This window comes from Rhizobium sp. Root149 (genome assembly GCF_001427345.1).
Classification (GTDB): Bacteria; Pseudomonadota; Alphaproteobacteria; order Rhizobiales; family Rhizobiaceae; genus Neorhizobium; species Neorhizobium rhizoryzae.
The window spans coordinates 516595-574265 of the sequence record NZ_LMGD01000012.1 but is presented as its reverse complement, the minus strand read 5'-3'; the positions used below and the strand labels follow the sequence as shown (position 1 = coordinate 574265).

General features: G+C 57.8%; 56 protein-coding genes (2 of these 56 only partly in view). 28 read left to right on the top strand and 28 right to left on the bottom strand.

The window, feature by feature from the left end; all coding sequences use genetic code 11:
* The 4 genes from sufC to ASD54_RS09570 form a co-directional block, all read right to left on the bottom strand.
* On the bottom strand, positions 1-345 hold the 5' portion of the coding sequence (gene sufC / locus ASD54_RS09585) for a Fe-S cluster assembly ATPase SufC (RefSeq protein ID WP_062554787.1). The gene continues 411 nt to the left of window position 1, outside the view; 345 of the gene's 756 nt are visible here — the first part of the coding sequence; it begins with the start codon at positions 343-345; the stop codon falls past the left edge of the window.
* Between the two features lie 107 nt (positions 346-452).
* Positions 453-776 (bottom strand): GIY-YIG nuclease family protein, encoded by a 324-nt coding sequence (locus ASD54_RS09580; protein WP_244484720.1) that lies wholly within the window; start codon positions 774-776, stop codon positions 453-455.
* An 89-nt stretch (positions 777-865) separates the two neighbouring features.
* A complete protein-coding gene (sufB, locus tag ASD54_RS09575) occupies positions 866-2335 on the bottom strand; it encodes a Fe-S cluster assembly protein SufB (RefSeq protein ID WP_062554342.1) in 1470 nt (489 codons plus the stop codon).
* A gap of 144 nt (positions 2336-2479) precedes the next feature.
* A complete protein-coding gene (locus ASD54_RS09570) occupies positions 2480-3646 on the bottom strand; it encodes a cysteine desulfurase family protein (protein WP_062554341.1) in 1167 nt (388 codons plus the stop codon).
* 214 nt (positions 3647-3860) lie between these two features.
* Here ASD54_RS09570 and ASD54_RS09565 point away from each other — a divergent pair, with 214 nt between their 5' ends.
* Positions 3861-4538: an alpha/beta hydrolase gene (locus tag ASD54_RS09565; RefSeq protein ID WP_062554340.1), complete on the top strand. Its 678-nt coding sequence runs from the start codon at positions 3861-3863 to the stop codon at positions 4536-4538.
* Positions 4539-4603: 65 nt separating this feature from the next.
* Here the strand turns inward: ASD54_RS09565 and ASD54_RS09560 are convergent, their stop codons facing one another.
* Positions 4604-5788: a GGDEF domain-containing protein gene (locus ASD54_RS09560; protein WP_244484719.1), complete on the bottom strand. Its 1185-nt coding sequence runs from the start codon at positions 5786-5788 to the stop codon at positions 4604-4606.
* Positions 5789-5987: 199 nt separating this feature from the next.
* Between ASD54_RS09560 and tyrS the strand changes: the two genes are divergently transcribed.
* Complete coding sequence (gene tyrS / locus ASD54_RS09555) at positions 5988-7241, top strand: tyrosine--tRNA ligase (protein WP_062554339.1); 1254 nt, start codon at positions 5988-5990, stop codon at positions 7239-7241.
* Positions 7242-7291: 50 nt separating this feature from the next.
* Here tyrS and ASD54_RS09550 read toward each other — a convergent pair whose 3' ends face one another.
* From ASD54_RS09550 to ASD54_RS09540, 3 genes are read right to left on the bottom strand one after another with little or no spacing between them, the layout of a single operon-like run.
* Complete coding sequence (locus tag ASD54_RS09550; RefSeq protein WP_062554338.1) at positions 7292-8074, bottom strand: hypothetical protein; 783 nt, start codon at positions 8072-8074, stop codon at positions 7292-7294.
* 1 nt (position 8075) lies between these two features.
* Positions 8076-8975 carry an ABC transporter ATP-binding protein gene (locus ASD54_RS09545; RefSeq protein ID WP_062554337.1) on the bottom strand — a complete coding sequence of 300 codons (900 nt, stop codon included), beginning with the start codon at positions 8973-8975 and terminating at the stop codon, positions 8076-8078.
* Between the two features lie 10 nt (positions 8976-8985).
* Positions 8986-12402: a DUF3971 domain-containing protein gene (locus tag ASD54_RS09540; protein ID WP_062554336.1), complete on the bottom strand. Its 3417-nt coding sequence runs from the start codon at positions 12400-12402 to the stop codon at positions 8986-8988.
* Positions 12403-12515: 113 nt separating this feature from the next.
* Here ASD54_RS09540 and bcp point away from each other — a divergent pair, with 113 nt between their 5' ends.
* From bcp to ASD54_RS09515, 5 genes are all read left to right on the top strand, one after another.
* Complete coding sequence (gene bcp / locus ASD54_RS09535; RefSeq protein ID WP_062554335.1) at positions 12516-12983, top strand: thioredoxin-dependent thiol peroxidase; 468 nt, start codon at positions 12516-12518, stop codon at positions 12981-12983.
* A 14-nt stretch (positions 12984-12997) separates the two neighbouring features.
* Entirely contained in the window at positions 12998-13840 is an 843-nt protein-coding gene (locus ASD54_RS09530) for a ferritin-like domain-containing protein (RefSeq protein ID WP_062554785.1), read from the top strand.
* A gap of 83 nt (positions 13841-13923) precedes the next feature.
* Entirely contained in the window at positions 13924-15207 is a 1284-nt protein-coding gene (locus ASD54_RS09525) for a M23 family metallopeptidase (RefSeq protein ID WP_062554334.1), read from the top strand.
* A 177-nt stretch (positions 15208-15384) separates the two neighbouring features.
* On the top strand, positions 15385-16884 hold the full coding sequence (locus tag ASD54_RS09520) for a DEAD/DEAH box helicase (protein ID WP_062554333.1): 1500 nt from the start codon (positions 15385-15387) through the stop codon (positions 16882-16884).
* An 8-nt stretch (positions 16885-16892) separates the two neighbouring features.
* Positions 16893-17306: an NUDIX domain-containing protein gene (locus tag ASD54_RS09515; RefSeq protein WP_062554332.1), complete on the top strand. Its 414-nt coding sequence runs from the start codon at positions 16893-16895 to the stop codon at positions 17304-17306.
* A 9-nt stretch (positions 17307-17315) separates the two neighbouring features.
* Here the strand turns inward: ASD54_RS09515 and ASD54_RS09510 are convergent, their stop codons facing one another.
* Genes ASD54_RS09510 through ASD54_RS09480 form a run of 7 tightly spaced genes read right to left on the bottom strand, consistent with a single transcriptional unit; the run spans position 17316 to position 22962 of the window.
* Positions 17316-17639 (bottom strand): TfoX/Sxy family protein, encoded by a 324-nt coding sequence (locus tag ASD54_RS09510; RefSeq protein ID WP_062554331.1) that lies wholly within the window; start codon positions 17637-17639, stop codon positions 17316-17318.
* A gap of 6 nt (positions 17640-17645) precedes the next feature.
* The gene (locus tag ASD54_RS09505) at positions 17646-19277 is read right to left on the bottom strand and encodes a molybdopterin-binding/glycosyltransferase family 2 protein (RefSeq protein ID WP_062554330.1); all 1632 of its coding nucleotides are present in this window, start codon (positions 19275-19277) and stop codon (positions 17646-17648) included.
* Positions 19274-19972, bottom strand: a complete 699-nt coding sequence (locus ASD54_RS09500) for an XdhC family protein (RefSeq protein WP_062554329.1) — start codon at positions 19970-19972, stop codon at positions 19274-19276. Before ASD54_RS09500 ends, ASD54_RS09505 begins: the two co-directional genes overlap by 4 nt.
* The gene (locus ASD54_RS09495; protein WP_062554328.1) at positions 19972-20295 is read right to left on the bottom strand and encodes an XdhC family protein; all 324 of its coding nucleotides are present in this window, start codon (positions 20293-20295) and stop codon (positions 19972-19974) included. Before ASD54_RS09495 ends, ASD54_RS09500 begins: the two co-directional genes overlap by 1 nt.
* Positions 20276-21553: a VWA domain-containing protein gene (locus tag ASD54_RS09490; protein WP_062554327.1), complete on the bottom strand. Its 1278-nt coding sequence runs from the start codon at positions 21551-21553 to the stop codon at positions 20276-20278. The genes ASD54_RS09495 and ASD54_RS09490 overlap by 20 nt, the downstream gene beginning before the upstream one ends.
* Positions 21554-21556: 3 nt before the next feature.
* The gene (locus tag ASD54_RS09485; RefSeq protein WP_062554326.1) at positions 21557-22486 is read right to left on the bottom strand and encodes a MoxR family ATPase; all 930 of its coding nucleotides are present in this window, start codon (positions 22484-22486) and stop codon (positions 21557-21559) included.
* A 26-nt stretch (positions 22487-22512) separates the two neighbouring features.
* Entirely contained in the window at positions 22513-22962 is a 450-nt protein-coding gene (locus tag ASD54_RS09480; protein WP_156379178.1) for a flavin reductase family protein, read from the bottom strand.
* Between the two features lie 202 nt (positions 22963-23164).
* Here ASD54_RS09480 and ASD54_RS09475 point away from each other — a divergent pair, with 202 nt between their 5' ends.
* The 4 genes from ASD54_RS09475 (at position 23165) to purB (ending at position 26883) form a co-directional block, all read left to right on the top strand.
* The gene (locus ASD54_RS09475) at positions 23165-24253 is read left to right on the top strand and encodes a branched-chain amino acid ABC transporter substrate-binding protein (RefSeq protein WP_082547162.1); all 1089 of its coding nucleotides are present in this window, start codon (positions 23165-23167) and stop codon (positions 24251-24253) included.
* 82 nt (positions 24254-24335) lie between these two features.
* The gene (gene rpe / locus ASD54_RS09470; RefSeq protein ID WP_062554324.1) at positions 24336-25004 is read left to right on the top strand and encodes a ribulose-phosphate 3-epimerase; all 669 of its coding nucleotides are present in this window, start codon (positions 24336-24338) and stop codon (positions 25002-25004) included.
* A 7-nt stretch (positions 25005-25011) separates the two neighbouring features.
* A complete protein-coding gene (locus tag ASD54_RS09465; protein ID WP_062554323.1) occupies positions 25012-25521 on the top strand; it encodes a hypothetical protein in 510 nt (169 codons plus the stop codon).
* Between the two features lie 60 nt (positions 25522-25581).
* A complete protein-coding gene (gene purB, locus ASD54_RS09460) occupies positions 25582-26883 on the top strand; it encodes an adenylosuccinate lyase (RefSeq protein ID WP_062554322.1) in 1302 nt (433 codons plus the stop codon).
* A gap of 67 nt (positions 26884-26950) precedes the next feature.
* On the opposite strand, the gene ASD54_RS09455 is transcribed toward purB, so the two are convergent.
* Entirely contained in the window at positions 26951-28606 is a 1656-nt protein-coding gene (locus ASD54_RS09455; RefSeq protein ID WP_062554321.1) for a tannase/feruloyl esterase family alpha/beta hydrolase, read from the bottom strand.
* Positions 28607-28746: 140 nt separating this feature from the next.
* Between ASD54_RS09455 and ASD54_RS09450 the strand changes: the two genes are divergently transcribed.
* Both ASD54_RS09450 and ASD54_RS09445 read left to right on the top strand, forming a co-directional pair.
* The gene (locus tag ASD54_RS09450) at positions 28747-29301 is read left to right on the top strand and encodes an alpha/beta hydrolase (RefSeq protein WP_062554320.1); all 555 of its coding nucleotides are present in this window, start codon (positions 28747-28749) and stop codon (positions 29299-29301) included.
* Between the two features lie 116 nt (positions 29302-29417).
* Positions 29418-31184: a diguanylate cyclase gene (locus ASD54_RS09445; RefSeq protein WP_082547161.1), complete on the top strand. Its 1767-nt coding sequence runs from the start codon at positions 29418-29420 to the stop codon at positions 31182-31184.
* Positions 31185-31233: 49 nt separating this feature from the next.
* Here the strand turns inward: ASD54_RS09445 and ASD54_RS09440 are convergent, their stop codons facing one another.
* Positions 31234-31545: a DUF1476 domain-containing protein gene (locus ASD54_RS09440; protein WP_162249569.1), complete on the bottom strand. Its 312-nt coding sequence runs from the start codon at positions 31543-31545 to the stop codon at positions 31234-31236.
* Between the two features lie 237 nt (positions 31546-31782).
* Between ASD54_RS09440 and purC the strand changes: the two genes are divergently transcribed.
* The 9 genes from purC to ASD54_RS09395 all read left to right on the top strand — a co-directional run bounded on the left by purC (position 31783) and on the right by ASD54_RS09395 (position 39367).
* A complete protein-coding gene (gene purC, locus ASD54_RS09435) occupies positions 31783-32547 on the top strand; it encodes a phosphoribosylaminoimidazolesuccinocarboxamide synthase (protein ID WP_062554317.1) in 765 nt (254 codons plus the stop codon).
* Between the two features lie 18 nt (positions 32548-32565).
* On the top strand, positions 32566-32808 hold the full coding sequence (gene purS, locus ASD54_RS09430) for a phosphoribosylformylglycinamidine synthase subunit PurS (RefSeq protein WP_062554316.1): 243 nt from the start codon (positions 32566-32568) through the stop codon (positions 32806-32808).
* Between the two features lie 121 nt (positions 32809-32929).
* The gene (purQ, locus tag ASD54_RS09425) at positions 32930-33604 is read left to right on the top strand and encodes a phosphoribosylformylglycinamidine synthase subunit PurQ (RefSeq protein WP_062554315.1); all 675 of its coding nucleotides are present in this window, start codon (positions 32930-32932) and stop codon (positions 33602-33604) included.
* Between the two features lie 28 nt (positions 33605-33632).
* Positions 33633-34022 carry a hypothetical protein gene (locus ASD54_RS09420; protein WP_062554314.1) on the top strand — a complete coding sequence of 130 codons (390 nt, stop codon included), beginning with the start codon at positions 33633-33635 and terminating at the stop codon, positions 34020-34022.
* A gap of 160 nt (positions 34023-34182) precedes the next feature.
* The gene (locus ASD54_RS09415; RefSeq protein ID WP_062554313.1) at positions 34183-34767 is read left to right on the top strand and encodes an acyloxyacyl hydrolase; all 585 of its coding nucleotides are present in this window, start codon (positions 34183-34185) and stop codon (positions 34765-34767) included.
* Positions 34768-35028: 261 nt separating this feature from the next.
* On the top strand, positions 35029-37236 hold the full coding sequence (purL, locus tag ASD54_RS09410; protein ID WP_062554312.1) for a phosphoribosylformylglycinamidine synthase subunit PurL: 2208 nt from the start codon (positions 35029-35031) through the stop codon (positions 37234-37236).
* An 84-nt stretch (positions 37237-37320) separates the two neighbouring features.
* Complete coding sequence (locus tag ASD54_RS09405; RefSeq protein ID WP_062554311.1) at positions 37321-37554, top strand: BolA family transcriptional regulator; 234 nt, start codon at positions 37321-37323, stop codon at positions 37552-37554.
* Between the two features lie 144 nt (positions 37555-37698).
* Positions 37699-38034, top strand: coding sequence for a Grx4 family monothiol glutaredoxin (gene grxD, locus ASD54_RS09400; RefSeq protein WP_062554310.1), 336 nt, complete (start codon positions 37699-37701; stop codon positions 38032-38034).
* A 127-nt stretch (positions 38035-38161) separates the two neighbouring features.
* Positions 38162-39367: a multidrug effflux MFS transporter gene (locus ASD54_RS09395; protein WP_062554783.1), complete on the top strand. Its 1206-nt coding sequence runs from the start codon at positions 38162-38164 to the stop codon at positions 39365-39367.
* A gap of 49 nt (positions 39368-39416) precedes the next feature.
* On the opposite strand, the gene ASD54_RS09390 is transcribed toward ASD54_RS09395, so the two are convergent.
* From ASD54_RS09390 to ASD54_RS09370, 5 genes are all read right to left on the bottom strand, one after another.
* A complete protein-coding gene (locus ASD54_RS09390; protein ID WP_062554309.1) occupies positions 39417-40232 on the bottom strand; it encodes an inositol monophosphatase in 816 nt (271 codons plus the stop codon).
* Between the two features lie 8 nt (positions 40233-40240).
* Positions 40241-41113, bottom strand: a complete 873-nt coding sequence (gene ttcA, locus ASD54_RS09385) for a tRNA 2-thiocytidine(32) synthetase TtcA (protein WP_062554782.1) — start codon at positions 41111-41113, stop codon at positions 40241-40243.
* Positions 41114-41177: 64 nt separating this feature from the next.
* Positions 41178-43838 (bottom strand): alanine--tRNA ligase, encoded by a 2661-nt coding sequence (gene alaS, locus ASD54_RS09380; RefSeq protein ID WP_062554781.1) that lies wholly within the window; start codon positions 43836-43838, stop codon positions 41178-41180.
* Between the two features lie 157 nt (positions 43839-43995).
* Positions 43996-45084 (bottom strand): recombinase RecA, encoded by a 1089-nt coding sequence (gene recA, locus ASD54_RS09375; RefSeq protein WP_062554308.1) that lies wholly within the window; start codon positions 45082-45084, stop codon positions 43996-43998.
* A gap of 185 nt (positions 45085-45269) precedes the next feature.
* Positions 45270-47900 (bottom strand): ATP-binding protein, encoded by a 2631-nt coding sequence (locus tag ASD54_RS09370; protein ID WP_062554307.1) that lies wholly within the window; start codon positions 47898-47900, stop codon positions 45270-45272.
* Positions 47901-48221: 321 nt separating this feature from the next.
* On the opposite strand from ASD54_RS09370, the gene ASD54_RS09365 reads away from it, so the two are divergent.
* The gene (locus tag ASD54_RS09365) at positions 48222-49307 is read left to right on the top strand and encodes a flagellar biosynthetic protein FliO (protein ID WP_244484718.1); all 1086 of its coding nucleotides are present in this window, start codon (positions 48222-48224) and stop codon (positions 49305-49307) included.
* An 87-nt stretch (positions 49308-49394) separates the two neighbouring features.
* On the opposite strand, the gene dksA is transcribed toward ASD54_RS09365, so the two are convergent.
* Positions 49395-49814, bottom strand: a complete 420-nt coding sequence (dksA, locus tag ASD54_RS09360; protein WP_062554305.1) for an RNA polymerase-binding protein DksA — start codon at positions 49812-49814, stop codon at positions 49395-49397.
* Between the two features lie 274 nt (positions 49815-50088).
* On the opposite strand from dksA, the gene ASD54_RS09355 reads away from it, so the two are divergent.
* From ASD54_RS09355 to ASD54_RS09340, 4 genes are all read left to right on the top strand, one after another.
* Positions 50089-50595 (top strand): histidine phosphatase family protein, encoded by a 507-nt coding sequence (locus ASD54_RS09355; RefSeq protein ID WP_062554304.1) that lies wholly within the window; start codon positions 50089-50091, stop codon positions 50593-50595.
* A gap of 134 nt (positions 50596-50729) precedes the next feature.
* On the top strand, positions 50730-52205 hold the full coding sequence (locus ASD54_RS09350; protein ID WP_062554303.1) for a YcjX family protein: 1476 nt from the start codon (positions 50730-50732) through the stop codon (positions 52203-52205).
* Positions 52202-53260 carry a TIGR01620 family protein gene (locus ASD54_RS09345; RefSeq protein WP_062554302.1) on the top strand — a complete coding sequence of 353 codons (1059 nt, stop codon included), beginning with the start codon at positions 52202-52204 and terminating at the stop codon, positions 53258-53260. The genes ASD54_RS09350 and ASD54_RS09345 overlap by 4 nt, the downstream gene beginning before the upstream one ends.
* A 116-nt stretch (positions 53261-53376) precedes the next feature.
* Entirely contained in the window at positions 53377-53937 is a 561-nt protein-coding gene (locus tag ASD54_RS09340) for a hypothetical protein (RefSeq protein ID WP_062554301.1), read from the top strand.
* Here the strand turns inward: ASD54_RS09340 and folK are convergent, their stop codons facing one another.
* From folK to folP, 3 genes are read right to left on the bottom strand one after another with little or no spacing between them, the layout of a single operon-like run.
* Positions 53938-54444, bottom strand: coding sequence for a 2-amino-4-hydroxy-6-hydroxymethyldihydropteridine diphosphokinase (gene folK / locus ASD54_RS09335; protein WP_082547160.1), 507 nt, complete (start codon positions 54442-54444; stop codon positions 53938-53940).
* Between the two features lie 7 nt (positions 54445-54451).
* Entirely contained in the window at positions 54452-54817 is a 366-nt protein-coding gene (gene folB / locus ASD54_RS09330; RefSeq protein ID WP_082547159.1) for a dihydroneopterin aldolase, read from the bottom strand.
* Positions 54814-55656: a dihydropteroate synthase gene (folP, locus tag ASD54_RS09325; protein WP_244484736.1), complete on the bottom strand. Its 843-nt coding sequence runs from the start codon at positions 55654-55656 to the stop codon at positions 54814-54816. Before folP ends, folB begins: the two co-directional genes overlap by 4 nt.
* A gap of 176 nt (positions 55657-55832) precedes the next feature.
* Here folP and ASD54_RS09320 point away from each other — a divergent pair, with 176 nt between their 5' ends.
* Positions 55833-56411: a DUF922 domain-containing protein gene (locus tag ASD54_RS09320; protein WP_244484735.1), complete on the top strand. Its 579-nt coding sequence runs from the start codon at positions 55833-55835 to the stop codon at positions 56409-56411.
* A 639-nt stretch (positions 56412-57050) separates the two neighbouring features.
* Here the strand turns inward: ASD54_RS09320 and ASD54_RS09315 are convergent.
* A complete protein-coding gene (locus ASD54_RS09315; protein ID WP_062554778.1) occupies positions 57051-57371 on the bottom strand; it encodes a 2Fe-2S iron-sulfur cluster-binding protein in 321 nt (106 codons plus the stop codon).
* Positions 57372-57479: 108 nt separating this feature from the next.
* A protein-coding gene (locus ASD54_RS09310; protein ID WP_244484734.1) for an Hpt domain-containing protein crosses the window boundary here: on the bottom strand, positions 57480-57671 show its 3' portion. Its footprint extends 123 nt past the window's final position; only the last 192 of its 315 coding nucleotides appear in the window; the start codon falls outside the window, past its right edge; it ends in the stop codon at positions 57480-57482.

Below are 57671 nucleotides of genomic sequence, written 5' to 3'. Positions count from 1 at the left end.
AGCCTCACCGCGCGCCTTGCGCTGCTCGTTCATGGCAACCTTCAGGAACTGCATCGTCGCAACGCCGGGAATTTCAACCGGATATTGGAACGCCAGGAAGATGCCCTTGGCAGCGCGCTCGGCCGGATCGAGTTCCAGAATGCTTTCGCCATTATAGAGGATCTCACCTTCGGTCACTTCGTAGTCTTCACGGCCAGACAGAATGTAGGACAGTGTCGACTTGCCCGAGCCATTGGGGCCCATGATGGCGGCAACTTCGCCGGCCTTCACCGTGAGGTTCAGGCCGCGGATGATCTCGGTACCGTCTTCGGCGATACGTGCGTGCAGATTGCGAATTTCAAGCATGATCACTTCCTTCATAGGGCGGTTAAAGAGCCGCCTGTCCGTTCCTTCAGCGCCTCTAGCGCTCCATGTCCGTCATCCTCGGACTTGTCCCGAGGATCTACCGTTGTTCAATTGTAGTGATGCCACTCCCTCGTATTGAGGTGCGGCATGTATGGGTTATCCCTTTGATCCAGTGCCTCATAAAGATCGAGCCAAGTCGGGTTGAACCCTTCAATCAGCTTTATCTTCCACTCTCGTTTATAACGCTTCAGCGATTTCTCTCGTTGGATGGCCAGCACAATATTGGGGTGCCTTTCGAACCAAACGAGGAGCCTGGCATTGTATTTCGAGGTGAGGCCCTTCGTTATCTCATTTCGATGTTGCCACGCACGCCCGGCAAGATCAGAGGTAACACCGGTGTATATGACTCCGCGCGGCTTATCGGACATCATGTAAGCGAATCCGACCATAGCAACCCTCAGCGGATCCTCGGGACAAGCCCGAGGATGACGACAGAGCTATCAACGCGAGGCTTCATCCATCAACCCACCGAACCCTCAAGCGAAATGCCGATCAGCTTCTGCGCCTCGACCGCGAATTCCATCGGAAGTTCCTGAATGACTTCCTTGACGAAGCCGTTCACGATGAGAGCGATAGCCGCCTCTTCCGGAATGCCGCGCTGCAGGCAGTAGAACAGCTGGTCTTCCGAGATCTTGGACGTCGTCGCTTCGTGCTCGAACTGAGCCGACGAATTCTTTGCCTCGATGTAAGGCACGGTGTGTGCGCCGCAACGGTCGCCGATCAGCAACGAGTCGCACTGTGTGAAATTGCGAGCATTCGTTGCCTTGCGGTGCGCCGAAACCTGTCCGCGATAGGTGTTCTGCGAAACGCCGGCGGCAATGCCCTTGGAGATGATGCGGCTCGACGTGTTCTTGCCGAGATGGATCATCTTGGTGCCGCTGTCGATCTGCTGATGGCCGTTCGAAACGGCGATCGAGTAGAACTCGCCACGGCTGTCATCGCCACGCAGAATGCAGCTTGGATATTTCCACGTAATCGCAGAGCCGGTTTCGACCTGCGTCCATGAAATCTTGGAGCGATGGCCACGGCAATCGCCACGCTTCGTCACGAAGTTGTAGATACCACCCTTGCCCTGGGCATCGCCCGGGTACCAGTTCTGCACCGTCGAATACTTGATCTCGGCATCGTCGAGAGCCACAAGTTCAACGACAGCCGCGTGAAGCTGGTTCTCATCGCGCTGCGGTGCCGTGCAGCCCTCAAGATAGGACACGTAAGCGCCTTCTTCAGCGATGATCAGTGTCCGCTCAAACTGTCCGGTGTTCTTTTCGTTGATGCGGAAATAGGTCGACAACTCCATCGGGCAACGAACGCCCTTAGGAACGAACACGAATGAGCCATCCGTAAAGACAGCGGAATTCAGCGTCGCATAGTAATTGTCAGACGTCGGAACGACGGAGCCGAGATACTTCTTCACAAGGTCCGGATGCTCGCGAACAGCCTCCGAAATCGACATGAAGATGACGCCGGCCTTGGCAAGTTCCTTCTTGAAGGTCGTCACGACAGAGACGGAGTCGAAGACAGCGTCCACGGCAACGCGGGGCTTGTCCACGCCAGCAAGAATTTCCTGCTCCTTCAGCGGAATGCCCAGCTTCTCGTAAACCTTGAGAAGTTCGGGATCGACTTCATCCAGTGACTTCGGGCCGGGCGTGTTCTTCGGTGCCGCATAATAGTAGAGATCGTTGAAGTCGATCTTCGGGTAATCGACGCGCGCCCAGGTCGGCTCCTCCATCGTCAACCAGCGGCGATAGGCATCGAGGCGCCATTCCAACATCCAATCCGGCTCATCCTTCTTGGCCGAAATGAAGCGGATAATTTCTTCCGATAGACCTTTTGGGGCCTTGTCGACTTCGATTACGGTCTCGAAACCGTATTTGTACTGGTCAACATCGATCTGGCGGACCTGATCGATCGTTTCCTGCACGGCAGCCATACTCATTCTCCAATCTCGCCGGAATCAAGGGTCCGGCAGGTTGTCATCTGTTGGCGGGGATCAGCCCCGTATGTAGGCGCCAGAAGGAGGTTTTAACACCTTTTGGCAAGCTAATTTTTTGCGTTTCCGCAACTCCTGGACCAATCACGCGGCCCGTTCAGGCATCTTTCGGCGCGCAGCTATTCGCTGGAAGGCAGTCAACGCACGATCTATTGCAATGTCGTCGGTTGTCGCTCCGAGAGAAATACGAAGCGCGCCCATCGCTGGATCCTGCCCCATCGCCATCAGCACCTGGCTTTGCCCGACTTTGCCGGAGGAGCAAGCCGATCCCGCGGACAAAGCCACGCCTTCAAGGTCGAAGGCGATCTGGCCCGTTTCTGACTTCAGGCCTGGAAGGGTGAAGAACGTCGTATTACACACGCGCTCGGAGCCTTCACCGTGGATGATCACATCTGGAGCAACGGCGCGCATACCGGCTTCCAGTCTTTGCCGACGTTGCAGCAAGCGTTCACGCGTGAGGTCCAGATCGCGATTAACGGCCTCAGCGGCGGCACCAAAACCCACGATTCCCGGGAAATTTTCGGTACCGGACCGATGCCCCTTCTCCTGGCCGCCACCGCGAACCAGAACAGATGGCATCATCACCTCACCCCGTATGACAAGCGCGCCGACGCCCTTGGGGCCACCGATCTTGTGGGAGGAAAGGATCAGGAAATCAGCATCCAGCTCAGTGATGTCGACCGCAATGCGTCCAACGGCCTGGACGGCGTCCACGACAAGCAATCCACCCGCAGCGCGCACAAGCTTTGCCGCCTCCGCGACGGGCTGGATGACGCCGGTCTCATTATTGACCAGCATGACCGCCACCATCGGCAGGCCGGCCCCACTATCGTGACGGTCAAGCAAGACTTTAAGCGCATCGAGATCAACGAGCCCAGTCGCCAAGACAGGGATCTCGCTCACCTGCTCACGCACAAACCTGCCGCCCTCCCGGATGGCCGGATGCTCGATTGCCGAAACATAAAGATGTCCGATGGTGAGCGGCGAGCGCCCCATCTTGAACGAAGGCGTCAAAACCCAGTTTGCCGCTTCAGTCGCACCACTGGTAAAGATGACGTGTTGCGGATCAGCACCGACGAGAGCCGCCACCTGCCGACGCGCCTTGTCGATTGCCGCTCGCGCCGCACGCCCTTCTGCATGCACGGAAGATGCATTACCCGGCAGTTCCAGCGCACTCAACATGGCTTCACGAGCAACGCCGCTCAGGGGCGCTGTCGCGTTCCAGTCCAGATATACGCGATCAAAAGCCATTGTCCGATCCGGTTTAAAGCCTACTTCACGCTTGGCGACGCATTTTCCTTGAAATTTTCGCCGCGCATGCCGTATGAGACGACCAACTGGGCGGCACGTCTTGCGCAGCCCAACTTTCGAATGGTTCTAAACTGTTTCTAGAAAAGATGACCGGCTTCGTCAAGTCTCGGCGTCAATGAAACATTGGAAACATGAAAAGCTGACCGGAGTACCGATGCCTGAAGTCATTTTCAACGGCCCTGCCGGCCGCCTTGAGGGCCGCTATCAGCCTTCCAAGGAAAAGAGCGCCCCGATCGCCATCATCCTGCACCCGCATCCGCAGTTTGGCGGCACGATGAACAACCAGATCGTCTATCAGCTCTTCTATATGTTCCAGAAGCGCGGCTTTACGACACTGCGGTTCAACTTCCGCGGCATTGGCAGAAGCCAGGGCGAGTTTGACCATGGTGCAGGCGAATTGTCGGATGCGGCTTCCGCGCTTGACTGGGTGCAGAGCCTGCATCCGGATTCCAAGAGCTGCTGGGTCGCGGGCTACTCCTTCGGCGCCTGGATCGGCATGCAACTCCTGATGCGTCGTCCGGAGATTGAAGGCTTCATGTCGATCGCGCCGCAGCCGAACATTTATGACTTCTCGTTCCTGGCCCCCTGCCCATCCTCCGGTCTGATCATCAACGGTGATTCCGACAAGGTCGCGCCTGAAAAAGATGTGAACGGTCTCGTCGAAAAGCTGAAGACCCAGAAGGGTATCCTCATCACGCACCGCACTGTTGAAGGGGCAAATCATTTCTTCAACAACAAGGTCGAACCGCTGATGGGCGAGTGCGAGGACTACCTCGATCGCCGCCTGAACGGCGAGCTGGTTCCCGAACCGGCGGCCAAGCGGATCCGTTGATCGGATTTAAACGTCAGTGTTTTCGAAAGGCTCCGCAAGGGGCCTTTCTTTTTGCCGAAGGCTGATCACCCTACAGCAGGAACTATTGCCAGAGGCTCAAGCCTGTACTTTACACAGTTTCGGCCAGCCGCCTTCGCATCGTAAAGCGCGTTGTCCGCAAGGCGCATCGCCCGCGCGAATCCGCCGGTCTCGCTGAACGTCGATACGCCGAAACTCGCCGTGATGCTGAGCGTGTCAGGCATCCCGCTGCCCTTGTGCACCGCAATTGCGCCGCGGATAGCGTGGGCAAGAAGCATGGCAGCGTCCAGCTGTACGCGCGGCAACAGAATTCCAAACTCCTCGCCCCCTAAACGACCGACGACCGCCGAATCTGAGACGCTTTCGGCAAGAAGTTGCCCGACCGTCCGTATAACCGCGTCCCCGGCGTAGTGACCATAGGTATCGTTCACACGCTTGAAATGATCGATATCGCAGAAGATCACCGAGTGCGGTCCGATTGGACTGCGCCGGAGCGCTTCACCGGCATGCTTTTCAAAACCACGGCGGTTCAGAAGCCTGCTCAGAGAGTCAATTTCGGAATTGCTCCGCTCGTCCGCCATGATCTGGAGGACCAGTACAGCGAGCAGGGAGAGGCCCGTCATCACCATGAGCACTGCGGTCAGGCTCTGGGAAATGACGGCATAATTGGAAAACAGATAGTCACTGGCCACGCGACCGGCGCCCACCGCCGCGGCGAGGTAAGCCTTGAGAAAGAAGTGGGCTCCAGTCAGACTGAAGACGAACATCATCCAACGATCGACAGGGGCGCGATGGGACGAGAATGCGATCGCCGCCGCGCTGAGCAGACAGGATATGGCAAACGGCGTCTGGTAGGGAATCGAATGCGAGAGCGTACTGCGTGGCTGGTCGTAAATGGCGATCACGATGGCCGTGCAGACGACCAAGAAGATCGCCAATGGAGCTGGCCGTGTAGTTACGTTGTAAAGACTGCCGACACCCATGCGGATCAGGAGCAAGCCTGCCAGTACGGCGGCGAAAGCGACCGCCGCTCCTGGCCTGACGAACGGCGTATACGCGATAACGAGTTCGGCAGGCACCGAAAGCGACGCTACAGCGAAACCCAGCCCGATCCAACGCGCAGCGGCACGCGACCTGCTCCGCCGAGAAACAGCGAAGAAGACGCCCGCGAAGGACATCGCGATCACGAAGTTGACGATCAGATATAGATTAGCGCCGTTGAACACATCCACTGGCCTTCAATGCCCGAACTCATTGGGCTCCCGAAACTTAGCAGCAAGAGCATAATCAACTCTTACCAACCGCATGGGAGCTTATGCTCTACTCAGGACATGCCAATGACTTTCCTGTCACTTTTGGAGTGATTCTCCCCTCAAACAGTGTTAGAGGCCCCAACGAATAATTCCAACACCATCCTGTCAGAGTCGTATCATGTCCAGGTTCAAGTCCGATTTTCTCCGCACGCTCGATGAGCGGGGCTTCATCCATCAGGTTTCTGATGAAGCCGGCCTCGATGAATTGCTGAACAAGGAAAGCGTGACTGCCTATATCGGCTATGATCCGACGGCATCCAGCCTTCACGTCGGCCATCTGACCCAGATCATGATGCTGCACTGGTTCCAGCAAACCGGACACCGTCCGATTTCGCTGATGGGTGGCGGAACAGGCATGGTCGGCGACCCTTCGTTCAAGGAAGAAGCCCGCAAGCTGATGACTGTCGAAATGATCGAAGAGAACATCGCCTCGATCAAGACCGCTTTCTCGAAGTACCTCGATTACGGGCGGCCGCAGAACGCAGCACTGATGATCAACAATGCGGAGTGGCTGCGCGCACTGAACTATCTTGAATTCCTGCGGGATGTCGGCCGCCATTTCTCCGTCAAACGCATGCTCTCCTTCGATAGCGTGAAGACGCGCCTTGATCGCGAGCAATCGTTGTCCTTCCTGGAATTCAACTACATGATCCTCCAGGCCTATGATTTCGTCGAACTGGCGAAGCGCTACGAATGCCGCCTGCAGATGGGCGGATCCGACCAGTGGGGCAACATCGTCAATGGCATCGATCTTGGTCACCGCATGGGTACCAAGCAGCTCTATGCCTTGACCTCGCCGCTCCTCACCACCTCTTCCGGCGCGAAGATGGGCAAGTCTGCCTCCGGTGCCGTCTGGTTGAATGCCGATCTGATGCCAGTCTATGATTTCTGGCAGTACTGGCGCAACACGGAGGATGCGGATGTCGGCCGCTTCCTGAAGCTCTTCACAACGCTTCCGATGGACGAAATCGCGCGTCTCGCAGCTCTCGGCGGATCGGAAATCAACGAGGCCAAGAAGATTCTCGCGACAGAAGTCACGGCCATCCTGCACGGTCGTGCAGCATCAGAGCAGGCCGCCGAAACCGCGAGAAAGACCTTCGAGGAAGGCGCTCTGGCCGACACGCTTCCGTCGATCGACATTGCCAAGCCGGATCTCGAAGCGGGGATTGGCTTGCTGAACCTGATCGTTCGCGCAGGTCTCGCTGCATCCAACGGCGAAGCCCGCAGACATGTTCAGGGTGGTGCGGTGAAGATCAACGACGTGGCGGTGACTGATGAGCGCATGAATATCGGAACGGGCGAGATTTCGGCAGAGGGCGTCATCAAGCTCTCGCTTGGCAAGAAGAAGCACATTCTCGTTCGCCCGGCTTGATCTGCACAATCCCCAGAATTTCGAGGGCTGGCGCGAAACATCGCCAGCCCTTATTCTGTTGCAAGCTCCTGTCGGTTGAAAAGCACAAGGCCAAGCACGCCGGGCACGAGCATCCACGCCAATAGCGCTGCCAGAGGAGTGACCGCCCCGGATGACGCCGAACTGGTGACAAGGATGCGCAAATCATTGGCGGCGATTGACGGCAACCACCAGAGGTCCTGTCCTGCGCCAAGATAGGCCTGGACCAGCACGCTACCCAATGTCAGCAGAAATGCGATTAAAACGGCGGCCATGGATGATCGGAACAGGACTGTCAGGAGCGCGGTCACACTCACCAAAGCCAAGAGTTCCAGAACGGCGACTGAAAAAAGCAAAAACAGCTGTTCGAGACCAGCCAAAGGCGTCAACACAGTTCCATCGACTGCCATAACGAGCATCGTGACGAACAGATCGCTGAAAGTAACCAGCAGCAGGCTAAGAATCAGGCAGCAGCATGCAGCCAGAAATTTTGCCAGCCACAGCTGGCTTCGGCTGCGTCGGGGCACAAAGTGACGCCAGGTGGAGAAACGATAATCGACAACGAAAATGGAGGCGACACCCAAGGCAAAGAACAGGTGCGCCAGCGTGTTTCCCGATAGGCCGAACGATCGGCTCGCTTCCGCAACAAGATCAACCGAACTGCCGAGATTGGATTGGCCGACACGCCTGAATACGACAACCTGCATCAAAATCTTGATGAGGGTGGCGAAGGCTGGCACGATAAAGACCGCAGCCATGAACAAGCCGCGCTGCGCCACAAATTTCTTCAATTCTGCTCCAACAAGACGAACCATGTCAAACACCAGCCGCTTGTGTGTGACGCGTTTCCGCCAGAAAGAAGCTTTCCAAATTGGGTCTGATCCACTTCACTTCGTGTAGATCCATTCCCTGAAGAACGAGCGCTTTGACGAGTTCCGGCACTTGCTCCCGAGGAACGCGGACTCCCAATCCATTCCCCTCCTTCCAAGCCAGATCGCCGAGTTTCGCCAGCACGGGATTTAAGGGGCGAACATCAAGCCACAAATATTCGCCACCTCCGAGCAGATCGGAGACCCTGCCCTCTGCCGCCAGACGCCCGTGGCTGAGAATGGCAACCCTATCCGCCACTTTTTCCACCTCATCAAGAAGATGGCTGGACAAGAGCACGGCAACCCCTTCGTCCTGGGCCAGATGCCGGATAAGGTCGCGCATCTCTATCATTCCATCCGGATCGAGCCCATTTGTGGGCTCGTCGAGAATGACCGCCCTTGGTTTCGCAATGAGAGCCGATGCAATACCAAGGCGCTGACGCATCCCTAGCGAAAAGCCACCGATCCTCTGATTTGAAGCACTGAACAGATCCACCCTCTTCAATACTGCGTCGATATCCGCCCGCACTCCCGAAGTGTCCCTGAGCAGGAACAGAAATTGCCGCGCCGTCATGAATGGATAGAAGGTCGGGGAATCGATCAGCGCACCGAGCTTCTTTCGAGAATGCGGATTGGCGGGTTCACCGAAAAGCCTGATTTCTCCCTTATCCGGCTGAATGAGCCCGCAAATCATACGCAACAGCGTGCTCTTGCCGGCCCCATTGGGCCCCAGCAGGCCGTAGACGCCTGCATCCGGCACTTCAAAACTCACCGCATCCAGAGCCTGAAGCCGTCGAGCGCCCCAGCCAAAACTCTTGGAGAGCTGGGATAAGGATATTGCGCTCATCAAGATTCCTCTACTGAAACTCGAAAATCTGGCGGAACACGCCCGGCGCAATAAGAGAGAGCGGATTGACGGTGAGCTGCGGCTTGTCGATCGAACCGGTTACCTTGAATGTAATCCCCAGCAAGCCACGATCCCGACCATTGCCGAGAAGAGTGCCGATCACGGGAAGTTCCGCGAAGAGACGGTTCAGCCCGTAGGCGGGCATGAACGTGCCAGTCATATCGAGATTGCCGACCGCATCGCGGATCATGCCCTGGAATGTTGCGCCAATCTGCTCGCCGCGCACAATGCCGTTTTCTGCCGAGAGCGTCCCATCCCGATAGACGATACGGGCGAAGGCCCGTTGAAACTTTGCGGAGCTGACGTCGATGTCACGCTTGACTGCCGAATTCAGGCTGCGTCCATCCTGACCCGGGGTGGAGACGATGGATTGCAATCGGTTTTCTTCGACCAGGGCGAAGCTGCGGATATCGATGTTTCCGCTCCAGTTCGAACCGCTTTCATTGTTCAAACGCACGTTGAGCAGGCCGCCGCGCATATGGCCGTAGAGGTTGGCAAACCGCGCCAGCGAGCCTGCATCGCCACTGGTCAGCGTCAACACGCTTCCCTGCCCGCTGCCAGCAGTCTGCGCCACGACGGCCTGTCGGCTCTCAGTGACACCGGAAAATGCAATGGACTGCAGATCGCCGCCACTGACCGCAATATCTCCTGTCGTATTGAACAGAACCTCATCATTGAAACCAATGATCTTGTCGAGCTTCAGACGGACCCGCGCAGCATCGCTCGCCTTGGCGGCTGCACCAGATCGAGGTTCCGACCCGCCCTGACCTTTCAGTTTGGAGAGAACAGGCCGGATGTCGGCGGCATCACCCGATGCGGAAACCTCAAGCCCGCCTTTTGCACGGCGAATGGAAATCGCAAAACTGTCTGCGGGCGAAAGCTTGACCCTTGAAAACTCCGCGCTGGAGAGAGCACCGTTTTTAAGACTGAGGTCGCCGGCAACGCCGAAGCCTTCTCCGGAAATCGCAAGATTGCGGACATTGATATTTCCGTCCTTCGAGGCAACCTCAAGCGAGGCCTTGGCTGGAATTCCACTGCCCTTGGTCCAGCCCAGCCACGGTACTGAGAGCTTCGCCTTGGACAGATCCAGAGTGACCCCCTGTCGATCTGAATCAATGCGTGACAGTTCCAGTTCCACAGGACCGTTGACGATATCGCCAAGCCCCGGCAATAGCTTGTCGCGCTGGTCGTTGTTGAGTGTAGCATTCACCGTCAGCTCGCGCTGGATCTTGGACTGTCCGTTGAACGGTTCAACCATCGAGATTTCGGCCGGAACGCCATCGATCTCCGCCTTGGCATCCAGCCGCGCAGCGTCAGAATCCACCTGCAAATCACCATTGATGGCAGAGACGCTCCGATCGGCAATCTTCTTGGATATCTTCACATCCTGAAGTGCAATCTTGCCCTTGAACTGTGGCGGCGGCGGATGTTGATCGTTGACCAGCCCGAAACGTGCACTGACTGAAGCAACCGCCTTGCCCGAGAAATCCGCAGGCGCAAATTCGGTATTCTTCAACCCGTTGATCGGCTTGAAGGAGGCAACTTCCGCGATCGCGTCCGCATTCCCCGCGATCTGAAGGTCAAGCTCCGCCATGAGCGGTTTCGCATAGGTGGATTGTATCCTGAACGAACCGCCCTGAATATCGACTGACCGGTCGGATCCGAAGTAGGAGGCAGCCTGCCGTACATCAAACTTCAAACGCTCGCCTACGAGGTCAAAGTGTCCGGCTACGTTTCGAACCGGGGGAAGCTCGCCGGGAAGATTCAACCGGTTGTCTGCAATATCGAAGGCGATCCGCAATTCGTTGGCGGCAAGTTCCAATGGTACGTTGGGCCCCTTCATCCGGCCTGCCGGGATGAAGACGGCTATGGAACCGTTGGTTACGGTGCCTCCGAACATGTTGGCCACCACCCAGTCGCGCGCCTTGTGGGCCATCCAGAACGGCCATAGCTGCTTGACGCCCGCGACATCCATACGTGGCAGCTGCGCGCCAAAACTGATCTCCGGCGATTGCGCTCCGAGAAAGCGCATTTGCAGCGAACCCGCCATTTGCCCAAGAGGACTGGAGACCTGCATATCGTTGAATTCGAGGCGTCGCTCAGCCGTCAGGAACCGGCCGGCTGCCCGAAGATCGAAGAGAACCGGCGCTTCACCGCCCACCGCACCTTGCGCGCGGCCGCCGCTCACCAGCAGATCCAGACCGAAGCCCGGACGGGTGTCTTGCGCGTTCAACCGGTTCAGATCGACAATCGCGCCTGTGAGTGGAACCACTGTTGGGCCAAATCGCATTTCGGAGGGCAAGATCTCGATCGAATTGCGTGCGAAATTATAGGCAACCCGGACTTCGGCTCCTGTCAGATCCTGCGGCACGCCATCGAAGTAGATCTTGCCGGGAGCATGGTGGATATCGGCTCGAATGGAAGGTTTCGTTTCTGCCGTATCGCGCGATGCGTTCAGCGTGATGTTGATCGACCCCTCCAGACCTTCACGCGGCAGGCCGCCTTCCATGCGTTGCAGGAGAAAGGGCGTCAGGTCCAACCCGGAGATCTGGGCCATCAGCGCCTTGGTGACGCCGTTTTGCGCAGTCGCATTCACCTGCAGATCCGCGCGCCGTCCATCCAGATGCATCAGACCTTTGAGCTGCACCTGCCCCTGGTCATCCAGCGTCAATGTCAGGTCATCGATCAGGAGCGTGGATACGCGACCCTCCCGATCCGGCGGAAACTGAATGTTGATGCCGGATATATTGACCGAGCCGGTTCGAGTCCTCTCGATCAGCCCTCGCGCCTCATCAAGACGCTGGAACGCCTGCTCCATGGTGGAAGGCCAACGATCCACGCGCGCCTTGGACAGATCCATGGGGTCGCCAGCCGGTAGCAAGGCTGTATCGAGGTTGATCTTTTCGGCTTCGAGATGCCGGATGGAGACGCGACCACTGACCAGCGCCAGCGGATCTATGGTGAGGCGAATGGCACCCGTATTCGTCAAATGGGCCTTCGTCGCCACCTCGATAATGTCCACTTCGCGTGCTTCGAGTGCCAGGCGGAAATCCGAATCGAAACGGATGACGGTAGAGCCTACGGTCGCCTGATAGCGAGGGCCAATCGCTGCATTGAGAGAGGCCTGCGCGCGCGCATTCAAAGCGCTGTCGATGAAGCCACCTTCGATTGCGAAAAAGCCGCTGCCGATTGCCGCAACCACGAGAAGGATGAAGATCACGCAGAGCCTGAAGATCCCCCGCCAGCGCGATGCGGGCGGCGGGCAATGCACGATCATTGGATCATGCGCCTGCGCCGAAGGAAGATCATGCAACGGAATCAGATCCTTACGGCGGAAACTGACTTTTTCACCTCGAATTTCCGCCATGTCTCTCCGCGCAGTGAAGGCTCATCAGAATCATGTGATCTGGACCAGACGCGCGCCAGTATATACCGATTGCGGCAAGATTGCTGTGCTCGTTCTCCAAAGAAAGGAATATCATGTCCGAACTTCAACCCGGCAACCCCGCACCGGATTTCAGCCTGCCGCGCGATGGCGGCGGTATGGTCTCGCTTTCCAGCCTGAAGGGCAAGCCCGTTGTCGTGTATTTCTACCCCAAGGACGACACCAGCGGCTGCACGACGGAAGCACTTGATTTCACTGCGCTAATTCCAGATTTCGAAAACGCTGGAGCAAGCATTATCGGCATCTCTCCCGACTCCGTCACCAAGCACGACAAGTTTATCAAGAAGCATGGCCTGGGCATCATCCTTGCAGCGGACGAGGAGCAGGTGGCCGCCAATGCCTATGGCGTCTGGAAAGAAAAAAGCATGTACGGCAAGACCTACATGGGCATCGAGCGCTCCACCTTCCTGATTGACGCTGACGGCAATCTCGCCCGCATCTGGCCCAAGGTAAAAGTCGCAGGCCATGCACAAGAAGTGCTTGAAGCAGTGAAAACCTTGTGACAGAGGTCGGAGCCATGACAAAGGCTCCGGATCTCGAACTTCCTCCTGTGACGACGCTGCGCGGCGGCGCAATTGCCGCCGTCTCCTCGGACGACCTCGACATCAAGACACGCCTCGCGCAGCAGTTGGCGACCCGCTGGTTCGAGCGAAAACTGTCGCTGCGCTCACCACTTGATCCGCCGGTTCCAGACAGGCCGGGGAGACCTGAAAAGCCGGAGCTCGTGCCGCCGAAAGCGGTCGAAAAGCGTTCGCTGCATACGATGAATGGCCGAATTGCAACGCTTCACGCCATCGCGCATATCGAACTTAATGCGGTTGATCTGGCGTTGGACATCGTTGTCCGCTACGTGACTGAGCCCGTTCCGCACTCGTTTTTCGATGGCTGGATGCAGGTCGCATTCGAAGAAGCCAAGCACTTCAACATGGTTCGCGACCGCCTGCGCCAACTGGGTGCTGACTATGGCGACATGCCAGCCCATGACGGCTTGTGGAAAGCCGCCCACTCCACGCGCAATGACCTGACCGCCCGCCTCGCCGTCGTACCGCTCATTCTGGAGGCGCGAGGTCTGGATGTGACACCTTCGCTCCAGGCCAAGATGCGGGAAACGGGCGACCACGAAACGGCGGATATTCTCGACGTCATCTACAATGACGAGAAGGGTCATGTCGCGATTGGCGCGAAATGGTTCCGCTTTCTCTGTGCCCGCGAACGCAAGGATCCGGCTGAAACCTTCAAACGTCTGGTGCGGGAAAATTTCCGCGGACCTCTGAAACCGCCGTTCAATGATCTGGCCAGGGCAGAGGCTGGCCTGACCCCATCGTTCTACCGCTCTCTCAGCCCCATAAGTTCCGCGTAAGCGTGAATAGTTAACTGCCCGTTAACCCTAACAGGATGTAATCGCGACAGTTAGGGGCGAGCGATTCACGGCAGGAGAACGACGTGGCGAAGGGTGACGGACACCGCATCTTTGGCAAGCAGCCGACTGAACACGTTCTCATCCTGGCCTCCGGCGATCGCGTCCGGCATATGACAATCCGTCCCTGGATGACTGCATTCTGTGTTGCTTTCGCAGCCCTGCTCACCACCGCCTATCTGGGCGCCACGACATATCTCGTACTGCGCGATGACCTGATCGGCGCGGCAATGGCGCGTCAGGCACGCATCCAATATGATTACGAAGATCGCATTTCAGCGCTTCGTGCCCAGCTCGATCGCATTACCTCCCGCCAGCTTCTCGATCAGCAGGTTGTCGAACAGAAGGTAGAGCAACTGCTCGAGCAACAGAATGCTCTGTTTTCCCGCCACGGCAAACTCGGCAGCCTGCTCCAGCGCGCGGAGGAATCAGGCATTGCTGTGCCTGAAGCACCAGCTTCCGCTCTCCAGCCAGAACTGAAGGAAAAGCAAACGAGCGTAACGGGCGGTCTGAAGGCAATCGATCGCCTGCTGGCACAGGATGGGAAAGCAGCCTCCGGGGCAAAGCCCGGCGGAGTGGCTCCTCAGTCGGGCAGCATTGCGGATCGCGCAGATCGCGTATTTTCCAAAGTCACGCTCTCGCTGAAGAACATCGAGCAAGAACAGCTTCGCCGGATACGCGGCCTTGCAGACGATGCCTATCGCACCGCAGATGCCATGGCGACAATCATGCGCCGGACTGGCGTGGATGTGCCTGATGCGGCCTCCGGCAAGCAGGCCGGCATGGGCGGCCCCTTCGTCGAACCCCTCGGAATCAACCGGTTCGAAACGTCACTGACCGATCTGGATACCGCCCTCAATCGTCTGGACGCGGTGCGGGAGGCGGCGCAGAAGCTGCCCTTCGGCAATCCGGCACCCGGGCGGGAGATCACGAGCGGCTTCGGTAACCGCATCGATCCGTTTCTCGGAAGACTGGCCCTGCACGCAGGCGTGGATTTTCAGGCCGATACGGGTGCGAGCGTGAAGTCGACCGGCGCAGGCGAAGTCATTGCGGCTGGGATGAGCGGTGGCTATGGCAATATGGTCGAGATCGACCACGGTCAGGGTATCACGACACGCTACGGTCACATGTCCAGCATTCTCGTGTCCGTGGGCGATAAGGTCGAGGCAGGTTCGGTGATCGGCCGGGCAGGAAGCACTGGCCGCTCCACGGGCCCGCATGTCCACTATGAAGTTCGCCGAGACGGAGACGCCGTCGATCCAATGCGCTTTCTGAATGCAGGCCTCAAGCTCACCACTTACATGAACTGAGCTTGGATTTTGTCAAAATCGCTCAAAAACACTTGTTAATTTACCATTTACGCTTGGTATCCGGGCAGTTTTCTTGACTTTGTCACACTTTGCGCTTATCTCGCGGCCATCATCGGACGCAAAGCGGTTCCGATTCACCTGAGTTCCTTGCGAACCTGAACGGAAATTGTTTTCTCATTGACCACATTTGCTGATCTCGGCCTGAGCCAGAAAGTCCTCTCTGCTGTAACCGACGCGGGTTACACGATCCCGACGCCTATTCAGGCGGGCGCCATCCCGCATGCTTTGCAGCGCCGTGATATCTGCGGAATTGCGCAGACCGGGACCGGAAAGACAGCCTCCTTCGTGCTGCCGATGTTGACCCTTCTGGAAAAGGGACGCGCCCGTGCCCGCATGCCGCGTACGCTCATTCTGGAGCCGACGCGCGAATTGGCAGCCCAGGTCGCAGAGAATTTCGAGAAATATGGCAAGAACCACAAGCTCAACGTGGCTCTTCTGATTGGTGGCGTCTCGTTCGAAGAGCAGGATCGCAAGCTCGAGCGTGGCGCTGACGTTCTCATCTGCACGCCAGGCCGGTTGCTCGATCATTGCGAGCGCGGCAAACTGCTGATGACCGGCGTCGAAGTCTTCGTCATCGACGAAGCCGACCGCATGCTGGACATGGGCTTCATTCCGGATATCGAGCGGATCGCCAAGATGATCCCGTTCACACGTCAGACCCTGTTTTTCTCGGCCACAATGCCGCCGGAAATCCAGAAACTGGCTGATCGTTTCCTCCAGAATCCGGAACGTATCGAGGTGGCCCCGCCATCCTCTACGGCGAAAACGGTTACCCAGCGTCTGGTTGCATCCCACAACAAGGATTACGAGAAGCGCGCAAAGCTGCGCGACCTCATCCGTGCGCAGGATGATCTGAAGAACGCCATCATCTTCTGCAACCGCAAGAAAGATGTGGCCGATCTCTTCCGTTCGCTGGATCGTCACGGCTTTTCAGTCGGCGCCCTTCACGGGGATATGGACCAGCGGTCCCGCACGACGATGCTCGCAAACTTCAAGGACAACAATATCACGCTGCTGGTCGCTTCGGATGTTGCTGCGCGCGGCCTCGACATTCCTGATGTCGGTCACGTGTTCAACTTCGACGTACCAATCCACGCCGAAGACTATGTCCACCGCATTGGTCGTACGGGCCGTGCCGGTCGCTCGGGCCGCGCCTTTACGCTTGTGACCAAAGCGGACGCAAAATATGTAGACGCCATCGAAAAACTGATCGGTCAGGAAATCGAATGGCACGAAGGTGATCTGTCCGCCCTGCCGGCTCCGATGGAAAGCCATGACAATGATCGCGGCAAAAAGGGCCGTGATCGTGACAAGGACCGGGGTCGCGGAAAACGCGGTTCGGGCTCCAAGACAGAGGCTCGCACTCAGGAAGAGTCTCCGAAGAGCAACGTGGCAGCAACACCTGAAGCAAGGACAGAAAGCGTGAACGCAGAACAGGCCAAGATCGACAATCGCCGCAGCAACCAGGGCCGCAACAGCCGTCCTTACCCGGCGAACGACGATAATCAGAGCCGCCGCCGCAGCCACCACCGTGACCATGACGATGGTCCGACACCGGTTGGCTTTGGCGATGATATCCCGGCATTCATGCTGATCGTCGCAAACGCCAAGGGCTGATCCAGCCCATGACATTACGCCCTGGTGTGGATTTTCCGGGCGTCGGTACAGGATTGGTCATCCGCAATGCGGATGGTCATATTCTTTTGTACAAGCGTCTTCGTGCCCCTGAAGCCGGTTTCTGGAATATTGTCGGCGGCAAGGTCGATCACCTTGAGCATTCGGCTGACGCTGCCCGCCGCGAGGCGGAGGAGGAAACCGGGCTGACAATCCATTCTGTCGATTTTCTATGCCTGTCGGAACAGATCATTCAGGCAGACCGGCAGCATTGGGTATCGGTGATCTACCGGACGGATGATTTCACCGGTGAACCGCGACTGACAGAGCCGGACAAGCTTTCGGAATTCGGTTGGTTTCCTATGGATGCGTTGCCCGCGCCCCTCTCCGCCTTTACGCAGGACGCAATCCGGTTCTTGAAATGAGCAACCGAACTACGTCTTGGCTGTCCTGAAACCGGCTTCGCAGGCCAGACGCGCCCACTTCGCCATCTCGTCGGGATCATCCAGCGCCGCATCCGGCACTGACCAATAGGGCATGAGAACAGGCTTGCCCTTCTTGCCTTCATAGGTCCATTGGCGCGCTCCGGCAGCGCTGAACAGCGGAGCCGTTTCCGCGTCGGCCTTCAAAAGGATCTCGTCGCGAAGTTCCAGCGCGAAGATAACGCCATCGCGGTAAATTCCCTTGCCACCGAACATCTTTCGAATGGAGATCGGCGAAACCGCCTCGAACATTTCCTCGATCGCCTCGTTATCCATTGCTCTCTATCCCCTTAGAATCCCGCCAGCCCGCTCGACAGCCTCCGGAGTGTCGACATCAAGATGGGCAGACGCACCAAGCTCCACGTCGATGATCGGCAGGCCACAAGTTTCGATGACATGCCGCGCACCCACATCTCCGTCCAGGAGTTCAAGATCGTCGAAGGTCGCTCGTGGCAATATGACCGGATTGCCGCGTTTGCCGGACGCCACAGCGCGAACAATGGCACGCCCCTCAGCCTGAACGAAGGCATCAGCCAGAGCCTTGAGATCGTGGCTCGTGATCCCCGGCATATCCGCTAGCACAACCATCAGACCATCGCACTGTTGACGGGACGCAGAGGAAAGCCCGCACTTGATCGAGCTCGCCATCCCCGTTTCGAATAATTCGTTATGAAGGATTTCGACGTCCAGTCCCTCAAGCGCAGCGCTAACATCGATAGCGCGATAGCCTATTACTACCGTAACAGGGCCAATATCGGCCTTCACCGCCCGTTCTGCCATCCTTCTGACCAGTGGAACGCCGTCAAATTCCGCCAGCAACTTGTGCCCTGCCCTCGCCATGCGCCGCGCCTGACCGGCCGCAAGCAGCACTACGCCCAGCTGCAGCTTATGCGCATGGCCTGCAAGCTCCCTGGGTTGCGGTCGACTTGGTATTTCCATAAGCAGCCCTCCCACGCCAAGCCCCATCAGGTCGTCCGGCGTCGGCGGCTGTCCTGCCAGTATTCGATCCAGAACCCAGTCAAAGCCATTTTCCTTGGGCGAACGTGCGCATCCCGGCGCGACGATGATGGCTGTATCTGCCTTGTGTCCAAGAACCAGCAAATTACCGGGATCGACCGGTAAGCCGACGTGATCCACTATACCGCCTGCCAGCCGCAATGCGTTCGGAAGCACGTCTTCGGCATCACAGACAGCCGACGCTCCGAACAGAATGATCATGCGCGGTCCGCTGCCGTCGAACTCACGTTCGGCGTCCAAGATGGCACGCACGACAGCATTCTCTTCGTGGACTACCCGACGTTCGGAGACGATGACGCTGCCGGACGGCGCCAGACGTCGTCGCAGAACCTGCACGGTTTTGTCGAGGACCGATGGCTTTACCGACGGCAATTGCGTCTGAATGAGAGCGACGGAATGCGCTTGGAAGGCATGAACGGTGACCGCGTCGGCAAGGGCGAGAATCTCTGCTGCCTGATCCACGAGACGCTTGCTGACACCGAGCGGTATGATCTTGATTGTCGCGACCATATCGCCATCCGAGACCTGGCTGTAGTCCTTCAGGCACGCCAATGTGATTGCCGGATCAACGCGATTGAAACGGTCCACGAGCTGTTTATCAGCGCGGAACAAACCCTTACGGGTCGCGTAGACATTAACCCGTCCGGTCGCCGCCGGAGAGAGCCGCAGGTTCTCCCGTTGCAGAAGACGAGCGAGCTGTTCTGCCGCCTCGTCCTCCGTCAAATCGTCATCATCAAGACGGGCAACGATCACATGCTTCACACCGTGATCGCGAAGCGCCTCGACATCGATGGCTGACAGGCGTCGCCCTTTTTGCAGCTTGCCGGTCGCGACCATCATGCTGTGTGCGAGAATTGCTCCCTGCGCCTCTTCAACCCCAACCGGACCGAATTTCATGCGCTTTGCCCGGAGATAGGACGCCGACGAAAGGCCTGCACGATCTCCGCCATGATGGCGAGGGCAATCTCTTCCGGGCTGGAAGCACCGATATCAAGACCGATGGGCGCACGGATTGATGAAATGTCTTCGTCACTGAGTCCCACCTCCTTCAATCGCTCGATGCGCTTGGCATGGGTCTTGCGACCACCGAGCGCCCCGACATAGAAGCATCGGCTGCGCAAAGCGTCCGCGATTGGATAGTCATCGATTTTCGGATCGTGCGTCACGGCCACAAGCGCTGTATAGGCGTCAAGCCCGCGATCCTTCAGCACGTCCTCCGGCCAGTCGGCGATCAGGTCGACACCTTCGAAACGCTCCGGCGTGGCGAAAGCCGTGCGGGGATCGATGATCGACAGGTCGAAATTCATCATCGGCGCCAGACGCGCCAGAGCCTGTGTGATGTGTACGGCACCGATGGCGACGATACGCGGCGGCGGCAGGTAGACATTCAGGAAAACCTGAGCGCCATCCGCCTCTGCCAGGCCGGATTTCCCCGTTTGCAGAGCTTTACCCACCACATCGCGCAAACCGTCCGGCACCGGCTGACCTTCGGTAAAAACCGCGGTCGAACCTGCGGCAAGATCCGTTACGATGACGACGGCCTGACGGGCCTGCCGCGCAGAATTCACCTGTTTGAGAACTTCGATCTGCATCAGTTGAGCTTCTCCACATAGACGCGGATACGCCCACCACAGGATAGGCCGACGCGCCACGCGGTTTCGTCCGCCACGCCAAATTCCAGCAGCTTTGGCGTTCCCGCCTCAAGCACGTCCAGAGCCTCGGTGATCACCGCCCCCTCGACACAGCCACCGGAAACCGAGCCCTCGAAGTTCCCCTCCGCATCGATGATGAGGTGACTGCCAACGGGACGCGGCGCCGAACCCCAGGTTTCGATGACGGTCGCAATCGCCACATCGCGACCTTCCGCTTTCCAGGTTTCGGCAAGAGTGAGAGGATCAAGGGATGCGGCTGACATGCTGGTGGTTCCTTTCCAGGAAGCGGCGGGGATCATGGTCTCGGTTGAAACCTTGGCCGTTGAGTGCTTCTGCAAGTTCGCTGATCGAGCTTATATTGTGCGCCGCCCTGAATTCGTCCACATGCGGCAACATGGCACGTACGCCTTTGGCCTTTGCCTCGAAGCCGTCGAAGCGCAGCAAAGGGTTGAGCCAGATGAGCCGACGGGTGCTTCGATGCAACCTGTCTACTTGTCTAGACAACTCACCCACATCGTCCCGCTCCAATCCGTCCGTGATCAGCAAGACGACCGCGCCACCGCTCATGACACGCCGGCTCCAATCCTTGTTGAACCGGGCAAGCGCTGGCCCTATCCGCGTCCCCCCTGACCAGTCGGAGACAGAGGCAGTGCAGGCAGCCAGAGCCTCATCAGGGTCACGATGCTTCAGGCTCCGGGTTACATTTGTCAGCCGCGTCCCAAACAGGAAGACATGCATCCGCCGCCGACGCTCCATCAATGCGTGACAGAAATGCAGGAAGATGCGGGTATACTGGCTCATGGAGCCGGAAATATCCGCCAGAACGACCAAGGGCGGCTCACGCCAGCGCACCGTCTTGAACTTCGGCAGCAGCAGGTCGCCCCCGCTTCGCATGGCATGGCGCAGGGTGGCGCGTGCATCGATCCTGCGCGGTTGCCGACTGGGCTGGAACCTTCGTGTCGGCACCGTCTGCAACGGCATGACAAGCCCGGATATGACCTGACGCGCCTGCTTCAACTCGGCGGCATTCATCTGCGCGAAATCCATCTTCCGCAGCACTTCGGAAAACGAAGCGGTGAAATGCGCATCCGTCTCGATCTCTTCGCGGACCTCCTGCTTTGCCGGTCTCTGTCTGTTGGCGGTCAGGGCATCGCTCACTCTCGCGGCGGCAGGCTTCGGTTTTTCCTTCTCGCGATGATCCGCAATCTTCGGCGACATCATCTGGATCATTTTTTCCACGAGATCGCGACGGCGCCAGAAGATGCCAAAGGCTTCGTCGAAAACCGGAATATCCTCGCGACGCTTGACGAAGATGGCCGCAAGAATTGCCTTGAACTCCTGCCTTGATCCAAGACCGATTGCCTGCACCGCTTCCACCGCATCCATCGTGGATTGAGGCGAGGTCTTAAGCCCTGCCCGTCGTAAAACGCGAGCAAAATGGGCAATGTTTTCGGCGAGCTTTCCGTCCCCCATCGGTAGCGGAGGCAAGATCGCACCATCGCTGGCATTCGGGCCATTCATTGCTCAACCCGCAGCCAGCAGTTCGGCCTTCACTTCAGACAGAAGCTTTGCTCCTTCACCCTCTTTCATACGCGCGATATCATCCTGGTACTTGAGCAGCGTTCCAAGCGTATCGGCAATCGTTTCGGGATCGAGAGCAATCCGATCGAGTTCCGTCAGGGCTGTCGCCCAGTCGATCGTCTCCGCGATACCTGGGTTTTTGAAGAGATCGATCGTCCTGAGCTTCTGAACATAAGCAACAACCTCACGTGACAACGCCTCCGCCGCATGGGGCAGCTTGCGACGCAGAATGGCAAGTTCCTGCTCAGCGTCCGGATAGTCGACCCAGTGATAGAGGCAGCGCCGCTTCAGGGCGTCATGGATCTCGCGGGTGCGGTTGGTGGTGATGATGACGATTGGCGGCTCGCTAGCCTTGATCGTCCCGAGTTCGGGAATGGTCACCTGAAAATCGGAAAGAACCTCCAGCAAAAACGCTTCGAAGGCTTCGTCGGTTCGGTCGAGTTCGTCGATCAGGAAGACGGGGGCAATCTCGCCCGCCTGCGCCAAAGCCTGCAGCACGGGTCGACGGATCAGATGGCGCTCGGAATAGAGGCTCGATTCGATCCTGTCGCGATCGTCCAGACCCGCCGCTTCCGACAGGCGGATATCGAGCATCTGCGCCGGATAATTCCACTCATAGACCGCAGACGAAACATCGAGACCTTCGTAGCACTGCATACGGATCAGCGGCCGGTTCAACCCTTTCGCCAACGCCTTGGCAATCTCGGTCTTGCCAACACCCGCCTCACCCTCGAGAAAAAGCGGACGCTTCATCCGTAGAGCCAGAAACACGACTGTCCCGAGGCTTCGTCCAGCCAGATAATCCTGCTGCGCCAGAAGGCTGATGGTCTCCTCGATTGAAAAAGGCGTGGCAGTCGCGGTCATATCCGGCATGGTTCCTCCCCATGTTTCAGATGATGCTACAGCGAGTGGAACGCACGGTCCAGATAGATCAACGGAGGGTTGGCAGGTCCAAGATGCAAGCCGACGACGGTGCCGATCATGACGAAATGGGTCGCGATACGGCGCACCTCCACCAGACGGCAATCGAAAGCCGCAAGCGCGTCCGAAAGGACCGGTGCACCTGTGGTAAGCTCCATCCAGTCACCCAGCGCAAATCTCTGGTCGTTCGGCAGGTTCTCGAAACCGGCAAGCGCCCGCGCCAGCGGTTGATGGTGAACGGCAAGCGCATTCAGAACGAAACGCCCGCTCTTCTCGAAAATCTCGTTCTTGGCATTGTCTGCATTAAGGCAAGCCAACACTGTTGCGGGACTATCAGAAATCGAGCACGCAGCGGTCGCAGTCACACCACGCCGCACGCCTTCCCACTCAGTCGTGACGGCCTGAACATGACCGGCATACCGCGCCATGCCATCCCGATAGCGTGCAGGATCGATCGCTTCAGCGGCCAGTCTTTCGGAAATATCCACACATCTTCTCCCCGGCCGGTGGCCGTGTGATCTCTCGCATATGGATAACCTGCTTGCAGTTTTCCACGCAATGCCGACACGTGAGTTGAAGTTAATACGCAAAAGTCTTTGACGCGCCTTGGTGAACGGATAAATGTCATTCATGCGCCACTCTTCCTTTATCCGTTCCAGTGCTATCCTGTCTGCGGCTCTTTGCGCGCTTCTTGCGCAACCGGCCTCGGCGGCGGTTATCGGCGTCGTAGCTCCGACGTCTGGACCCTATGCCCGGCTCGGCGAGCAGATCCAGCATGGTGCAAGCGCGGCGGTCGGTGATGGCAACCAGATCGTCGTCGTTCCGGAAACATGCGAGCCCGGCAGCGGCAAACAGGTGGCGGAGCAGCTGAAGACACAGGGCGTCAGCATCGCCATCGGCTTTCTCTGCGTCGAAACACTGACGGATGCGCTGCCTTTGCTGAAAGGAACCGGGATCCCTGCTATCACGGTCTCCGTTCGCTCGCGTATTCTATCGGAAGACGCGCAACGTCAAGGCTGGTCGTTCTTTCGCCTTGCACCTGCGGAAGGCCAGGAAGCCGCAGCCCTGTCGGACATTATCCTCGGACGGTGGCAGAACCAGCCGATAGCGCTCATCGACGATGGCACGATCTACGCACGTGACCTGATCGCCGCGGTTCGTAGCCGGATCGAAGCTGGAGGCATAAAGCCGGTTTTCGTCGATACCTTCCGGCCCGGTCAGGAACAACAGCTGTCTCTCGTTCGAAGATTGGCCAAGGCCGGTGCAACGCGGGTCATCGTCGGAGGAGATCGCACAGACATTGCCGTGATGGCGAGAGACGCGGAAAAGGACGGCGCGAAACTGACCTTCGTTGGTGGGGATGTGATGCGCGCGGCCAACCGGCCCGTCAGCCTCCCGGAAGGCGTCATGGCCGTAGCACTTCCCGATTTCAGCAAGGAAGTCGATGCGGATGGTGCCGTTTCAATCCTGCGCGTCGCAGGCGTCGATCCCGATGGCTACACCCTGCCCGCCTATGCCGCAGTGCAGGTGGCCGAGCAGGCGCTCAACGCCGCTCAAACCCACGCTCTCTCGCTGACAGATGCACTGCGGCAGGAAACCGTTCAAAGCGCCATCGGCCCGGTTGCTTTCCAGAGCAATGGCGAACTGAAGCAGAACCTGTTCACACTGCAAACCTGGCGCCAGAACGGCTGGTCAATGGAGCAGACGCCGACCGAGTAGCTGCGTCCCTGCTAAATCCGGTAATTGTGCAGGTCTTGCTTGGGTGCTAGAGGCGCGGCATACATTCTTCTGGAGGATCCTGATGTCTGCCCCTGTTCTTATCGCCCCCTCGGTTCTGGCTGCCGATTTTTCCAAACTCGGGCAGGAGGTGCGTGATGTCGTGGCGGCAGGCGCCGACTGGATCCATCTCGATGTCATGGACGGTCACTTCGTACCCAATATTTCTTTCGGTCCGGATGTCATCAAATCGCTGCGCCCGCACACCGACGCCTATTTCGACTGCCATCTGATGATCGCCCCCGCCGACCCCTATCTCGAGGCCTTCGCCAAGGCTGGCTGCGACAGCATTACGGTGCACGCAGAAGCCAGCCCGCACCTGCATCGCTCGTTGCAAACCATTCGGGGCCTCGGCAAGAAGGTCGGCGTCACGCTGAACCCGGCAACTCCCCTGTCCGTGCTGGAAAACGTGCTGGACGACGTGGACCTGATCCTGATCATGAGCGTCAATCCCGGCTTTGGCGGACAGAAATTCATTCCGGCGATGAACGAGAAGATCCGTTCCGCGCGCGCGTTGATCGGCAACCGTCCGATCGACATCCAGGTTGATGGCGGCATCACGGCAGAGACGATCGGCGCAGCGACGAAGGCTGGCGCCAATGTCTTCGTGGCGGGATCTGCGGTGTTCAAGGGCAATAGCGTCGAGAGTTATTCTGCCAATATTTCCGCCCTTCGGTCAGCTGCTGGAGCATAAGAAAAACATGACGAAGGCTGACGCAAACCGAATGCTGCGCGTCAGCCTCGTCTCATCGGCTGTAACCAATCTCGGCTTCGCGCTCTTGTGGGGCGCCTGCTGTTCTGCCCTCATAGCATGGCAGATGTTTAGCTTGGAGCGCTTTCACGGCTTCCACCTTTCAGACCTCATAGTTCTCTATGGCGTCGGCGCATCATCCGGCTGGCTTGTTGCCGCCGTTGGTCTCTTCGGCGTGCGGCGGCTGTTCTGGAGAAACTGGCTGCTCTACCTGTTGGCGGTCACGCTGCTCGCCACAGCCACTGTCGCGGTGACCTCCGGCCTCTTCGCACTCCAATATCGCAGCTTCTATGCCCAATGGCACGAGCATGCGTTCACCCGGATCTGGATACTTCAGTTCCTGTTCACATCTGCATCTGCCGTGTACCAGTTCCTCGTTATCGGTCTTCGTTACTATTTTCCGCTGGGAATGCCGCTTTTACTTGGCGCAGCAGCCATTCTTGTTCGCTCCGTGCGTTGAGATTACCTGCCGCGTTTGGTAAAGCGGGCCAACTTTGACAGCCGTAAGGAACGAGCTTCGATGATCCCGCGCTATTCCCGGCCAGAGATGGTCGCCATCTGGTCCCCTGAAACCAAGTTTCGCATCTGGTTCGAAATCGAGGCTCACGCCTGTGATGCTCTCGCAGATCTTGGCGTAATTCCGAAGGATTCCGCCAAGACCATCTGGGAAAAAGGTGGCGCTGCGGAATTCGACGTGGCTCGCATCGATGAAATTGAAGCCGTTACCAAGCACGACGTCATCGCCTTCCTGACGCATCTGGCGGAATTCATTGGCCCGGACAGCCGTTTCGTCCATCAGGGCATGACCTCGTCTGACGTTCTGGATACGACGCTGAACATCCAGCTCGTCCGTGCGGCGGATCTTCTGATTGCCGATATGGACCGCGTCCTGGCGGCCTTGAAGACACGTGCCTTCGAGCACAAGGATACCATCCGCATCGGTCGCAGCCACGGCATCCATGCCGAACCGACGACCATGGGCCTTACCTTCGCGCGCTTCTACGCCGAAATGGACCGTAACCGCGCCCGCCTCATCAATGCCCGTGCGGAAATTGCAACCGGCGCCATCTCGGGCGCGGTCGGTACCTTTGCAAACATCGATCCGCGCGTGGAGGAACATGTCTGCGCCAAGCTCGGCCTTGCGCCAGAGCCGGTTTCGACACAGGTCATCCCGCGTGATCGTCATGCCATGTTCTTCGCCACCCTCGGCGTCATTGCATCGTCGATCGAAAACGTGGCCATCGAAATTCGCCACATGCAGCGCACAGAAGTCCTGGAAGCGGAAGAGTTCTTCTCGCCCGGCCAGAAGGGCTCCTCGGCTATGCCGCACAAGCGCAATCCGGTTCTGACGGAAAACCTCACCGGTCTCGCCCGCCTCGTGCGCATGGCTGTAACCCCTGCCATGGAAAATGTTGCACTGTGGCACGAGCGCGATATCAGCCACTCTTCCGTTGAGCGCGGCATCGGCCCCGATACGACGATCACGCTCGATTTCGCGCTGAACCGTCTTGCAGGCGTCATCGAAAAGCTGGTGATCTATCCGGACAACATGTTGAAGAACCTCAACAAGTTCCGTGGACTTGTTCACTCGCAGCGCGTTCTGCTTGCCCTTACGCAAGCCGGTGTATCGCGTGAGGACTCCTATCGTCTGGTTCAGCGCAATGCGATGAAGGTCTGGGAAAAGGGCGCCGATTTCCTGGAGGAATTGCTGGGCGATGCTGAAGTCCGTGCCGCACTTCCTGAAGAAGCAATCCGCGAGAAGTTTGATCTCGGTTACCACACCAAGCACGTCGACACGATCTTCAAGCGAGTCTTCGGCTAAGTCCGAGCGATTTTTATAGAGAGCACGTCAGCCGGGGTCTTTCCCCGGCTGATTTCGTTTCTACAGTTCACTTGCAGGCATAACGCCCTTCGTCCTTGGCATCGGCCGTACCCGACGCAACTGTCACGCTGGGGTAAGGGCAATAGACATACCTGGACCCAGACAGGTGCGCCGCTTCCTTGTTTCCGGGCGTAACACCCGCAGCAATGCTCTCCGGCTTGGTGCCTTGTTCGACCCACGCCACCAACGGCGAGAAGAAGTCGAAATCATCGTAGGATGGACCACCGGCGCCATGGGGCATGCCGGGAATCCGATAAAGGCGGGCGAAATCCGAGGCCTTGCCGCCGTTGTTCTGATCAAGCTTCTTATACCAGTTGACCGTATCGACCACCGAAAACACTGGGTCGGCATTGCCGTGGAAGACAATCAACTTGTGTCCGGCCTCCCTGAATGCCTTGAGGTCCGGATTGTCCGTACCCGGCGGTATCATGAACTGAACTGAGGATTCGGTGAAAGGTGGCTCAGAGGCGAAGATCTTGGGCGCATCCTTGTCGAAGTCGAACTTGAGCAGGAAGTTTTGCAGCTCATCCGGGGTGCCGCCCACCTTGACGGGTGGCGTTGTAAAAATCTGTGCCAGCGAGGACGCACCTTGAACACCGATGATCGGCTTCTTTCCCCAGGCGTCAACGGCGCTTTCCAGCTTCCACCCCCGCCAGTTGCCGGACGCCATGCCGGGATCCCAGGTCCAGGAACTATAGAGATTTTCACCTTTTCTGTTTTTCGGTCCGCCCTGAATTTTCACCAGTGCGGCAACTTGCGCAGCCGTCAGGCATTCCTTGTCGCCTTCCTTGGCGCATTGAAGCGCCTGCGGCTTGAACGTGGTCTCGCAGGCATCTGCATTGGAAACGATACCATCCTTCACGCCGTCCGTCATATCGCACGCAGCCAGAATGCCTTTGGCCAGAAGGTTCATGTCGTCACGGGAAAAGGCCTTGGCAATGTCGGGGTTCAGGCTAGCCCATGTCTGCACGTCCCAGGCATGCTGCACCGCTGCCTTCGGCAGGTTCAACCCCGGATATCCGGCGAGCAGACCGTCGAAGGCGGCAGGCATGCGGGACGCGGCCACCAATGCATGTCGTCCGCCATTGGATGACCCCATGCCGTAGGCAAAGGCCACCGGCTTTCCGTAATATGTCTCGACCGCCGCGCGGGCTAGCGGTTGCAGCTTGGCAACAGCGCCATAGCCATAATCGATGCGGGCCTGCGGATCGAAGCCAAAGGCCGCACCACCGGCAATACCTCGCTCGGCATACGCCTTGCCGTCATGTCCTGCATCGCTGGAAACCACAGCATAGCCGCGAGAGAGTGCCGTCTGTTTCTTGTCTCCGCCCATGACAGGGCCGAGGGCTGGAACCACGGTTCCATCATTGCCGCCGTTGAACTGATGAACGAAACGTCCGTTCCAGGTGTCTGGCAGTCGCAGCTCGAAACGGATCGCATAGCTCTTGCCGTCGACACCTGTTCGCTGCCCGGTCAAGCCGCGAACGATGCAATGCGCAACCGGCATCTCGTCTGTAGCGGGTGTTGCAACGGCCTCCGTTACGTTAAGCCCTGCCACAAAGCTCTCCCCCTTCGGCAGGTCCGCACAAGTCAAAGCATAGGCGGCATCAGTTGCGGCAAAAACTGTCAGGCAGGACGCACTCATGAAAATGACTGACTTCATACTTTCCTCCTCGAAGTGTGAGCTTCATTCCCGAAGTGAGGCTAACATAACAATTTCATTCGCAACAGTAATAACTGAAAACAAAAATCCTCTCTGATCCGGGCTTGACGCATTCGCTCGTCAGTCGCAATTAAGGGGCCATGAAAGCATCAGACGCAGATATTCTCATCGTTCCTGGCTACACGAATTCCGGGCCCGAACATTGGCAAACCCGATGGCAGAGCCGGCTGCAAACGGCGCGGCGTGTGGAGCAGGCCGAATGGTCGAAGCCCGTTCGCGAGCACTGGGTTGCTCGCATTGTCGAGGAAGTGAATTCAGCAACGCGTCCGGTCGTGATCGTAGCCCATTCGCTAGGAGTTCCGACGGCCATCCATGCGATCCCTCATTTTCGCAAGAAGGTCGCAGGCGCCTTTCTCGTTGCGCCGCCCGATGTCACCAATCCGGAGATCCGACCGAAGCATCTGATGACATTTGGGCCCTATCCGCGCGATCCTCTGCCGTTCCCATCACTGACGATTGCAAGCCGCAACGATCCGTTCGGCAGCTACGATCATGCAGACGACATCAGCAATGCCTGGGGTTCGCTGCTGATTGATGCTGGCGAGTCGGGCCATATCAATGCGGAGTCGGGTCACGGTCCGTGGCCGGAAGGGACGATGGTTTTTGCCAAGTTTCTGGCAAATCTCAAGCCTTGAGGCAGGCCGCCTTCGGACCTTTCGCATTCACAACCAAGGATATGCGTTACGTTAAGAGATGCTTAACACGCACTTGCTAGCGTTGATAAAAGCATCAACGCTAGGGTTGGCTGCGGATGAAACCTGAGACGATGGCCGTTTCTCCTAAACAGGGGGAACTGGCTGCATATATCACCTGCATCGATACTCTTCCTCTGCCAACAGCTGTTGTTGAGCCGGGAGCCGGTCGCTTTGTTCACGCGAATCAGGCTTTCAAACAGCAGTGGGTGGCCCGCAGTGTCTCGGATCTGACATCCCTCATCCATAGTGACGATCTGGTCAGTGTTTCGGCACTTCTTTCGGAGAGACCGGCAGATACGTCACCCGAAACCACGCGCTCGACACTGATACGCGTTCCGATGATCGACGGCAGCACTCGATGGGCGAAAGCCTTCGTCAGCCCGTTTCGACTTGATCTGGCGCCGAATGCAACCCTGCTCATGGTGCAACTTGTCGACTTTACGGACGACAAGCTGATGGTGGATGATCTCGTCGCACGAGAAACGCGTTGGAACAGCGCACTGGTCAGCTCGGAATCCGGCGTCTGGGACCACGATTATCGCGCAGGCCGCAAGTATTATTCGCCAATCTGGCGGTGGATCCGCGGAATGTCGCCGGCCGATCCCCTGCCCGCCTCCAAGGAAGCCTGGCTCAATCTGGTTCACCCGGACGACCGCTCCTTCACGCTTCACGCCATGGAGCGACAGGAGGCGGGAGATCCGGCTTTCCAGGTCTTTGAATACCGCGAGCGTCATAAGGACGGCCATTGGGTATGGATCGAATGTCGTGGCGCCTGCATTGATCGTGACGAAAATGGACGCGCCATGCGCGTCGTCGGCACAGACAATGACATTACACCCCGGAAGGATGCAGAACACCGTGCCGCCAAAATCGCGCGCCGCCTCGAGATGGCGCTCGCCATCTCCGGCGTCGGCGTCTTCGAAGCGGATTTGACGGCCGGCGAGGTGGACTGGGATGTCCGCATGTACGAAATTTTCGGGGTTCCCAAAGGCGAAAAAATCCGCCTTGGTGTAACGTGGGAGAGCTTTCTCCGTCCGGACGATCGGGAACGCGTGCTGGCCAATGTCAGCGCGCATCACGGGCGCGAAGGATGCTTCTGGGATCGCTATCATGTCACTCTTGCCGGCGGCGAAGAGCGCATCATCAAAAGCTGCAGCATGACGTTTACTGACGTTGACGGTCATCTGAAGCTGGTTGGCGCGAATTGGGACGTGACGAATGACGTTTTGCTGCAACAGGAACTGGAAAGAGCAAAAAGCCTCGCCGAGGCGCGCAATGCAGAACTGGAAGCAACCCGCGATCAGATCGAGCACAATGCGCTTCACGATTACCTGACAGGCCTGCCGAACCGTCGCTATCTGGATCTGGCGCTGGATCAGTTGTCGAAAAGCTGCAGCCTGAAAAATCGCAGTCTTGGTCTGCTGCATATCGATCTTGATGGCTTCAAGCAGATCAATGACGGATTCGGCCATAGTGTGGGTGATGCCGTCCTTTCCCACGTTGCCGAACAGTTGCGGCAGATTGCTGGGGCGAGAAACTTCGTAGCGCGCGCGGGCGGCGATGAGTTCGTGGTGCTCGTGCCCTTCGCTGGAACGCCCGACAGGCTTTCCATTCTGGCAAACAGGATCGTTGGGGCGATGAGCAGGCCCTTCCGATATGGCGACAAGCTTTGCCACTTTGGCGCGAGTATTGGCGTGGCCTACGCATCCGGCTCATCCATTAACGGTCATCAGATTTTGCTGGATGCGGACACGGCACTCTACGAGGCCAAGCACAGCGGCAAGGGGCGCCATGCAGTCTTCGACGCAGCGACGTATCGCTGACACAGAATCGGGGGCCGAGGCAACGTCCCCGCTGCCTCGGAAAGGCTTGTCAGGTGCGCATCTCTTCAAGGATTTCGATCAAGAGTGCATGCATGCGCGATGTGATTTCGTCTTCATTCAAAACGACGTTGGCAGCAGTAAAGTCTTGCCGCAATCTGTCGATAAGCTGAACATCAGTGGGATGCTCGACACCCCATTCCGCAAGATTGGTTGCATAGCCCAAAGGATCCTGCGCCCCCATGGTTTCTGCCGCCCAAAGGCCGATCAGCTTGTTTCGTCGCGCTTCCGCGCGGAAAAGCCAAGTCTGTTCCTGGGTGTATTTCATTTCGAGCGCTTGCGCGCGGTCACGCATCGTAATCATCAACATCCCCTGTTTCAGCCCTTCGTTCAGAAGCGAATTATTGAAGGCCGATAGAATGATGCACACCAATATTTGCGGAAGCGTGTAACGGCACGGTGAATAAATGCTTCCAATTGACAATCAACAGAACGGTTCTCCATCCACGCGCATTGTGAAACGAGACAATTTCCGTTATGGGACCGCTCAATCCTATTCCACAGCGCAGCGCAATGCGCACGAACAACGAGACAAGATGTCATGAACCGTCGCCGCCGTATTTACGAAGGCAAGGCCAAGATCCTTTACGAAGGTCCCGAACCGGGCACGCTGATTCAGTTCTTCAAGGACGATGCCACCGCCTTCAACAAGAAGAAGCATGAGGTGATCGATGGCAAGGGTGTGCTCAACAACCGAATTTCCGAGTATATCTTCACCCATCTGAACAAGATTGGCATCCCTACCCATTTCATTCGCCGCCTCAACATGCGTGAGCAGCTGATCCGCGAAGTGGAAATCATTCCGCTGGAGATCGTTGTACGCAATGTCGCGGCCGGGTCATTGTCGGAGCGTTTGGGTATCGAGGAAGGCACTGTTCTCCCCCGTTCGATTATCGAATTCTACTACAAGTCCGATGCCCTTGCCGATCCCATGGTTTCCGAAGAGCACATCACTGCTTTCGGATGGGCGAATCCTGCGGAACTCGACGACATCATGGCGCTCGCCATTCGCGTCAACGACTTCCTGTCCGGTCTCTTCCTCGGTGTTGGCATCCAGCTGATCGATTTCAAGATCGAATGCGGACGCCTGTTCGAAGGCGACATGATGCGCATCATTCTGGCCGATGAAATCTCGCCAGACAGCTGCCGCCTCTGGGATATCGAAACCAGGGAAAAAATGGACAAGGATCGCTTCCGCCGGGATCTGGGCGGCCTTCTGGAGGCCTATTCCGAAGTTGCGCGCCGTCTCGGAATCATCAACGAAAACGAGCCGATCCGCGGAACGGGTCCGGTTCTCGTACAGTAAGCCGTCAGGGAGCAAGCAGTGATCAAGGCACGTGTTACCGTCACTTTGAAGAACGGTGTTCTGGACCCGCAGGGCAAGGCCATTGAAGGCGCGCTGGGCAGCCTCGGTTTCGAAGGTGTCCATCAGGTTCGGCAGGGCAAGGTTTTCGATCTCGAGGTCGAAACCGGCGATCGTGCGAAGGCCGAAGAAGAAATCAAGGCCATGTGCGAAAAGCTTTTGGCCAACACTGTGATCGAGAACTATTCGATTAGTCTTGCTTGAACCATTTTTCGGGCAGCTCATCCCTGCCCGAAGTCCCCATTGTGCGAGTCCCTGCAGGGCTCGAACATAATGCGTATTGAATAGACAGCCTTCTTTGCAAAACTCTGGTGAGGTCAAGCCCATGAAATCCGCCGTCGTTCAATTGCCCGGTCTGAACCGCGACCGTGACATGATTGCAGCTCTCACGCGCATTTCCGGTCAGGCGCCAGTCACCGTTTGGCAGACCGAATCGGAAATTCCGGATGTGGATCTGATCGTCATCCCCGGCGGCTTCTCCTACGGCGACTATCTGCGCTGCGGTGCAATCGCCGCCCGGATGCCTGTCATGGACGCTATCCGCCGCAAGGCCGAGGCTGGCGTGAAGGTGCTTGGGGTCTGCAATGGTTTTCAGATCCTGGTGGAAGCAGGCATGCTTCCCGGCGCGCTGATGCGGAATGTCTCGCTGAAGTTCGTCTGCAAGGAAATCAAGCTTGAGGTCGTGAACGCCGATACGGATTTCACCCGCGCTTACGAGACGGGCCAGATCATCCGCTGCCCGGTAGCTCACCATGATGGCAACTATTTCGTGGAAAGCGAAACGCTCAAGTCGCTCGAAGACAACAATCAGATCGTCTTCCGCTATGCCGAAGGCACCAACCCTAACGGTTCGCTGTCGGATATCGCTGGCGTGGTGAACAAGCAGGGCAATGTGCTTGGCATGATGCCGCACCCGGAAAATCTCATCGAAGCCGCCCACGGCGGTAATGATGGACGCGGCATCTTCGCCTCGGCTCTCGAAGTCGTTGCGGCTGCCTGACCAACCGCCAGAAATATCGAGAAGACATATGCACAAGTTGACGACCGGCCTCGTGACAATTCTGGCAGCAACAGCGCTCACGGCCTGTCAGTCCGATCGTCAACAGCCTCAGCCCCAGAACCGTGCTGCGCTGCCCACCATGGAAAGGGTAGCGCTCGCGGCCAATTCCTGCTGGTTCAAATCGGGTGACGCGGCGTTCAAGGATTATCGTCTCGCGCCAGAACTGAATTCCTTCTCCGGCCGTCCTCGTATTCTGGCGGTGCCGCGCCACAGTCCCGAATCAAGACCCCTTCTCGTCGTCCAGGCGGAGGGGAATCCCGCTCGGCTGGACGCATTTGGCCCGCTTGCCGATGGCCCCCAGGGCGCCCGCATCAAGCAGGATGTGGTGCGCTGGGCAAACGGCGGCAAAAACTGCTGAACCGCCCGCCCTGTTGTGGCAAAAATGTGATCTTCGAAAACAATCGCCCGAGCGGGACTCCGGTCCGTTCAAGGTTGCTTGCCGCTATAGTTAACTAACACCTAATCTACCTCCAGAGATTCGCTGCCTTACCGAAGGCGGCCACGGGGGCGGTAGATCTATGACGCACAAGCTGGTTTCGAGCCTGATCGGAACAACTGCCATTCTGCTTGCACTGTGTTCGCCGGTGATGGCGGCAGACACCGCAATCGCCCCTGGAGCCGGCCCCATCTTCGACGAAGCCCGCTTCGGAGCCTATGGCGCAATCGATAATACATACAGCAACGATGAAAAGGGGTTCTTCGTCACTGGCATGCTGTTTTTCGATCCGTGGGATCATGACAATGCACAAGGATGGCAGAAGCTCGCCCGCCCCCGTGTCCATGTCGGTGCTGACATCAGTACCGCAGGCGAAACCAACCAGGCCTATGCCGGTTTTTCCTGGACCTTCGACCTGAACGAACGCTTCTTTCTTGAGGCCGGTTTCGGCGGGAGCGTGAATGATGGCAAGCTCCGATTTGATGGGGGACGCGGCCCCTATCTTGGCTGCCATGCGCTGTTTCACGAATACATGGCGGCAGGCGTCAACGTAAACGATAACTGGCGCGTGGTCGCCCAGGTCGAGCACTCGTCCCATGCCGGGCTTTGCGGCGATTGGAACAGCGGCCTCACGCGCGCAGGCGTGCTCGTCGGCTACAAGTTCTGAAGCATGCCGTAGCTAAAAGTGCGCAGCGGTTTTGCGAAAACGACATGCGTTGAAACAAAGAGACAAAGCGCCAGAAGCGAATTTGAAAGATCGCGAAACGCTTTCGCCCGCAAACCGGTCGCTGAACCACACATCCTAAGGGCCACCCACAGCCCTGCACATTCGAAGTGAATCATATGGGCGTGGCAGGAAATTTCCTGTCGCGCCCATGCTTCTTCTAGGATAAAGAGACGCCAGCCCGGACCGCCTGTAGGGAAGACGATGACTATTCCGAACCAGATCGCCATTACACCAGAACTTGTTGCTGCCCACGGACTGAAGCCTGATGAATATCAGCGCATTCTTGACTTGATCGGCCGCGAACCGACCTTCACCGAACTCGGCATCTTTTCTGCAATGTGGAATGAACATTGCTCTTACAAGTCTTCCAAGCGCTGGCTGCGCACGCTGCCGACCAAGGGCCCGCGTGTCATTCAGGGCCCTGGCGAAAACGCTGGCGTTGTGGACATCGATGACGGTGACTGCGTTGTCTTCAAGATGGAAAGCCATAACCATCCGTCCTACATTGAGCCCTACCAGGGCGCGGCAACCGGCGTCGGTGGCATTCTCCGCGACGTCTTCACCATGGGTGCGCGTCCGGTAGCAGCCATGAACGCCTTGCGTTTCGGCGCACCGGATCATCCAAAGACACGCCATCTCGTTTCGGGTGTCGTATCCGGCGTCGGCGGTTACGGTAACTCCTTCGGCGTTCCCACTGTCGGTGGCGAAGTCGAGTTCGACCCGCGTTATAACGGCAATATTCTCGTCAATGCCTTTGCCGCTGGCCTCGCAAAGAGTGATGCCATTTTCTATTCGAAGGCTGAAGGTGTCGGCCTCCCTGTCGTCTATCTTGGCGCTAAGACGGGCCGCGATGGCGTCGGCGGTGCAACCATGGCATCGGCGGAATTCGACGAATCCATCGAGGAGAAGCGTCCCACCGTGCAGGTCGGTGATCCCTTCACCGAAAAATGCCTGCTGGAAGCCTGCCTGGAACTCATGGCAACCGGCGCCGTGATCGCGATCCAGGACATGGGCGCGGCTGGCCTCACCTGCTCTGCTGTCGAAATGGGCGCCAAGGGCGACCTCGGCATCGAACTCGATCTCGACAAGGTCCCGGTTCGCGAAGAGCGCATGACCGCCTATGAGATGATGCTGTCGGAAAGCCAGGAGCGTATGCTCATGGTTCTGCGTCCCGAGAAGGAAGAGGTGGCCAAGGCCATCTTCGTCAAGTGGGGACTGGATTTCGCGATCGTCGGCAAGACGACCGATGACCTGCGCTTCCGTATCCTTCATCAGGGCGAGGAAGTAGCAAATCTTCCCATCAAGGAACTCGGTGACGAAGCACCGGAATACGACCGCCCGTGGCAGCCTTCTGCTGCGCGGCCTGCCCTGCCCGCGGAAAACGTTGCCGCTCCAGGCGATTACAATGATGCGCTGCTCAAGCTTGTCGGTTCGCCGAACCAGTCCAGCCGACGCTGGGTCTATGAGCAGTATGACACCCTGATCCAGGGCAATTCCTTGCAGCTGCCCGGCGGCGATGCAGGTGTCGTGCGCGTGGAAGGCCATGCAAGCAAGGCGCTTGCGTTTTCGTCGGACGTCACGCCCCGCTATGTCGAGGCTGACCCGGTCGAAGGCGGCAAGCAGGCTGTTGCGGAATGCTGGCGCAACATTACCGCAACCGGTGCCGAGCCTCTGGCTGCAACAGACAACCTGAACTTCGGCAATCCGGAAAAGCCAGAGATCATGGGCCAATTGGTTGGCGCAATTCAGGGTATCGGTGAAGCCTGCCGCGCGCTGGACTTCCCGATCGTCTCCGGCAACGTCTCGCTGTATAACGAGACCAACGGCGTCGCGATCCTGCCGACACCCACCATTGCGGGCGTTGGCCTTTTGCCAGAATGGTCGAAAATGGCGCGGATCGGAACAGCCAAGGACGGCGATGTTGTGATCATGATCGGCGTCGATGGTTCCCATCTGGGATCGTCAATCTACCTCCGCGATATCCTGGGTTCATCGGAAGGGCCAGCCCCGCAGGTCGATCTGAAGGCTGAGCGTCGCCACGGCGATTTTGTCCGCGGGCTCATCCGCAACGGTCAGGTCACGGCCTGCCACGATATCTCCTCCGGCGGATTGTTGCTCGCGCTGGCAGAAATGGCGATGGCCTCCGGAAAGGGTGCGAAGCTTTCGCTTGGTGAATGCAAGGGGCTGCCTCATGCACTGCTCTTTGGCGAAGACCAGGCCCGCTATGTCATCGCTGTACCGGCCGATCTGGCGAACTTCCTCTGCGCAAGCGCAGAGTCGGCGGGCGTTCCTTTCCGTACCCTTGGAAATGTCGGTGGCAACACCCTTGAGGTTGACACCCTGGTACGGGTTGAGGTTGCGCAGCTTGTTGAGGCGCACGAAGGCTGGTTCCCCACCTTTATGGCGTGACAGGCATCAAGACGCTTTGAGAATCCGCGGAAATTTGGCACTCTGGTCGAAAACAACCATACCTAACAAGGAAGGAACGACCAGATGCCGATGCGTCCCGGTGAAATTGAAGACATGATCAAGGCAGGGATTCCGGGTGCCAAAGTCACAATCCGGGATCTGGCAGGCGACGGGGACCATTACGCAGCCGAGGTTGTTGCAGAAGCATTTCGAGGCAAAAGCCGGGTCCAGCAGCATCAAATGGTCTATGAGGCCTTGAGGGGTAATATGGGCGGCGTTTTGCACGCGCTGGCCTTGCAAACATCAGCTCCAGACTGATCTTCACCCGGACTTCGTCGATAGAACCATCACACGAAATCATAGATGCAATCGCATTTACCGACTGGAATTCAGCGGATTTCGTGATAATAAGCTAACCATAATATCTGGACCTTGACTCCAGATAAGAAAAGGAAATCGATCATGAGCGGTATTCATGAGCTGATCGACAGCGAAGTGAAGAGCAACGATGTCGTGCTTTTCATGAAGGGAACACCTCAGTTCCCGCAATGTGGTTTCTCTGGCCAGGTCGTACAGATTCTCGATTACCTCGGCGTGGATTACAAAGGCGTCAACGTTCTTGCCGACGCAGAAATCCGCCAGGGCATCAAGGACTATTCAAACTGGCCGACCATTCCCCAGCTCTACATCAAGGGCGAATTCGTAGGCGGCTGCGATATTGTGCGCGAGATGTTCCAGTCTGGCGAACTGCAGACCCATTTCCAGGATCAGGGCATCGCCGTACGCGGCGCGGCCTAAACGGGCCTCAACCAGCTCTGCTGGCTAACTTCAAGTTTGAGGCGCCGCTGTTTTGCGGCGCCTTTTCATTTTCGGGATTTTTTTCGTGAAACCTGCGACCAACACAGCTCCTGCACGCCTTCAGGGCATGGGCAAGGCGGAGTTCATTGGCATGATGGCAATGCTGATGGCATTGAACGCCTTGGCGATCGACATCATGCTTCCTGCTCTTCAGGAAATCGGTGCCGACCTCAAGGTCGAAGACGTGAATGAGCGGCAGTTCATCGTGTCCTCCTACCTCTTCGGCTTCGGTTTTGCCCAGTTGGTCTACGGACCAATTTCCGATCGCTTCGGACGACGTGCACCGATGATCTTCGGTCTTGCGGTCTATATTATCTGCTCGCTAATGATCGTGATCGTCCCCTCATTCGGCATGCTCCTGCTCCTGCGGTTCATTCAGGGTGCCGGAGCGGCCTCGACTCGCGTCATCACTGTCTCTATCGTCCGTGACGTGTTCGGTGGTCGTGCCATGGCCGAGGTCATGTCACTCATCATGATGGTCTTCATGATTGTACCCATCATCGCACCGGGCACGGGACAGGTCATCATGCTGGGCGGCAACTGGCATATGATCTTCCTTTTCATCGCCATCATGGCCGCCGCGATCATGGCGTGGATGATGATGCGCCTACCGGAAACACTGGCAAAGGAGGACATCCGTCCACTGACGCTCAATTCGATCCTCGGCGGATTCCGCATCGTTCTGACGAACCGCGTCGCGCTGTGCTACACGATCTCTGCGACATTCATCTTCGGGGCGCTTTTCGGGTTCATCAATTCAGCGCAGCAGATCTATGTCGGGATATACGGGTTGGGACCATGGTTTCCAGTCGCCTTCGCAGCGGTGGCAGCCTTCATGTCTCTGGCTTCATTCATCAACGCCCGGCTCGTGGGTCGTTTTGGGATGCGCAAGCTGTCACACGGCTCTCTTCTCGGGTTCATACTGGTGACGTTCGTCTGGCTGACAGTTCAACTGCTCAGCACGGAACCGATGCCATTCCTGCTATTCCTGGGTTTCTTTGCACTGGCCATGTTCCAGTTCGGCTGGATCGGAGCAAACTTCAACTCACTGGCCATGGAACCACTCGGACATGTCGCCGGAACAGCATCGTCCGTCCTCGGCTTCATGAGCACAATCGGAGGTGCCGCCATCGGCGCAGTGATCGGACAAGCGTTTAACGGAACAGCCCTTCCCATGGTCGCGGGCTTCTTCAGCGTTTCGATCATTGGATTGATCTTTGTGCTGATCGCGGAGAAGGGGAAGCTCTTCCAGCAGCACAATCCACGCGTTTGATCCAAGCGACCCCGATGCGTCTGCCTCGGGGTCGATCTCGACGGCTTTGTCAGCCAATGATTTCGCGGCGCAGGATCTCCCAGCTGTCCTTGCTGGTTGCCGCAAGCAGACCGCCCGTAAATTCCGACGGTCTGTAGGGCGAGCCATCGAATTTTGCGACATGCCCTCCCGCTTCCTGCACGATCAGTGAACCGGCCACATGATCCCACGGCATCAGCTTATTGTAGATCACAAAGTCAACATGGCCGCTTGCGATCGTTCTGTACTCCTGCGCGGAGCACCGGTAACTGGCAAAGAAGCGGACCTTCGCAAGGTTGGTGAGGACGCGTAAACGCTCCTCATCAAAGAAATAGGCGCCCGATGCCATCCCATACATCTGGTCAAGCGGCTTGGCCTCTGCGACGGCAAGACGCGCTGACTGCCCATCCGGCCTGCGAGCGAAAGCACCGCCTCCCTTCTCGGCCATGACCCAGTCATCACTCATCGGATCATAAATGATCCCGGCCACGGCCTCACCTTTGTAGACAACCGACGCCATGACGCCGAACGCCGGAATGCCGCTGGCGAAATTGAAAGTGCCATCTACCGGATCGACGATGACCGCGAGTTCTGCGTCCTTCAGCTTCCCCAATAGATCCGGGTCTGACGCAACAGTTTCCTCGCCAATAAAAAGCGCCTGCGGTGCCAGACGCTCGACCTCCGCCTTGATGAAGCGCTCTGCCTGTTCATCAGCCTCGGTCACCAGATCCGAAGGCTCCGATTTCCGACGCACGTCATGGGCCTCCAGGCGCCGGAAACGAGGCACGATTTCGCTTTTTGCGGCCTGTCTCAGAACATCCGCAAGTACAATAACATCAACGGGCATGAATGACCTCAACTCTTGGGGGAAGGCGTCAGACCCGCAAAGTCGAACAGGTTCGGGTCCAGCAAATGGGAAGGATTGACATGGGAAAGCGCCCGCAGCATCCGGTCCTTGCGACCGGGCATCTGCAGTTCCATGGTCGATAGCATCTGCTTCATGGCATTGCGCTGTAGCCCATCCTGGGAACCGCAGAGATCACACGGAATAATGGGAAACTGCATCAGCGCTGCAAACTTGGCCAGATCTTCTTCCGCGCAGTAGGCAAGCGGCCGTAACACGAACAGATCGCCCTCGTCATTCAACAGCTTCGCCGGCATCGCCGCCAGGCGTCCGCCGTGAAAGAGGTTCATGAAGAAGGTTTCGAGAATATCATCCCGGTGATGACCCAGAACCAGCGCGTCGCAGCTCTCCTCGCGGGCAATACGATACAGATTGCCGCGCCGCAGCCTGGAACAGAGCGAGCAATAGGTTGCGCCCTCTGGCACCTTTTCCTTCACGACGGAATAGGTATCGCGATACTCGATCCGATGCGGGACGTTGATACCCTTGAGATAATCCGGCAGGACATGCTTTGGAAAATTCGGCTGACCTTGGTCGAGGTTGCAGGCGATGAGATCGACCGGCAGCAAGCCGCGCCATTTGAGATCCATCAGCAGCGCCAGCAATGAATAGGAATCCTTGCCGCCTGAAAGGCCGATCAGCCACCGCTTCTGCGAGCCAAGCATATTGAAATCTTCAATCGCCTGACGGACCTGCCGCAGAAGCCGCTTTCTCAGCTTGTTAAACGCTGTTGTCTGTGGAGCATGCGCATAGAGATCGTTGGGAAAAGAATTCTCAACGTCAGCCGCGTCGTCCATATCTTCAATCGGCGCTGCCAGCGTCACGCTCTTCTCCATCCGAATGAACCCGGTCTCGCAAGAAAAGAAACCGGGCTCTCTTATTCGCGTCTCAGCCTGCGATCGCCGCGGCAACGGCCTCGATCGCCGCCTCGGCTTGACTTCCGTCAGGACCACCGGCCTGCGCCATGTCAGCACGACCACCGCCGCCCTTTCCGCCAAGACTTGCCGAGGCAACACGGACGAGATCGACGGCACTGAGGCGAGCCGTCAGATCTTCGGTCACACCGACAACGGCGCTCGCCTTACCATCGTCACTGACAGCAATCAGCAGCACGACCCCGGAACCGAGAGAAGATTTGGCGTCGTCGACAAGACCCTTAAGGTCCTTTGCATCGACGCCGGTTACGGCCCTACCAATGTACTTGACGCCGTTGACGTCACGAGCCTCTGGTGCAGCTGCGCCTTGAGATCCACCCATGGCAAGTTTCCGGCGCGCATCCGCAAGCTCCTTCTCGAGCTTCTTGCGTTCATCCATCAAGGCTTCGACACGGGAATAGACATCGGTTGGCTGCACCTTCAGCAGCCCCGCCAGAGCCTTCACGCGCTCATCCTGCTCAGCAAGATAGGCCCGAGCGCCTTCACCAGTAACAGCCTCGACGCGACGCACGCCCGAACCGACCGCGCTTTCGCCCAGCACACGCACCAGACCGATATCGCCCGTAGCGGAAACATGGGTGCCACCGCAAAGTTCGATGGAATACGGCTTACAGGCCTTGCTACCCTCAATGCCGGTGCCCATAGACACGACCCGAACCTCATCGCCGTACTTCTCGCCGAAAAGCGCCATGGCGCCTTCGGCAATGGCATCATCCACACTCATCAAGCGCGTTGTGACCGGCGCGTTCTGCAAGATGATGGCATTGGCCATGTCTTCGACCTTCTGCAGTTCCTCCGCAGACATCGGCTTTGGATGAGAGACGTCGAAGCGAAGGCGCTCCGGCGCGACCAAAGAGCCCTTCTGAGCGACGTGCGTGCCGAGAACTTCACGCAGCGCCTCATGCAGCAGGTGCGTTGCGGAATGGTTGGCACGCAGCCTCGACCGGCGAGTATGATCGACCGTCAAGACAACTGCATCTCCGACCTTCAGACCGCCTTCGGCAATGGTGGCCGAGTGAACGAACAGCCCCTCGCCCTTCTTCTGCGTGTCGGAAACAATCACCTTGGCATGATCCGTCGAGATCATACCGGTATCGCCCATCTGACCGCCCGATTCGCCATAGAACGGTGTCTGATTGACAACGATCTGGATCTTGTCGCCGGCAACCGCTTTGTCGATTGCCACACCGTCACGAACGATCGCCAGAACAACGCCTTCCGCAGCCTCTGTGTCATAGCCCAGGAATTCGGTGGCGCCGAATTTCTCCTTGAGTTCGAACCAGACACCTTCCGTCGCCTTTTCGCCGGAACCTGCCCAGTTTGCGCGCGCCTCAGCCTTCTGGCGCTGCATCGCATCGTTGAAGCCCGTCAGGTCGACGCCGATTCCGCGTGCACGCAGAGCATCCTGCGTCAGATCGAGCGGGAAACCATAGGTATCGTAGAGCTTGAAAGCGGTTTCGCCATCAAGCGAGTCACCCTTATGCAAGGTCTCGGTCGCATCCGACAGAAGCGAAAGACCGCGCGCCAGCGTGGTGCGAAACTTCGATTCTTCCAGCTTCAGCGTCTCGGAAATCAGCGCTTCGGCCCGATTGAGTTCCGGATAGGCGCGCCCCATCTCACCGACCAGAGCCGGAAGAAGCTTGTACATCAGGGGCTCGCGCGCGCCGAGCAATTGCATGTGGCGCATGCCGCGACGCATGATGCGACGCAAAACATAACCGCGACCTTCGTTTGAAGGCAGAACACCGTCGGCAATCAGGAACGCCGAAGAGCGCAGGTGATCGGCAATGACCCGGAAGCTTGCGGCCTGATCACCCTCAGCCTTGGCGCCTACAACATCTTCCGTCGCGGAGATCAGGGTCTTGAAGAGATCGGTTTCGAACACGCTCTGCACGCCCTGCAGGATGCAGGCCATGCGCTCGAGACCGAGACCGGTATCAATCGACGGACGTGGTAGAGGTGTACGCTCACCCGGCGCCGTCTGCTCGAACTGCATGAAGACGAGGTTCCAGAATTCGAGGAAGCGGTCGCCATCTTCTTCCGGAGAACCCGGAGGGCCGCCCCAGACATGTTCACCCTGATCGATGAAGATTTCAGAGCAGGGACCGCACGGGCCGGTGTCACCCATCTGCCAGAAATTGTCGGAGGTCGGGATGCGAATAATCTTGTCATCCGAGAACCCGGCGATCTTCTTCCACAGCGATGCTGCCTCGTCATCATCCGCATAAACGGTTACCAGCAGGCGATCCTTCGGAAGGTCGAAACCCTTAGTCACCAGGTTCCATGCAAGTTCGATTGCCCGTTCCTTGAAGTAGTCTCCGAACGAGAAGTTGCCTAGCATTTCGAAGAAGGTCAAATGGCGCGCCGTATAGCCGACATTGTCGAGGTCGTTATGCTTGCCGCCGGCGCGCACGACCTTCTGGGAAGTCGAAGCTGTCGTGTACGGTCTCGTCTCAAGTCCGGTGAATACGTTCTTGAACTGCACCATGCCGGCATTGGTGAACATGAGGGTGGGGTCGTTGCGCGGCACCAGCGGGCTCGACGAAACAATTTCGTGACCGTTCTTCCGGAAATAGTCGAGGAAGGTCGACCGGATCTCATTCACGCCACTCATGCAAAACCCTTCTATACCGCCAACTGCGGTCCCCATCTTTCAAAGCTTTTGGCTTTTAACGTTCTCGCTGAATACTGTCCAGCTTAACAAGAAAATGGCCACGCGGTTTACACCACGCAGCCATTCCAATGATCATGCAATCACTGCAAACGATGCATCAGGCATCCGGATCGCCATCGTCAGCATTGCTGTCCGGCCCACCATTCTGCAGGAAGCGATCGGCTATCAGACCGGCGTTCTGGCGAAGGGCGGTTTCGATCTCGCGCGCCAGTTCCGGATTTTCGCGAAGGAACGTCTTGGCGTTCTCACGTCCCTGCCCCAGCCGCTGGCTGTTGTAAGAGAACCAGGCGCCCGACTTTTCGACGATACCCGCCTTCACACCCAGGTCAACAAGTTCACCAGTCTTGGACACGCCTTCGCCGTACATGATGTCGAACTCAACCTGCTTGAAGGGAGGCGCCATCTTGTTCTTGACAACCTTCACGCGGGTCTGGTTGCCGACAACCTCTTCACGCTCCTTGACCGCGCCGATACGGCGGATATCGAGACGAACAGAAGCATAGAACTTGAGCGCATTGCCACCTGTCGTTGTTTCGGGCGAACCGAACATGACGCCGATCTTCATGCGGATCTGGTTGATGAAGATGACCATGCAATTCGAACGGGAAATCGAAGCAGTCAGCTTGCGCAGAGCCTGGCTCATCAGGCGCGCCTGAAGGCCCGGAAGGCTATCACCCATCTCGCCTTCGATTTCTGCACGAGGCGTCAAGGCAGCAACCGAATCGACCACGAGAACATCAACCGCACCGGAGCGAACCAGCGTATCGGTGATCTCCAGCGCCTGTTCGCCCGTGTCAGGCTGCGAGATAAGGAGGTTCTGGAGATCGACACCCAGCTTACGGGCATAGACCGGATCGAGAGCGTGCTCGGCGTCAACGAAAGCACACACGCCACCCTTCTTCTGGGCTTCAGCGATCGTCTGAAGGGCGAGCGTCGTCTTACCAGAGCTTTCCGGTCCATAGATTTCGATGATACGCCCCTTCGGCAGACCACCAATACCAAGCGCGATATCGAGGCTGAGCGAGCCCGTCGACACAGTCTCGATTTCGACGACACTTTCGTTCGCGCCAAGCTTCATGATCGAACCCTTACCAAAGGATCGTTCGATCTGAGAAAGTGCTGCCTCCAACGCCTTACTTTTATCCACTGACTTTTCCTCTACGAGCCGCAACGAATTCTGAGCCATGATTCACCTCTGGGTTAAGCAGCAGGGCTCGCAACGAACCAGCCGATGAATCATTTGTACCTACTTTGTTCTCATTTGGCAAGCCCCAGCTAAGAGCCTGACAACAATGGAAAAACGCGATCTTGTTCACTCTGCGTTCGCCACTAATTTAGCGTACGCCGTTTGTTCCCAACCACCTTTTGTTCTCAATCGTTCCGGTCGAGCATTTCCCGCACGGCGACAGCCAGTTGCTTCAGCGAGAAGGGCTTCGGCAGGAAACCAAACTTCGCATCGGCCGGAAGGTTCTTGGCGAACGCATCTTCCGCGTAGCCGGAAACAAAGATGAACTTGAGATCGGGATAGGATTTCCGCAATTCCCGCAACAGGCTCGGCCCATCCATTTCCGGCATGACGACGTCTGAAACGACGATATCGACCTTGCCCTCAAGCTCTTCCATTATTTCAAGTGCTTCGGTTCCCGAGCCAGCTTCGTGGACCGTATACCCTCTGGTCTCGAGCATGCGCTTGCCGCCCCGCCGTACCGCCTCCTCATCCTCCACCAAAAGGACGACGGCAGAGTTACCGGTGAGATCGACGTTCTCGTTGCTGGCAGCGGATACGGCCTGTTCAGATACAGCGGCGGACGGCGGCGCTTCCGCTGCTGCCCCACTGGCAGAACCGGTCGCCCCCGGAACGACTGGCTGAACTTCTGGAATGTGGCGGGGAAGGAAGACGCGGAAAGTCGTACCGACACCGACTTCTGATTCCGGATAGATGTATCCGCCCGATTGCTTGACGATTCCATAGACCATGGAAAGGCCGAGACCGGTTCCCTTGCCGACTTCCTTGGTCGTGAAGAAGGGTTCGAAGATCTTGTCCATGATTTCCGGCGGAATGCCGGTGCCATTGTCGGACACTTCAACCAGAACGAAGTCCTCGTTCGGGAGCCTTGCATTGGCGAAGCCGCCAACTTCGTCCCGCGAGACATTCCTCGTCCTGATACGAATCTGGCCGCCACTCGGCATGGCGTCGCGCGCGTTAACACACAGGTTGATCAGCACCTGTTCGAACTGCGACAGGTCAGTCCGCACCGGCCAGAGATCGCGGCCATATTGCACGTCGAGCTTCACATTGGTGCCGGAAATCAGGCGATCCACAAGCATGCGCAGGTCGCCGACCACATCGGTCAGGTTCAGAACGGCCGGACGCATGGTCTGCTTGCGCGAGAATGCCAGCAACTGGCGAACCAGCACGGCCGCACGATTTGCATTCCGCTTGATCTCCATGAGATCCGCAAAACTCGCATCGGATGGACGCGCCTGCAGCAAGAGATGATCCGACGATAGGAGAATGGCCGTCAGGACATTGTTGAAATCATGCGCAATGCCGCCGGCGAGGGTGCCGACAGCATTCATCTTCTGGGTCTGCGCCATCTGCGTCTCGAGCGCTTTCTGCTCGGTCGTTTCTACAGCATAGATGATTGCAACCTCTTCCGGTGCCTCATCGCTCTCGTCGATCACCGCGTTGACGTAGAAACGCACGTGACGCGCTTCGTCACCTGGATGGCGGCAATCAATCGGCGCGATATCGCCCTGGCGATCCTTCGCAGCCGCCAGCGCACGCATCAGGTCGGCGCGCGCGCCTTCATGGATGATGACATCAAGCGTTACGCCTCGGTCAACATCATCGCGCGAGACCACGCCCGCAAACAGCCGCAGGAATGGTGCATTGATACGCAGGATCTTGCCGTCGCCCCCGATCGACGCGATAGCCATCGGCGTATTGTTGAAGAAGCGTGTAAAACGCATCGCCGAGGCAGAGCCGTCGGCACCCTCTCCGCGTGGCCGGTCGAGAACAATGGTCCGGCTCTCGCCCGGAGCACCGTCTCGCATGGAAGATACACTGTGCACCAGCCTGACGGGCAAGCTCTGCCCGTTCGCGCGTCGAAGGTCGAGATCGAGCGTCTCTGTCCGCGTCTGGCCGGCACCCGGCTGCACAGACTGGATAAGCGCCATCCCCTCGCCCGCAACAATGTCGGTGATGTTCATCGAACCGGGTGCAAACTTGGTCAGGTCGAGAGCCAGCCATTCCGCAAGCGTCGCATTCAGGTAGAAGATCTCGCCTTTTTTGCCCGCAGAGAAGAAGCCCGCAGGGGCGTGATCCAGATAATCGATGGCATTCTGGAGTTCGCGGAAAAACCGCTCCTGATCGTCCCGTTCAGCGGTAATGTCGGAAAGCTGCCAAACGTCGAAAGGCTGCTTCTGGTTGGCGGACTTTAGAATACGGGCTTTCAGCCGATACCAGTGCGCACCCGATCCGCTGCCCGAACTGCGTCCGAGCGGTTTCAGCAGGCGAAACTCCTCATGGCTCTCCCGCCCCTCGCGTAGCGCCGCCGTCAATCTGTAAAGCGCCTCGGTCGCTTCCTTGTTCTTTGAAAGCAGCGCCTCGAGGGATTGAGCATTGGCAGCCTTGGTTGCGCCGGTCAGCCGGCCATAGGCCGCGTTCGCATAGAGAATTCGGCCGCGCTCATCGGTCACCAGAATGCCGTCGGGATGACTGGCCAGGTAGGTGCCCGCGAATTCGTCCGAACGGCTCTGCGGCATGACCTCCACAAGACCGATGATCGACGAAACGATAAAGAAGATGCCGACCATAGCGAGGATGCCAAGGACGCCAAGGACGAACTCGTTGTTCATGGCCTCCTTGAACAGGACGAACGCAATCGAAACGCCCACGAGAATCAGCGCAAGCACAAGCAGCCGCAAAACGGTTCCGCTGCGTCTGCCGCGATCCACCAGCGGCGCATCCATGCTGCCTGTCGGCTGCGATTTCGTCATCACACCTCGCACTCTCGAAGCCGAGCCCAGACCCGCGCCAAGCGCGAACGTGGAATCGATCCAACAACTTCCATAGCAATTTGGCGAGGCCGCAAAAAGCGCCGCAGCAAAGAAACCCGTTGAGAAAGCAGTCTACGGCATTGTCTCGCTTCTGATTCCGGCCATATCTCGCACTGCAGGATGGCCGAAGCGGTGCTACGCATGGCTACTTGATCCATATCTTGCCGCTTGCTCAGGCCTGCTGGTAGGGTGAGCTTCCTGCCGTACGGGTCGAGATTGCTGAAACAGTTGGAGTAGAAGACAACCATGGTGGATGAATTCATGACTGCCTACGGGAGCCGCCTGGTCATCGCCGTCCTTGGCGTCGGCATTGGCCTCCTGCTTTTGATCGGCATTCTTTATCTCATCCGCCGTCGCAGCGGACCCTCTCCCTTTCTGCGTGGCGGAAAGAACCGTCAGCCACGCCTCCAGGTGTTGGACGCGGCGGCAGTCGACGCCCGTCGTCGTATCGTTTTGATCCGGCGTGACAACGTTGAACATCTCGTCATGATCGGCGGTCCAACGGATGTCGTTATCGAAAGCGGCATTGGTGCGCCGCGGGATGGCGAAACGCTTGCCTACTCAACGGCGACCGCTTTGCCATCCGCAGCAAGTTCAGATGTTCGGCTCGAAGCTCCCGCTCCACAGCCTCAAATCGCCGCCGCCAAACCTGACGTTAATGTCGCGCCCACTGCACCGACAGCTTCAATTCAGCCCAAGAGCCCACCTGCCGAGGCGCAGGCGCCTTCCACGCCATCGCAACGGGCCCAACCGGCCAAATCCTTTGAGCCGGTGGTGGAGGCGGCAAAGCGTCCGCAGGCAGGGCAGAAGAAGCCTACCGTCATCGAGCCAGTCTTGATGGAGCCAGTTCCCACCGTTCAGACAGTGACAGAGCCGGTCCGTCCAACAAATGGCATAACCGAAGTATCAAAGGCGCCGGATATTGGTGCTGCCAGCGATGCGCTGGACGCAGCGCGCCGGCGCGTCTTCCAACCGGCCATGGACCGCAGCCCCGTACCTGCGCCTGCGAAAACAGAACCGGCGGTCCTTGATCCCGCTTCAGCAGATAAGCCGGTTCAAGCCGATCCTCCGGTTTCCCCTCCTCCCCAGCCGGTTGCCAAAGAACCGGACATGGAGGCAGCAAAGCCACGTTCTCTTGGCAGCGAATTCGATCGCATCCTTGAGGAAGAAATGGCCAACAACCTGTCAGCGCAAAAGAGCGACCCGGCGAAAGATAGCTTCACGCCCATGCTGCCGCGCAGGGATCCGGCAAATCCGCGGGTTACCGGCGCTACGGCGGAGCCAATGCTTCAAAACGAGATTGCGCGGATTTTCGGTGAAATGTCCGTGACGCGCGATGGGAAGTGAGTAGATCAGACGATCTATGGCCGAAATAAAAAAGGCACGCTTGTTGGCGTGCCTGGAAAGTTTGAAGTCGGATCGGGTTGAGCGCGATTATTCGTCGCGATAAACCTTTTCCCGTCGCTCGTGGCGCTCCTGCGCCTCGATCGAAAGCGTCGCTATCGGCCGAGCATCCAGACGCTTCAGCCCGATTGGTTCGCCGGTTTCTTCACAATAGCCGTAGGTACCGTCTTCAATGCGCTGGAGCGCTGCATCGATCTTGGAGATCAGCTTTCTCTGTCGATCGCGAGCACGCAGTTCGATGGCTCTATCGGTTTCGGAAGATGCCCGGTCGGCAAGATCGGGATGATTGGCGCTTTCTTCAGCTAGATGGTCGAGGGTTTCGCGTGCTTCCCTCAATATGTCATTTTTCCAGGCTATGAGCTTTGCTCGGAAGTATGCCCGCTGATTGGCATTCATGAACTCTTCGTCTTCCGAGAGGACGTAGCTGCTAAGGTCGATCTTCTCACTCAACGCAATTCTCCTGGAGAACAGCTCTCACGCGGCGTCCTATACTCCAACACACCAGACTTGCACAAGCCTTGTGAGCCTTATCAATACATTTTTAAATCTGTCATAAATTTCGGCTAAACGACTATATTTTATGCGCTTTTAGTCAGAGTCATATAGACCCGCCTCCTCAACCCTGATCTGTAGCTGATATGTTATCCGCTAAAGATAGTGGTGTTGACGGCCATAACGCGATCTTGTTACTTCCCTTTGAGCCTCCTTATCTTACGAATGTTTTATGGAAAAACCGAACCCGCCCCCTTTCGAAATCTACCTGATGCGGCATGCCCATTCCGGTTGGCCGAAGCCCGGAGAGCGCGACTTTGACCGCACGTTGGATGAGCGTGGCATAGCGGAGGCAAATGCCGTTGCTCGCATGGCCGCCAGTAGCGGGTTCAGGCCGGATCTGCTTCTATGTTCGTCAGCACATCGCTGCCGCGGCACGGCCGGCTCCGTCATCGAAGCCATCGATGAGGATATGCAGGTCCAATATCTGGACGAACTCTACAATTCGCCCGTCGAGACCTATCTGGCGATCATAAGGGCGCAGACGGTCACTCGATTGATGATCATCGGCCACAATCCTTCGATTGAGGTTCTGCTGGAAACGATGATTGGTTCCGACCTGACGGCATCGACTGTCCCGGCGGGTTTCCCGACCGCTGGCTTTGCTGCACTTGGTCATGATCATGGCAACGGCCCCACCCGCGGGCCCTGGCAGTTGAAGGCGTTTCTCTCCCCGTAGATCCGCTTCTTGCCCATGGTACGGGAAATAGCCGTTCAATGCGCCGTTGGCACATGATGAGAATCTGAATCCTCTCCCTTTTTCGCGTTGGCCCAATCTCTATATGGAGGGAAGCGAAATGGACGGATCTTACATTGTCTCCATCACTGACGACATTCCGGGATGATGCGCTGATTGCGCTGGACAGCCTGGGCGATAAAGCGACCAATCTGCTGAACCCGACCGTCAGGCTGGGTGTCACCGGCCTTTCACGCGCGGGCAAGACGGTTTTCATCTCATCGCTTGTGCACAATCTCCTTCACGGTGGTCGCCTGCCGCTTTTCGAGGCAGTTCGGTCAGGACGCGTCTCATCGGTTCGCCTTGAACCTCAGCCGGATGATGCGATCCCGCGTTTTCAATATGAGGATCACGTCCAGGCGCTGGTGAGAGATCGCATTTGGCCGGACTCGACCCGCGCCATTTCCGAACTACGGCTGACGATCCAGTATGAGAGCGCAAGCGGCTGGAACCGGATGTTTTCAGCCGGGAAGCTGTCCATCGACATCGTTGATTATCCGGGCGAGTGGCTGCTCGATCTGCCGCTCCTGGGTCAGGATTATCGGACATTTAGCGAAAACACGACCAGACTGGCCAGATCCGGGGTGCGCCGAGAACTTTCCGCGGAATGGCTGGATTTGGCCGCGACGCTTGATCCGAACGGGCCGGCGGACGAAATGACGGCAAAGCGTCTCGCGGAGCGTTTTGCAGCCTACCTGCGTGCCTGCAAATCGGACGAAAGATCGCTGTCGACACTGCCACCGGGACGCTTCCTGATGCCCGGCGATCTGGATGGCTCGCCCGCCCTCACCTTTGCCCCGCTGCCCGACATTGGCGACCAGCGCTTCGAAAAAGGTAGCCTTGGCGCGATGATGGAGCGGCGGTTCGAGGCCTATAAGTCGGTCGTTGTTCGACCCTTCTTTCGCGAGCATTTTGCACGGCTTGATCGTCAGATTGTGCTGATCGATGCCTTGCAGGCTCTGAACCGTGGACCGGAAGCTGTGCAGGATCTGGAACGGGCCCTGCAGGATGTTCTCGCCTGTTTCCGACCCGGCAGCAATTCCATTCTCTCCAGCCTGATGGGCAGACGGATCGACAAGGTTCTGATTGCCGCGACCAAGGCCGATCACCTGCATCACGAAAGCCATGACCGGCTGGAAGCGATCACGCGCCGTATCGTCGATCGCGCCATCGAGCGCATAGGAATGGCGGGGGCTGGCATAGAGGTCATGGCCATGGCCTCCGTGAGGGCGACGCGTGAAGCCGTCGTGCGGCAGAATGGACAGGATCTTCCGGTTATCACGGGCACCCCCATGCAAGGCGAGACGATCGGCGGCGAGACATTCGATGGAAACCGGAAAACAGCAATATTTCCCGGTGACTTACCGGAAAGATCGGATTCACTTTTTCAAGCTTCCGATTCAATATCTCAGGAAAGTCGCCTACCGCATTTGAACATCGTGCGTTTTCGCCCGCCCAACCTGGAGGAAAGCGGCTCAGGCGCAACGCTGTCCATCCCGCACATCCGCCTTGATCGGGCGCTCCAGTTTCTGATCGGAGATCGTCTGGCATGACGACGGATAAACAAACACCACCGCCCTTCTCCCCAAGAAGACCAGAGGCGTTTTCTCTGGAAACCGGGAATACCGCTGCCGCGCCGCGCAAGCCGCAAGCCTTCGATGAAGGTTTCACCGTTGTGCCGGACGAGCAGGATGTGTTTCTACAGGCGTCTGAACTGGGCGCAGCGGCAGAGCTTGAAGCGCGTCCACGCAAACGTCGCTTCTCTTTTGGAAAGCTGGCGGCGGCGGGGATAGGCGCTTTCCTGTCCATGGCCTTCTGGCTTTGGGCTGATCAGATCGTTAGAGATTTGTTCGCGCGGTCAGATTGGCTTGGCTACGCGGCCGTCTCGCTCCTCGCTTTGTCAGCACTGGCCCTGGTCGTTGTGGTCGGTCGAGAAGTGCTGGGCCTGATGCGCATTGGTGCGATCCAGCACATCAAGAATGAAGCTCAGTCAATTTTACCGAAAGATTCGCCGCGTCAGGCCAGATCGCTTGTCACGCGGCTTGAAACCATTATTTCCCATCGCGCGGAAACCGCACGGGGGCGTGCCGCCATTGCAGCGACGAAGGACGACATCATTGATGCCCCGCAGCTGATTGAACTGGCCGAAAGCGAACTTCTGGCACCTTTGGATGCCCGTGCCCGGACGATGATCCTTGCGGCCTCCAAACGAACCTCGGTCGTCACCGCGGTCAGCCCCCGCGCGATTGTCGATCTCGCCTATGTCTTGTTCGAAGTCACGCGGCTCGTTCGCGCCATGGCTGAGCTCTATGGTGGCCGGCCGGGGACGCTGGGCTTGATCCGTCTTTTGCGGGATGTCGTGGCACACTTGGCCGTAACCGGTTCCATCGCCGTTGGCGACAGCCTTGCGCAGCAGGTCCTTGGACATGGCTTGGCGGCGAAGCTTTCCACGCGCCTCGGCGAGGGTGTGATAAACGGGCTCCTGACAGCCCGGATCGGCATAGCGGCCATGGATCTTTGCCGTCCACTGCCGTTCAAGGCCTTGAAAAGACCGGGTATCGGCGACTTCATGTCGGACATCCTGTCGACGACGAAATCGCCTTCCTGATCAGTCCCCTTCCTGATCAGTGCAAAGGCGGACAATGTCAAAAAAGAAACCGCTCATTAACCATCCCGACGTATGGTTAAGACAGTTCAGGACGCTGCTCGCCCAAGGAAAGTCAAATGGTCTCGCGCTTCTTTTCGCCCAAAGGCGGGCTTTTTCTCATTGCAGGCATCGCGCTCGTTGCCTCGCATTCCTTCGCAGATGCAGGGTCTCGCGATAAGGCCTTCTTCCAGACTGCATCTGGCGTCTGGTCAGGTCCGGGCGAGATCGTTGCAGGCAAGTACAAGGGTACCAAATTCACCTGCAACCTGACTGGCGAACCCAACAAGGATGGCGATGCCGGTATCAAGCTGGATGGCACCTGCCGGGTAGGCGTGTTCAAGCAGCCAATGTCCGCCGTCATCAAGCAGGCGGGCGGCTCCTACAAGGGACAGTTCCTTGATGGCGCTGCTGGCAAGGGCCTTGATATTGTGTCAGGCGCAGTGAATGGCGACAAGATCGTCGTTGGTATCAACCGTGCAAAGCTGAATGGCGCCATGATCGCCCGCATGCAGGATGACAATGCGATGAACATCACGATCTCGGTCAAGGTCGAGGACGAGATGGTTCCAGTCATCGGGCTAGCCTTGAAACGCGATACGGACCAGATGGCCGTCGGCGCCATCGCAGCAAACGAGTAGTCACCGGTGGCTTAGCCACCAGTTGCCGTCTCGGCTTTCGATCTCGATGCCTGCTTTGTCGGCCTGGTTCAACCAGGCCGAAACCGTTTTTCCAGACACGATGTGGTGAGGCAGCAGATCTGCAAGCGGCTTCAGAACAAAGGCGCGCTGCGTCATGCGCGGATGCGGAACTTCCAGCCCCTCGACATCGATGACGGCATCACCATAGGTCAGCACATCGATATCGATGGTCCGCGGACCCCATCGCTCGATGCGAACCCGCTTCATGCTTTTCTCGATTGAGAGACACAACTCCAAGAGCGCGAGCGGCTCCAGGCTGGTGCGCAGCACCGCACAGGAGTTGAAGAAATCGGCCTGATCCGTTTTTCCCCATGGTGGTGTTCGATAGAGACGGGACACACCTGTCAGGGAGCAATCCGGATGCTGGTCGAAAGCATGAAGCGCTTCGGCCATGGCTTTGATCGGATCGCCGAGATTGCCTCCAAGGCCGATGCTTGCCTGCACCATTCGGGAATCAGGGCCGGTGCTCAACGCGCACCTCGACATAATCCAGAATTCCGGGGATCGGCACGCTCGGCTTGCGAACGGTGATGGCCGCGCGGCGTATCATCGGAAATCGCGCACAGAGTGCCAGTGCCACATCCTGCGCCAAGGCCTCGATCAAAGCGCGCCGCGTTCCTGTTATGACCTCCTCGATCACCGCAAAGGCATGGCCATAATGCATGGTGGCGTCCAGATCGTCCTCGGTCAACGCAGCGTTCGCCGGCACGTCCAGCTCGGCATCCACGAAAAAGCGCTGTCCAAGAACGGCTTCTTCCGCCATCGCACCATGCCTCGCAAAGAAAGCGCAGTTCTTGAGGGTGATCGTGTAGATGTTCAATTGTCCGTCTCCGTATCGGCGCCGCGCGCCTGCAGTACGGCATCCGCCATGCGTAGTGCATCGCGATTGACGGCAACATTATGAACCCGGAACAGGGAAGCCCCCGCCAGTCTCAGCATTGCCGTGGTCGCCGCTGTTCCAACGTCCCGCTGATCGGCCTGATCTCGGCCCGTCGTGAACCCGATGAAGCGCTTGCGGGACGTCCCAACAAGAAGCGGCATATCGAGGCTGGTCAGTTCTTCGAAGCGCGCCATGAGCGAAAAATCCTCGTCCCGGTCCTTGGCAAAACCGAAACCTGGATCAAGAATGATGCGGTCTCGGTCAATACCGCCCTTGGCAGCAACATCCATTTGCCGGGAGAAGAAGAAGCGCTGATCGTCGATGACGTCGGCAAGTTTTTCGGCTTCGCGACCGCGCCCGGTATGCATCATGATGAGCCCTGCGCCGGTTTCGGCAACCACCGTTGTCATGGCAGGGTCATGGCGCAGACCATACACGTCATTCACGATATGAGCACCCGCTTCCAGCGCAAGCATTGCGGTCTCGGCCCGGTAAGTATCTACCGAGATCAGGCAATCCGTGCTGTTCGCCAGCGCTTCAATAACCGGGAGAATGCGGCGTTGCTCTTCCAGCGGCGTCACCGGCTCTGCACCTGGCCGGGTCGACTCGCCGCCGATGTCCAGAATGACCGCACCCTCCTCAACCGCCTTGAGCGCATGGGCTACGGCTACATCGACATTCATGTGGCGACCGCCATCCGAAAAGGAATCGGGCGTCACGTTGATGATCGCCATCAGATGTCCTGTCGGACCCAGTGGCAGTGTCCGGTCTCTTCCCACTGTCCATAGTCTGTTGCCGGGAGATATCACGTTTGCCTCAATAGCCTTGGGTAACGAAAATTTTCGCGCTCGCGCTGTTGCGATGGCGACGGCTATGCCCCAAGCTTCCGCCAACTGCAATCTCAATAAGGCACAGAATGTTGGTCGCCCGCCGCATCAGTAGCGTTTTCGGCGCAATGCTCGTCGTTCTGCTTGTTCCACTGCTCGCTGGCGCAAGTCCACGCATCACGAAGACCTATTCCTATTTCTCGATCAGCGGGCGAACGGCAGACGATCTGGACAATCAGCTCCAGAAGCATGGCCCACTGACCCGCTCGACGGGTTTCAGACACCCCGGCGCCACGCAGATCAAGTTTGGCGGTGAAGTGACATATCTCGAAACAGATCGGAACTGCTCGATCGGCGACGTGAACGTCACGCTGAAGACCCATATTACCCTGCCCCGCTGGGTCAATCGCAGACAAGCGACAGACACGCTTGGCCTGATCTGGGATACGCTCTCGGCCGATATCAAGCGACATGAGGAACGGCATGCCGAAATTGCGCGTGGCTATGCGAGAAAACTGGAGAACAGTTTGCAGTCTCTTGGTTCCCGCAAGACATGCAAGGAACTCGAAAGCGAAGTCGGTCGCCTGACCAAGAGCATGATCGAGGATCATGATCGCGATCAGCTCCAGTTCGACATCATCGAGTCGAAGAACTTCGATTCTCGCATGATGCGGCTGCTGAAGAACCGTTCAGCAGCCGCGAATTGAAATTCAGGCATCCAATCAGCCCAATTACAACCCTGCCCTGCCAGCAACTGTATACAAACGAATCAGCATCGAAGCTTGCGTCAAGCTTGCGTGACATGCCGTGATTGATCGGTGAAAACTTCCAATAGAGTTTGCGTCAGTTAACGGCTACATTAAGCCTCACTGAAAGAGACGAACACGAGACGTCTTTGGAAGTTATGGTCCCGTTGCCGCATGCGAGGCGGCGCATGCGGCAACGCCCACAACACTGAATGCCACCCGGGACATGCACCGTCTTTGGGTGATCCAGACTTCCCGGCAATGACGCGTTGGCTCGATGATGACTGCGTCAACTTTGCCCGAGGACGCTCCGATCACGGAGCCCTTGAATGAGCTTCCGGTGCGCGGAGCATATCTCCGCAGTGAGCACTAAACCTGCGCAGTTCGCTGCACCCTTGTTTTACGTGCCTGACCCCTGCGGCACATGACGTGTCATTGTTTTCCCGAGTTCGCGAATGACCCTGTTCTCCCGGCGTATCCGGATACCGAAGGTGACTCCTCCCTTGCCTTATGGTGATACGCCCGCCTTGGCCTCGCCTGCAAAATCCGCGGCGAGGCATTTTTTTGCGCGCTTACACCAGACAGAAAAGCTGATCTCGATCAGCCTTGACGCTCCGGAACAGACACGACCAGCCCATCAAGCTCCGGCGTGACTTTGATCTGACAGGAAAGGCGGGAATTAGGCCGGACATCGGCCGCAAAATCCAGCATGTCTTCTTCCATTGGAGCTGGTCCGCCAACCGCGGCAGTCCAGGCATCGTCGACATAGACATGACAGGTGGCACAGGCGCAGGCACCGCCGCATTCGGCATCGATGCCCGGAACCGAATTGCGGACAGCGTTTTCCATGACAGTCGAACCTGGCTGCGCGTCCAGTTCAAAGCGAGTTCCGTCAAAGGCAACGATGGTAATTTTTGTCATGGCTGTTTCCCGAATGCAAAAAGAGGCGGCGATGTCTTCCGACAATTCTCCGCCTCAGTCAACGAGATCTGGGCTTAATCAATCGAGCCTTGATCGAAGGCTTTCAGATCAGCGCATCAATTTCAAAATGAAGTTCTCGGCCTCAACGACTGCGGCGCTGATGGAAGCAAGATGCCCTGCATCGGATGGATTGGCTTCCAGCGCCTCGGCATGCTTGACAACTCGAAACGCACCGACAGCGGACGCTGCGCTTTTCAACCGATGAGCAACATCGGAAAGTGCCTTGCCTTCGGCAACCGC

Coding starts and splice junctions, on each gene's coding strand:
- ASD54_RS09580 (WP_244484720.1), bottom strand. CDS start 776: ATGATGTCCGATAAGCCGCGCGGAGTCATATACACCGGTGTTACCTCT.
- sufB (WP_062554342.1), bottom strand. CDS start 2,335: ATGGCTGCCGTGCAGGAAACGATCGATCAGGTCCGCCAGATCGATGTT.
- ASD54_RS09570 (WP_062554341.1), bottom strand. CDS start 3,646: ATGGCTTTTGATCGCGTATATCTGGACTGGAACGCGACAGCGCCCCTG.
- ASD54_RS09565 (WP_062554340.1), top strand. CDS start 3,861: ATGCCTGAAGTCATTTTCAACGGCCCTGCCGGCCGCCTTGAGGGCCGC.
- tyrS (WP_062554339.1), top strand. CDS start 5,988: ATGTCCAGGTTCAAGTCCGATTTTCTCCGCACGCTCGATGAGCGGGGC.
- ASD54_RS09550 (WP_062554338.1), bottom strand. CDS start 8,074: ATGGTTCGTCTTGTTGGAGCAGAATTGAAGAAATTTGTGGCGCAGCGC.
- ASD54_RS09545 (WP_062554337.1), bottom strand. CDS start 8,975: ATGAGCGCAATATCCTTATCCCAGCTCTCCAAGAGTTTTGGCTGGGGC.
- ASD54_RS09540 (WP_062554336.1), bottom strand. CDS start 12,402: ATGGCGGAAATTCGAGGTGAAAAAGTCAGTTTCCGCCGTAAGGATCTG.
- bcp (WP_062554335.1), top strand. CDS start 12,516: ATGTCCGAACTTCAACCCGGCAACCCCGCACCGGATTTCAGCCTGCCG.
- ASD54_RS09530 (WP_062554785.1), top strand. CDS start 12,998: ATGACAAAGGCTCCGGATCTCGAACTTCCTCCTGTGACGACGCTGCGC.
- ASD54_RS09515 (WP_062554332.1), top strand. CDS start 16,893: ATGACATTACGCCCTGGTGTGGATTTTCCGGGCGTCGGTACAGGATTG.
- ASD54_RS09510 (WP_062554331.1), bottom strand. CDS start 17,639: ATGGATAACGAGGCGATCGAGGAAATGTTCGAGGCGGTTTCGCCGATC.
- ASD54_RS09505 (WP_062554330.1), bottom strand. CDS start 19,277: ATGAAATTCGGTCCGGTTGGGGTTGAAGAGGCGCAGGGAGCAATTCTC.
- ASD54_RS09500 (WP_062554329.1), bottom strand. CDS start 19,972: ATGCAGATCGAAGTTCTCAAACAGGTGAATTCTGCGCGGCAGGCCCGT.
- ASD54_RS09495 (WP_062554328.1), bottom strand. CDS start 20,295: ATGTCAGCCGCATCCCTTGATCCTCTCACTCTTGCCGAAACCTGGAAA.
- ASD54_RS09490 (WP_062554327.1), bottom strand. CDS start 21,553: ATGAATGGCCCGAATGCCAGCGATGGTGCGATCTTGCCTCCGCTACCG.
- ASD54_RS09485 (WP_062554326.1), bottom strand. CDS start 22,486: ATGCCGGATATGACCGCGACTGCCACGCCTTTTTCAATCGAGGAGACC.
- ASD54_RS09480 (WP_156379178.1), bottom strand. CDS start 22,962: ATGGCGCGGTATGCCGGTCATGTTCAGGCCGTCACGACTGAGTGGGAA.
- ASD54_RS09475 (WP_082547162.1), top strand. CDS start 23,165: ATGCGCCACTCTTCCTTTATCCGTTCCAGTGCTATCCTGTCTGCGGCT.
- rpe (WP_062554324.1), top strand. CDS start 24,336: ATGTCTGCCCCTGTTCTTATCGCCCCCTCGGTTCTGGCTGCCGATTTT.
- ASD54_RS09465 (WP_062554323.1), top strand. CDS start 25,012: ATGACGAAGGCTGACGCAAACCGAATGCTGCGCGTCAGCCTCGTCTCA.
- purB (WP_062554322.1), top strand. CDS start 25,582: ATGATCCCGCGCTATTCCCGGCCAGAGATGGTCGCCATCTGGTCCCCT.
- ASD54_RS09455 (WP_062554321.1), bottom strand. CDS start 28,606: ATGAAGTCAGTCATTTTCATGAGTGCGTCCTGCCTGACAGTTTTTGCC.
- ASD54_RS09450 (WP_062554320.1), top strand. CDS start 28,747: ATGAAAGCATCAGACGCAGATATTCTCATCGTTCCTGGCTACACGAAT.
- ASD54_RS09445 (WP_082547161.1), top strand. CDS start 29,418: ATGAAACCTGAGACGATGGCCGTTTCTCCTAAACAGGGGGAACTGGCT.
- ASD54_RS09440 (WP_162249569.1), bottom strand. CDS start 31,545: ATGATTACGATGCGTGACCGCGCGCAAGCGCTCGAAATGAAATACACC.
- purC (WP_062554317.1), top strand. CDS start 31,783: ATGAACCGTCGCCGCCGTATTTACGAAGGCAAGGCCAAGATCCTTTAC.
- purQ (WP_062554315.1), top strand. CDS start 32,930: ATGAAATCCGCCGTCGTTCAATTGCCCGGTCTGAACCGCGACCGTGAC.
- ASD54_RS09420 (WP_062554314.1), top strand. CDS start 33,633: ATGCACAAGTTGACGACCGGCCTCGTGACAATTCTGGCAGCAACAGCG.
- ASD54_RS09415 (WP_062554313.1), top strand. CDS start 34,183: ATGACGCACAAGCTGGTTTCGAGCCTGATCGGAACAACTGCCATTCTG.
- purL (WP_062554312.1), top strand. CDS start 35,029: ATGACTATTCCGAACCAGATCGCCATTACACCAGAACTTGTTGCTGCC.
- ASD54_RS09405 (WP_062554311.1), top strand. CDS start 37,321: ATGCCGATGCGTCCCGGTGAAATTGAAGACATGATCAAGGCAGGGATT.
- grxD (WP_062554310.1), top strand. CDS start 37,699: ATGAGCGGTATTCATGAGCTGATCGACAGCGAAGTGAAGAGCAACGAT.
- ASD54_RS09395 (WP_062554783.1), top strand. CDS start 38,162: ATGGGCAAGGCGGAGTTCATTGGCATGATGGCAATGCTGATGGCATTG.
- ASD54_RS09390 (WP_062554309.1), bottom strand. CDS start 40,232: ATGCCCGTTGATGTTATTGTACTTGCGGATGTTCTGAGACAGGCCGCA.
- alaS (WP_062554781.1), bottom strand. CDS start 43,838: ATGAGTGGCGTGAATGAGATCCGGTCGACCTTCCTCGACTATTTCCGG.
- recA (WP_062554308.1), bottom strand. CDS start 45,084: ATGGCTCAGAATTCGTTGCGGCTCGTAGAGGAAAAGTCAGTGGATAAA.
- ASD54_RS09370 (WP_062554307.1), bottom strand. CDS start 47,900: ATGACGAAATCGCAGCCGACAGGCAGCATGGATGCGCCGCTGGTGGAT.
- ASD54_RS09365 (WP_244484718.1), top strand. CDS start 48,222: ATGACTGCCTACGGGAGCCGCCTGGTCATCGCCGTCCTTGGCGTCGGC.
- ASD54_RS09355 (WP_062554304.1), top strand. CDS start 50,089: ATGGAAAAACCGAACCCGCCCCCTTTCGAAATCTACCTGATGCGGCAT.
- ASD54_RS09345 (WP_062554302.1), top strand. CDS start 52,202: ATGACGACGGATAAACAAACACCACCGCCCTTCTCCCCAAGAAGACCA.
- ASD54_RS09340 (WP_062554301.1), top strand. CDS start 53,377: ATGGTCTCGCGCTTCTTTTCGCCCAAAGGCGGGCTTTTTCTCATTGCA.
- folK (WP_082547160.1), bottom strand. CDS start 54,444: ATGGTGCAGGCAAGCATCGGCCTTGGAGGCAATCTCGGCGATCCGATC.
- ASD54_RS09320 (WP_244484735.1), top strand. CDS start 55,833: ATGCTCGTCGTTCTGCTTGTTCCACTGCTCGCTGGCGCAAGTCCACGC.
- ASD54_RS09315 (WP_062554778.1), bottom strand. CDS start 57,371: ATGACAAAAATTACCATCGTTGCCTTTGACGGAACTCGCTTTGAACTG.